This window comes from Streptomyces sp. NPDC058464, from assembly GCF_042721035.1.
Lineage (GTDB): Bacteria > Actinomycetota > Actinomycetes > Streptomycetales > Streptomycetaceae > Streptomyces.
The window spans coordinates 56,486-113,090 of record NZ_JBHXMA010000010.1 but is presented as its reverse complement, the minus strand read 5'-3'; the positions used below and the strand labels follow the sequence as shown (position 1 = coordinate 113,090).

The 56,605-nt window shown below is 72.5% G+C and carries 49 protein-coding genes, 1 pseudogene and 1 riboswitch (2 of these 51 cut by a window edge); of the genes and pseudogenes, 29 read left to right on the top strand and 21 right to left on the bottom strand.

Annotated elements, in window-relative coordinates:
• The 3 genes and pseudogenes from ACFWPQ_RS15990 to ACFWPQ_RS15980 form a co-directional block, all read left to right on the top strand.
• On the top strand, positions 1-760 hold the 3' portion of the coding sequence (locus tag ACFWPQ_RS15990; protein ID WP_384034082.1) for an MFS transporter. Its footprint begins 674 nt before the window's first position; only the last 760 of its 1,434 coding nucleotides appear in the window; its start codon lies beyond the left edge, outside the window; it ends in the stop codon at positions 758-760.
• A 33-nt stretch (positions 761-793) separates the two neighbouring features.
• Positions 794-1,087 carry a DUF1330 domain-containing protein gene (locus tag ACFWPQ_RS15985; RefSeq protein WP_384034080.1) on the top strand — a complete coding sequence of 98 codons (294 nt, stop codon included), beginning with the start codon at positions 794-796 and terminating at the stop codon, positions 1,085-1,087.
• Between the two features lie 65 nt (positions 1,088-1,152).
• Positions 1,153-1,407 (top strand): annotated as a pseudogene (locus ACFWPQ_RS15980) (L-rhamnose mutarotase); the annotation flags it as partial.
• Here ACFWPQ_RS15980 and ACFWPQ_RS15975 read toward each other — a convergent pair.
• The 6 genes from ACFWPQ_RS15975 to ACFWPQ_RS15950 all read right to left on the bottom strand — a co-directional run bounded on the left by ACFWPQ_RS15975 (position 1,346) and on the right by ACFWPQ_RS15950 (position 6,864).
• Complete coding sequence (locus tag ACFWPQ_RS15975; RefSeq protein ID WP_384034077.1) at positions 1,346-2,077, bottom strand: GntR family transcriptional regulator; 732 nt, start codon at positions 2,075-2,077, stop codon at positions 1,346-1,348. The pseudogene ACFWPQ_RS15980 and the gene ACFWPQ_RS15975 sit on opposite strands and share 62 nt — an antisense overlap.
• A gap of 74 nt (positions 2,078-2,151) precedes the next feature.
• Positions 2,152-3,129, bottom strand: coding sequence for an MBL fold metallo-hydrolase (locus ACFWPQ_RS15970; RefSeq protein ID WP_384034075.1), 978 nt, complete (start codon positions 3,127-3,129; stop codon positions 2,152-2,154).
• 72 nt (positions 3,130-3,201) lie between these two features.
• Positions 3,202-3,921, bottom strand: coding sequence for a hypothetical protein (locus ACFWPQ_RS15965; protein WP_384034072.1), 720 nt, complete (start codon positions 3,919-3,921; stop codon positions 3,202-3,204).
• On the bottom strand, positions 3,918-4,787 hold the full coding sequence (locus ACFWPQ_RS15960) for an alpha/beta fold hydrolase (RefSeq protein WP_384034070.1): 870 nt from the start codon (positions 4,785-4,787) through the stop codon (positions 3,918-3,920). Before ACFWPQ_RS15960 ends, ACFWPQ_RS15965 begins: the two co-directional genes overlap by 4 nt.
• Before the next feature lie 72 nt (positions 4,788-4,859).
• Positions 4,860-6,143 (bottom strand): sensor histidine kinase, encoded by a 1,284-nt coding sequence (locus tag ACFWPQ_RS15955; protein WP_384034067.1) that lies wholly within the window; start codon positions 6,141-6,143, stop codon positions 4,860-4,862.
• Between the two features lie 43 nt (positions 6,144-6,186).
• The gene (locus ACFWPQ_RS15950) at positions 6,187-6,864 is read right to left on the bottom strand and encodes a response regulator transcription factor (protein WP_384034064.1); all 678 of its coding nucleotides are present in this window, start codon (positions 6,862-6,864) and stop codon (positions 6,187-6,189) included.
• A gap of 174 nt (positions 6,865-7,038) precedes the next feature.
• Here ACFWPQ_RS15950 and ACFWPQ_RS15945 point away from each other — a divergent pair, with 174 nt between their 5' ends.
• From ACFWPQ_RS15945 to ACFWPQ_RS15915, 7 genes are all read left to right on the top strand, one after another.
• Entirely contained in the window at positions 7,039-7,431 is a 393-nt protein-coding gene (locus ACFWPQ_RS15945; RefSeq protein WP_384034061.1) for a hypothetical protein, read from the top strand.
• 146 nt (positions 7,432-7,577) lie between these two features.
• Positions 7,578-8,330, top strand: coding sequence for a YqjF family protein (locus ACFWPQ_RS15940; RefSeq protein WP_384034058.1), 753 nt, complete (start codon positions 7,578-7,580; stop codon positions 8,328-8,330).
• 115 nt (positions 8,331-8,445) lie between these two features.
• Positions 8,446-9,660 (top strand): carbohydrate-binding protein, encoded by a 1,215-nt coding sequence (locus ACFWPQ_RS15935; RefSeq protein WP_384034054.1) that lies wholly within the window; start codon positions 8,446-8,448, stop codon positions 9,658-9,660.
• Between the two features lie 139 nt (positions 9,661-9,799).
• Positions 9,800-10,576: a polysaccharide lyase family 7 protein gene (locus ACFWPQ_RS15930; protein WP_384034051.1), complete on the top strand. Its 777-nt coding sequence runs from the start codon at positions 9,800-9,802 to the stop codon at positions 10,574-10,576.
• An 87-nt stretch (positions 10,577-10,663) separates the two neighbouring features.
• The gene (locus ACFWPQ_RS15925; protein ID WP_384034049.1) at positions 10,664-11,461 is read left to right on the top strand and encodes a DUF4389 domain-containing protein; all 798 of its coding nucleotides are present in this window, start codon (positions 10,664-10,666) and stop codon (positions 11,459-11,461) included.
• A 41-nt stretch (positions 11,462-11,502) separates the two neighbouring features.
• Positions 11,503-11,958, top strand: coding sequence for a hypothetical protein (locus tag ACFWPQ_RS15920; protein WP_384034046.1), 456 nt, complete (start codon positions 11,503-11,505; stop codon positions 11,956-11,958).
• Positions 11,959-12,112: 154 nt separating this feature from the next.
• Positions 12,113-13,087: a hypothetical protein gene (locus ACFWPQ_RS15915; protein ID WP_384034043.1), complete on the top strand. Its 975-nt coding sequence runs from the start codon at positions 12,113-12,115 to the stop codon at positions 13,085-13,087.
• Positions 13,088-13,134: 47 nt separating this feature from the next.
• Here the strand turns inward: ACFWPQ_RS15915 and ACFWPQ_RS15910 are convergent, their stop codons facing one another.
• Together ACFWPQ_RS15910 and ACFWPQ_RS15905 are read right to left on the bottom strand one after the other, a co-directional pair.
• Positions 13,135-16,509, bottom strand: a complete 3,375-nt coding sequence (locus ACFWPQ_RS15910; RefSeq protein WP_384034040.1) for a pyruvate carboxylase — start codon at positions 16,507-16,509, stop codon at positions 13,135-13,137.
• A gap of 194 nt (positions 16,510-16,703) precedes the next feature.
• Positions 16,704-17,522, bottom strand: a complete 819-nt coding sequence (locus ACFWPQ_RS15905) for a hypothetical protein (protein WP_384034037.1) — start codon at positions 17,520-17,522, stop codon at positions 16,704-16,706.
• A gap of 272 nt (positions 17,523-17,794) precedes the next feature.
• On the opposite strand from ACFWPQ_RS15905, the gene ACFWPQ_RS15900 reads away from it, so the two are divergent.
• The 7 genes from ACFWPQ_RS15900 (at position 17,795) to ACFWPQ_RS15870 (ending at position 23,680) form a co-directional block, all read left to right on the top strand.
• Complete coding sequence (locus tag ACFWPQ_RS15900; RefSeq protein ID WP_384034034.1) at positions 17,795-18,076, top strand: hypothetical protein; 282 nt, start codon at positions 17,795-17,797, stop codon at positions 18,074-18,076.
• A 139-nt stretch (positions 18,077-18,215) separates the two neighbouring features.
• Positions 18,216-19,814, top strand: a complete 1,599-nt coding sequence (locus ACFWPQ_RS15895) for an ATP-binding protein (protein ID WP_384034031.1) — start codon at positions 18,216-18,218, stop codon at positions 19,812-19,814.
• A complete protein-coding gene (locus ACFWPQ_RS15890) occupies positions 19,811-20,218 on the top strand; it encodes a roadblock/LC7 domain-containing protein (protein ID WP_089103557.1) in 408 nt (135 codons plus the stop codon). Before ACFWPQ_RS15895 ends, ACFWPQ_RS15890 begins: the two co-directional genes overlap by 4 nt.
• On the top strand, positions 20,215-20,562 hold the full coding sequence (locus ACFWPQ_RS15885) for a DUF742 domain-containing protein (protein WP_384034028.1): 348 nt from the start codon (positions 20,215-20,217) through the stop codon (positions 20,560-20,562). Before ACFWPQ_RS15890 ends, ACFWPQ_RS15885 begins: the two co-directional genes overlap by 4 nt.
• 13 nt (positions 20,563-20,575) lie before the next feature.
• Positions 20,576-21,169 (top strand): ATP/GTP-binding protein, encoded by a 594-nt coding sequence (locus ACFWPQ_RS15880; RefSeq protein ID WP_361288016.1) that lies wholly within the window; start codon positions 20,576-20,578, stop codon positions 21,167-21,169.
• Positions 21,166-22,374: a cytochrome P450 gene (locus tag ACFWPQ_RS15875; RefSeq protein WP_384034025.1), complete on the top strand. Its 1,209-nt coding sequence runs from the start codon at positions 21,166-21,168 to the stop codon at positions 22,372-22,374. The genes ACFWPQ_RS15880 and ACFWPQ_RS15875 overlap by 4 nt, the downstream gene beginning before the upstream one ends.
• Positions 22,375-22,453: 79 nt before the next feature.
• Positions 22,454-23,680 (top strand): cytochrome P450, encoded by a 1,227-nt coding sequence (locus ACFWPQ_RS15870; protein ID WP_384034022.1) that lies wholly within the window; start codon positions 22,454-22,456, stop codon positions 23,678-23,680.
• A 107-nt stretch (positions 23,681-23,787) separates the two neighbouring features.
• Here the strand turns inward: ACFWPQ_RS15870 and ACFWPQ_RS15865 are convergent, their stop codons facing one another.
• Entirely contained in the window at positions 23,788-24,951 is a 1,164-nt protein-coding gene (locus tag ACFWPQ_RS15865; RefSeq protein WP_384034019.1) for an NAD-dependent formate dehydrogenase, read from the bottom strand.
• 105 nt (positions 24,952-25,056) lie between these two features.
• The gene (locus ACFWPQ_RS15860; RefSeq protein ID WP_384034016.1) at positions 25,057-25,992 is read right to left on the bottom strand and encodes a LysR family transcriptional regulator; all 936 of its coding nucleotides are present in this window, start codon (positions 25,990-25,992) and stop codon (positions 25,057-25,059) included.
• Between the two features lie 148 nt (positions 25,993-26,140).
• Here ACFWPQ_RS15860 and ACFWPQ_RS15855 point away from each other — a divergent pair, with 148 nt between their 5' ends.
• Together ACFWPQ_RS15855 and ACFWPQ_RS15850 are read left to right on the top strand one after the other, a co-directional pair.
• Positions 26,141-27,130: an aldo/keto reductase gene (locus tag ACFWPQ_RS15855; protein WP_361287419.1), complete on the top strand. Its 990-nt coding sequence runs from the start codon at positions 26,141-26,143 to the stop codon at positions 27,128-27,130.
• A 54-nt stretch (positions 27,131-27,184) separates the two neighbouring features.
• On the top strand, positions 27,185-28,357 hold the full coding sequence (locus ACFWPQ_RS15850) for a PP2C family protein-serine/threonine phosphatase (protein ID WP_361287416.1): 1,173 nt from the start codon (positions 27,185-27,187) through the stop codon (positions 28,355-28,357).
• Between the two features lie 33 nt (positions 28,358-28,390).
• Here the strand turns inward: ACFWPQ_RS15850 and ACFWPQ_RS15845 are convergent, their stop codons facing one another.
• On the bottom strand, positions 28,391-30,040 hold the full coding sequence (locus tag ACFWPQ_RS15845; RefSeq protein WP_384034012.1) for a carboxylesterase/lipase family protein: 1,650 nt from the start codon (positions 30,038-30,040) through the stop codon (positions 28,391-28,393).
• Positions 30,041-30,274: 234 nt separating this feature from the next.
• Between ACFWPQ_RS15845 and ACFWPQ_RS15840 the strand changes: the two genes are divergently transcribed.
• On the top strand, positions 30,275-31,060 hold the full coding sequence (locus tag ACFWPQ_RS15840) for an NPP1 family protein (protein WP_384034009.1): 786 nt from the start codon (positions 30,275-30,277) through the stop codon (positions 31,058-31,060).
• A gap of 65 nt (positions 31,061-31,125) precedes the next feature.
• Here the strand turns inward: ACFWPQ_RS15840 and ACFWPQ_RS15835 are convergent, their stop codons facing one another.
• From ACFWPQ_RS15835 to ACFWPQ_RS15825, 3 genes are all read right to left on the bottom strand, one after another.
• Complete coding sequence (locus ACFWPQ_RS15835) at positions 31,126-31,941, bottom strand: SAM-dependent methyltransferase (protein WP_361287407.1); 816 nt, start codon at positions 31,939-31,941, stop codon at positions 31,126-31,128.
• Between the two features lie 119 nt (positions 31,942-32,060).
• Positions 32,061-32,297, bottom strand: coding sequence for a DUF397 domain-containing protein (locus ACFWPQ_RS15830; RefSeq protein ID WP_174856016.1), 237 nt, complete (start codon positions 32,295-32,297; stop codon positions 32,061-32,063).
• Position 32,298: 1 nt separating this feature from the next.
• Positions 32,299-33,174, bottom strand: coding sequence for a helix-turn-helix transcriptional regulator (locus ACFWPQ_RS15825; RefSeq protein ID WP_361287404.1), 876 nt, complete (start codon positions 33,172-33,174; stop codon positions 32,299-32,301).
• Positions 33,175-33,502: 328 nt separating this feature from the next.
• On the opposite strand from ACFWPQ_RS15825, the gene ACFWPQ_RS15820 reads away from it, so the two are divergent.
• The gene (locus ACFWPQ_RS15820; RefSeq protein WP_384034005.1) at positions 33,503-34,180 is read left to right on the top strand and encodes an ATP-binding protein; all 678 of its coding nucleotides are present in this window, start codon (positions 33,503-33,505) and stop codon (positions 34,178-34,180) included.
• A gap of 210 nt (positions 34,181-34,390) precedes the next feature.
• On the opposite strand, the gene ACFWPQ_RS15815 is transcribed toward ACFWPQ_RS15820, so the two are convergent.
• From ACFWPQ_RS15815 to ACFWPQ_RS15795, 5 genes are all read right to left on the bottom strand, one after another.
• Entirely contained in the window at positions 34,391-34,642 is a 252-nt protein-coding gene (locus ACFWPQ_RS15815) for a hypothetical protein (protein ID WP_384034003.1), read from the bottom strand.
• A gap of 28 nt (positions 34,643-34,670) precedes the next feature.
• A complete protein-coding gene (locus tag ACFWPQ_RS15810; RefSeq protein WP_384034000.1) occupies positions 34,671-36,803 on the bottom strand; it encodes a hypothetical protein in 2,133 nt (710 codons plus the stop codon).
• Positions 36,804-36,905: 102 nt separating this feature from the next.
• Positions 36,906-37,364 (bottom strand): flavodoxin family protein, encoded by a 459-nt coding sequence (locus ACFWPQ_RS15805; RefSeq protein ID WP_384033997.1) that lies wholly within the window; start codon positions 37,362-37,364, stop codon positions 36,906-36,908.
• Between the two features lie 146 nt (positions 37,365-37,510).
• Entirely contained in the window at positions 37,511-38,827 is a 1,317-nt protein-coding gene (locus ACFWPQ_RS15800) for a lipase family protein (protein ID WP_384033995.1), read from the bottom strand.
• 292 nt (positions 38,828-39,119) lie between these two features.
• Positions 39,120-41,084 (bottom strand): DUF1996 domain-containing protein, encoded by a 1,965-nt coding sequence (locus tag ACFWPQ_RS15795; RefSeq protein WP_384034391.1) that lies wholly within the window; start codon positions 41,082-41,084, stop codon positions 39,120-39,122.
• Positions 41,085-41,501: 417 nt separating this feature from the next.
• A riboswitch (cyclic di-AMP (ydaO/yuaA leader) is annotated at positions 41,502-41,678 on the top strand.
• 10 nt (positions 41,679-41,688) lie between these two features.
• Between ACFWPQ_RS15795 and ACFWPQ_RS15790 the strand changes: the two genes are divergently transcribed.
• Positions 41,689-43,971, top strand: a complete 2,283-nt coding sequence (locus ACFWPQ_RS15790; protein ID WP_384033992.1) for an NlpC/P60 family protein — start codon at positions 41,689-41,691, stop codon at positions 43,969-43,971.
• A 100-nt stretch (positions 43,972-44,071) separates the two neighbouring features.
• Here ACFWPQ_RS15790 and ACFWPQ_RS15785 read toward each other — a convergent pair whose 3' ends face one another.
• Positions 44,072-45,130 (bottom strand): NAD-dependent epimerase/dehydratase family protein, encoded by a 1,059-nt coding sequence (locus ACFWPQ_RS15785; protein WP_384033989.1) that lies wholly within the window; start codon positions 45,128-45,130, stop codon positions 44,072-44,074.
• A 268-nt stretch (positions 45,131-45,398) separates the two neighbouring features.
• Here ACFWPQ_RS15785 and ACFWPQ_RS15780 point away from each other — a divergent pair, with 268 nt between their 5' ends.
• The 5 genes from ACFWPQ_RS15780 (at position 45,399) to ACFWPQ_RS15760 (ending at position 54,113) form a co-directional block, all read left to right on the top strand.
• Positions 45,399-46,763 carry an FAD-dependent oxidoreductase gene (locus ACFWPQ_RS15780; RefSeq protein WP_384033986.1) on the top strand — a complete coding sequence of 455 codons (1,365 nt, stop codon included), beginning with the start codon at positions 45,399-45,401 and terminating at the stop codon, positions 46,761-46,763.
• 241 nt (positions 46,764-47,004) lie between these two features.
• A complete protein-coding gene (locus ACFWPQ_RS15775) occupies positions 47,005-48,153 on the top strand; it encodes a hypothetical protein (protein WP_384033983.1) in 1,149 nt (382 codons plus the stop codon).
• Positions 48,154-48,193: 40 nt separating this feature from the next.
• The gene (locus ACFWPQ_RS15770; RefSeq protein ID WP_089103535.1) at positions 48,194-48,475 is read left to right on the top strand and encodes a YkvA family protein; all 282 of its coding nucleotides are present in this window, start codon (positions 48,194-48,196) and stop codon (positions 48,473-48,475) included.
• Positions 48,476-48,707: 232 nt separating this feature from the next.
• A complete protein-coding gene (locus tag ACFWPQ_RS15765) occupies positions 48,708-51,284 on the top strand; it encodes a SpoIIE family protein phosphatase (RefSeq protein WP_384033979.1) in 2,577 nt (858 codons plus the stop codon).
• An 81-nt stretch (positions 51,285-51,365) separates the two neighbouring features.
• A complete protein-coding gene (locus ACFWPQ_RS15760; RefSeq protein WP_384033976.1) occupies positions 51,366-54,113 on the top strand; it encodes a SpoIIE family protein phosphatase in 2,748 nt (915 codons plus the stop codon).
• A 3-nt stretch (positions 54,114-54,116) separates the two neighbouring features.
• Here ACFWPQ_RS15760 and ACFWPQ_RS15755 read toward each other — a convergent pair whose 3' ends face one another.
• On the bottom strand, positions 54,117-55,961 hold the full coding sequence (locus ACFWPQ_RS15755) for a glycoside hydrolase family 15 protein (protein WP_384033973.1): 1,845 nt from the start codon (positions 55,959-55,961) through the stop codon (positions 54,117-54,119).
• Positions 55,962-56,131: 170 nt separating this feature from the next.
• On the opposite strand from ACFWPQ_RS15755, the gene ACFWPQ_RS15750 reads away from it, so the two are divergent.
• Together ACFWPQ_RS15750 and ACFWPQ_RS15745 are read left to right on the top strand one after the other, a co-directional pair.
• On the top strand, positions 56,132-56,338 hold the full coding sequence (locus tag ACFWPQ_RS15750) for a hypothetical protein (RefSeq protein ID WP_089103531.1): 207 nt from the start codon (positions 56,132-56,134) through the stop codon (positions 56,336-56,338).
• Between the two features lie 19 nt (positions 56,339-56,357).
• Positions 56,358-56,605 carry the beginning of a nucleoside deaminase gene (locus ACFWPQ_RS15745; protein ID WP_384033970.1) on the top strand. The gene runs 376 nt beyond the window's last position, so the window shows 248 of its 624 coding nt (coding positions 1-248); its start codon is at positions 56,358-56,360; its stop codon lies beyond the right edge, outside the window.

The following is a 56,605-nucleotide window of genomic DNA, read 5'->3' as shown; positions in this document are numbered from 1 at the left end:
CCTCGCCGGCGAACGGAATCTGTGGAGCCGGCACCTCGCCGTGGCGGCGGGCCTCGCCGTCGTCGCGGTGGTGCTGCTCTGCGTCTGGGCCGTCGTCGAGCTGCGCAGCACGACGCCCCTGGTCGATGTGCGGGCGGTGCGGCACCCGGCGGTCGCCGGGGCGAACCTCGCCATGTTCGTCGGCGGGATCGGCATGTACCTCCTGCTCACGCTCATCACCCGGTACGCGCAGACGCCGCACGGCGCCGGCTACGGCTTCGGGCTGACGACCTTCGTCGCCGGGCTGGTCCTCATCCCGTTCTCGGTGCTGGGGTTCGTCGCCGGCAAGCTCACGCCGCGGGTCCGGACGCGGATCGCCGACCCCCTGCTCCTGGCCGGCAGCGCCGTCGTGGTCGGCGGCGGGTTCGCCCTGTTCGCGGCGGCCCGGTCGGACCTGGCCGAACTCTTCGCGGCGATGGGCGTGCTCGGCCTCGGCGTCGGCGGCTTCTCGGCCGCGATGCCCGGCGTCATCCTGGCCGTCACCCCCAGGAGCGAGACGTCGAGCGCCATGAGCTTCAACTACGTCGTCCGCAGCGTCGGGTACTCCCTGGGCAGCGCCATCGGCGGCCTGATCCTCGCCGCGGGCACCGGCCCCGGCCACCTCTTCCCCGACGACGGCGCCTACACCACCGCGGCGCTGGTCGGCATCGGCGCCATGGCGATCACGACGCTGACAAGCCTCGCTCTTGCCCGCCGACGCTCGTCCGAGACCAACCCGTAAGTCAGATGCACTCGTCCCGACACTGGAGGTTCCATGCCCAAGGGCTACTGGGTCAGCGTGTACCGCACCATTTCAGACCCTGAGAAGCTGGCTGCCTACAACAAGCTGGCCCCGCTGGCCGTCAAGGCCGGGGGCGGCCGGGTCCTCGTCCGTGGCGGTCGGGTCGTGGCGCATGACGCCGGAATCGCCGAGCGTACCGTCCTGATCGAGTTCGACAGCTTCGAGGAGGCCGTCGCGGCGCACGAGAGTGCGGCCTACCAGGAGGCGCTGGTCGCCCTCTCCGACGGCGTCGAGCGCGACTTCCGCATCGTCGAAGGCATCGACTGACCGGTTGAACGACTCGACCTTGTCGGTCGCCGCGGTCACCCGTCGGCGAAGCGGCACACCCCAACTACTCGTTCCACCTGCTCGGCGACCGGCTGTTCGCCTACTTCGAGTACCACGGCGGGGATGTCGAGGCGGACCTGGCGCTGATGGCGGCCGACGAGGCGACCCGGGTGTGGTGGCGGCTGACCGCGCCCTGTCAGACGCCGGTTCCGGAGGCGGCCCCGGGTGAGTGGTGGGCCACGGCGGAACAGGTGTTCCTCATGGAGCAGCCGGCTCGTCGCCGCCGTCGTCCTCGAGCTGGCGCTCCATGCTGCGGGTGAGGTGTTCGGTCATCGCCTCGGCCGCCCGCTCGGGGTTGCGGCGCAGCACGGCCCGTACGATCCGCTCGTGCTCGGCGACGGTCGGGCCGCCGGCCCCGACGACGTCGCCGAGCCGGAAGATGTGCAGGTGCGCGTGGAGGCGCTGCACGGCGTCGGCCAGCAGCGGCCGGTGCGCGGCCTGTCCGATCGCCTCGTGGAAGCGCTGGTCGAGGCCGGCGAAGTCGCGGTAGGACGCGTACCGGCCGTTCGGGCTGGGCTGGGCCTGCATCTCCTCGAGGATCCGCTCCAGGCCGTCCAGCTGTTCCTCGGTGGCGTTGACGGCGGCCAGGGCGGCGGCCCTCGGCTCCAGCAGCAGCCGCATCTCGAAGAGCTCCGCGAGGCCCTGACGGGTCAGCAGCTCCGTGGCCCGGTATCCGGACAGGGCGCGCTTGACCACCAGTCCGTCGGACTCCAGCCGGGCCAGCGCCTCCCGGACCGGGGTGGGTGAGACCTTGAGGGCGCGGGACAGCGCGTCGATGCCGACGCGGGCGCCGGGGGCGATCTCGTGGTCCATGACCATCGCCTTGATGCTCTCGTACACGCTGTCCGACAGCGCCTGCCGGACGGGGGGACCGTTCTGCTCGTCGCCCTCGCCCGGAAGCCCGGCCGCGGAAGAGGTGTGCGGCGGCATCCCGGACCCTCCTCCTCAAGACCTGCGTGGCACCCCCAGTTTACCCAGGTGGGCGGGGTGGGCGGCCGGTTGCGTCAGCGGAAGGAGAAGACGGTGAAGGCCGCCATCTCCGCATTGGCCGGCGCGCTCGCCTCGAAGCCGTAGTACTCGCCGTACTTCGGTCGCAGCAGGTCCACCGCGTCCCGCGCCACGGCCGCGAGCTGCGCCGGGAACCAGGCCGAGTGGGCGCCCTGGGAGGGGTCGATGAAGTCGCTGATGGGATGTGCCTTGAAGGCCTGGATGACCGCGTCCCGCATGTCCCGGTAGTAGCCGAGTTCGAACTCGACGTCGGCGCGGGAGCCGACGTTCCCGTGGCCCGCGGAGAGGAAGTCCCAGGTCATGTCCCGGACTTCGGTCAGGTTGCGGTCCGCGAACAGGAAACGCTCGTTGCCGGTGAAGTGCCAGAAGGGCGGCTGGTCCGGGCCCATCAGGTCGGGACAGTGCACGATGTTCTCGCCGGCCAGCAGCCATGCCGAGTGGTCGTCGGTGTGCGCCGCCCACTCGAAACCGTGCATCCGGACCGTCAGGTCCTCGAAGGTGAAACTCCCCTCCGGCCACGCGACCGTCTCGGTCGGACGCGGCAGCACGCTGTCCACGGCCCCGAGTTTCCGGGCCGTCTTGTCACTGGCCACGATCCGCAGCGCGCGGCCGTCGTGCCGTGCCGCCTCGACGTACCTGGGGGCGTCGCCGATGTGGTCCGCGTGGAAGTGGGTGTAGACGACGGTGGAGACGGGCTTGGGCGTCACCGACGCGATCGCCGCGACGACGCCGTCGTAGCAGTGCTCGATCGGGTCCATCAGGAGGACGGACTCCTCCCCCACGTGGAACAGCGTGGCGAAGACCCCCACCTCGACCCAGTACGAGCGCTCCGACAGCCTCTGCAGGACGAACGGCTCGGTCATGGCCCGCCGGAAGAGCTGGTCGACATGGGCGCCCACCGGGAGGACGAGGTCCTTCGAGGGAGCGACGAACCGTCCGCCGGTGGTCGAGGGGAAAGTACGGATTTCGGTCATGCTCTCAACCTCTCCCGTCGTCGGACGACGGAGTCGGACAACGGACTCGGACGACGGAGTCAGACGACGGAGTCAGACGACGGAGATCTCGTCGAGATCGATGGTGATCAGGCGTGGTTCGGGCAGCGCGTGTCCGTCGTCCTGCACGGGCACGATGTAGCGGTGGGTGGGGAAGACCAGTCCCGACACCTGCACGTGTTGTTCGGCGAAGTGTGCGGCGGGGGTGCCGCCGAGGACGTCGGGCGCGTAGTCGTGGCGCCGCAGCAGACCGGAGTGGTCGTAGGAGAGGACCTGCTCCGTGCAGTGGGTGGCCATGTCGTGCGGGAACCGGGCCCGCAGCCGGCGCCACTCCGCGCCGGCCTCCCGCCACGGCTCCGTCTCCTCGACGACCACGCCGGGCCGGGTCAGCAGGTAGGGGGCCGTGAGGTAGTTCCACATGGCGTAGCCCGCGAAGTACAGCACGTCGAGCCGGTCCCACGGGGTGTCCGGGTCGTGGCCGAGGAGGGCCTCGCGCGGAGCGGTCCGTTCGGCGACGACGTCGCCGTCCCGCCGCTCGACCGCGACCCGCTCCGGCGTGAACACACCCCGCAGCTCGGCGCCGGTGAAGCGCTCGAAGACCAGTCGCTGGCGCTGCACTTCGACGCTCATGTCGGCGTCGGCGAGGATGCCGTCCTGATCGACCTGGGACCACAGGACCCCGCCCAGGGACCCCGTGGCGTGAATGGTCTCCGCCTCTCGCCACCGTGGGAGGCCCCCGTGGGCGTGCAGGACGAGATCCAGCAGGTCGCTCACGCGGCGTCGTTCCCTTCAGCGGCCTGCGGCCGGGCCAGGAACCGGGTGACGTCGGCGGCGAACTCGTCGTGGTGCTGGAAGAGGAACCCGTGCGCCGCGTCCGGGTAGATCCGCAGCTCCGCGCCGGGGATCAGCCCGGCCAGCAGGTGGGAGTAGCGCGGCAGGATCATCGGGTCGCTGTCGCCGTTGGCGACGAACACCGGCACCTGGATCGCGGTCACCCGCTCCAGGAGCCCGACATCGGGGATGCCCCAGGCGCACACCGCGTCGTACTGCGCCTGACGCGTCTGCCACGTCGTCGGCGTGTCCAGCTCGCCCCGGGTGAACATGCGGCCGAGCGCGGCCTCGCCCGACTTCCGGCTCTCGGCGGACCGGGTGTAGAAGACGTCGAGCATCTTCGCGGGGTCGGTCCTGACCTGTCCGACCGAATCGATGACCCACTGTGCCCACCCGTGCATGCCGGGCGCTCCCTGGGGTGCGGACGAGGCCAGCACGAGACGCCGTACCAGCGCCGGCCGGATCAGCGTGATCTCCTGGGCCACGAAGGACCCGAGCGAGAACCCGAGGACGTCGACCTGGTCCAGTTCCAGCGCGTCGATGAAGGCGATGGCGTCCACCGCCATCTGCGCCACCGTGCCCGGCGTGGTGCCGCCGGATCCGCCGACGCCGGTGTTGTCGAAGGCGATGACGCGCCGGCCCCGGGCCAGGGCGTCCACCAGCGCGGGGTCCCAGTTGTCGAGGTTGCCGCGGAAGTGCACCAGCAGGACCAACGGCACACCGCCCTCGCCGACCTCGCGGTACGCGTACTCCACGCCGCCCGCGGCCGTCACCTTGCTGATCGGCGCCTCGGTGTAGCTCTGCACCATCGGATCCACCTCTCCCCGGAGTCTGCGACCGGCCTCGGGAGGGCTTCCCGGCCGGTTCCGCACCAGGGTCGATCAGCCGTGGGCGGCCTGTCCCTCACATGAACGGGTGAGGGCGGTGGCCGTCCGGGGCAGGGTCAGCACGAGGCGGGCGCCGGGGTCGGCGGCGCGAGGTGGCTGGGCGGTGAGCGTCCCGCCGTGGGCGGTCGCGATGTCGCGGGCGATGGCGAGCCCGAGACCGGTGCCGCCCGCGTCGCGGGTACGGGCGTTGTCCAGCCGGGTGAAGCGGTGGAAGACCCGTTCGCGGTCGGGTTCGGGGATGCCCGGCCCGTCGTCGCGGACCTCGACGACCGCTTCGCCCTCGGTGTGGCGCATCTCGACGGTGACGGTGCTGTGCGCGTGCCGCAGGCCGTTGTCCAGGAGGTTCGAGAAGAGGCGGGCGAGTGCGGTACGGCTGCCGAGGACCGGCTCGTCGGGCTCCGCGGGCGCGACGAGGACGACGGGCCTATGGGGGTACCGCTCGGCTATGGTCCGGCGCAGGAGGTCGGTCACGCCCAGCGGTTGGAGTTTCAGCGGCCGGTGCGCGTCCAGGCGGGCGAGGAGCAGCAGGTCGTCGACGATCTCCTCGAGACGGACGGTGTCGCGCAGCGCCTCCCGGCCGACCGCGGGCCACTCGGCGCGGTCGGGGCGGGCCAGGGCCAGTTCGAGACGGGCCTTCAGGGTGGTGAGGGGGCCGCGCAGTTCGTGCGAGGCGTCCGAGGTGAAGGTGCGCAGCCGCTCGACGGCGCGCTGGAGCTGGTCGAGGGTGCCGTTCATCGTCTCGGCCAGCGAGGCGACCTCGTCCTCGGAGCCGGGCACCGGGACCCGGTTGTGGAGACTGTGGGCCGTGATGTCGGCGAACTCGGCACGGATGTCCTCGACCGGCCGCAGCGCCCGGCCCATGGCGTACCAGTTCAGACCGGCCACCAGGAGGACCATCAGGGCGGCGCCGGGGACCAGGGCCCAGGTCAGGATGACGACGGCGGTGCGGGCGGGAGCCAGGTCGGGGTACGCCTGCACCAGCATCAGCCCGGCGGTGGTGTCGACGGAGGCGGTCGCCTCGCCGTCGTCGGACTCACCGGTCTGCGTGCCGTGGGAGTCGTCCCCGGTGACCACGGTGACGTCCGGCAGGGCGGTCAGCACCTCCGCCACGGGTGCGCCGGCGTCGAGTCGGCGGGCGGCCTGCTCGACGTGGTCGCGGGCCGCGGTCCGGGCGGAGCCGACCAGGTTGGTGTGGACGGCGTAGAGCAGTACCGCCGAGCTGGCGGCGAGGGCGATACCGGCGACGAGGGCGACGGCCAGGGTGGCACGGCCCCGCACCGTGCGCGGCCACAGCCGCGGGCGTCGCCGTCGCCTGCTGCGGTCAGGATCCGTCGGAGCGGAGTCGGTAGGCTCCGCCGGGTACGGTTTCGATGCTGGCCCGGCCGAAGGGCCGGTCGATTTTTCGGCGTAGCGCACTGACGTTGACCTCCACGATGTTCGGACCGCCCTCGTACGCGCTGTCCCAGACGTGTTCGAGGATGGCGGCCTTGGTGACGGCGACGTCCGGGGATGCCGCGAGCAGTACCAGGACGTCGAACTCACGGGGCGTGAGGGCGATGTCCGTACCGGCGCGGCGGCAGCGGCGGGCGCCGGTGTCGATCTCCAGGTCCCCGAAGTGCCGGACGATCTGCCGTTCGGGGCGTGCGCGGCGCATCAGGGCGTGCAGCCGGGCGATGAGGACGACGAAGGAGAAGGGCTTGGTGAGGTAGTCGTCGGCGCCGGTCTCCAGGCCCTCCGCCTCGTCGTACTCGCCGTCCTTCGCGGTCAGCATCAGGATCGGGGTGTTGTCGCCGGCCGCGCGAAGGTGGGCGCAGACCTTGTAGCCGTTGAGCCCGGGCATCATCACGTCGAGGATGATCACGTCGTAGCTGTCGGCGGCCGCCCTGGCGAGGCCGTCGAGGCCGTCGCCCACGGCGTCCACCGCGAACCCCTCTGCCCGCAGGCCCTGTTGGAGCAGCTCCACGAGCCGGGCGTCGTCGTCCATCACCAGCACACGCATGCCGTACACCTTGCCTCACCGGTGACGCGCGGTGCTGAAGGGGATCTTCAGGACGTTCAGCGGATCTTCAGCGGACGGCGGCGAGAGTCGGGGACGTACTCGTTCCCGACGGGACCGGAGGCCGCACCGGGTCCGGTGGCTCCACGTCCCGTCACCCCAGAAGGAGCTGATCCCATGAAGACACGTTGGCGCGGCGTCTCCCGCCGCCGAGGCCTGCTGATCACCGGCGTCGCCGTCGCGCTCCTCGCCTCGGGCGGGGCCGCCGCGGCGGCCTCCGGCGACGACGGCACGACCGACGACCCCGGCATCACGCTCACCGAGGTGCCCGGCGCGGTGCCGACCGACTGGACGCCGGCGACTCTCACCCCGGTGGACGGCGCCACTCTCACCGAGGGGGACGGCGTCACCCTCACTCCGGCGGACGGCGTCACTCTCACCGAGGTGCCGGGCGCGAAGCCCACCGACGTGCAGCCGGGCCAGGCCACCGCCCTGCCGCACCAGCCCGTCGTTGTCGAGGACGGCGGGGACGGCGGGGACGGCGTGACGCTCCCGGGCCACACGCGGTAGGTGCCGGTCAGGTCCTTGTCGCAGGCGCCCGGCCGGGCCCACCCGGCCGGGCGCCTCGTGCGCTCCCGCGCGGCGATCGGAGTCGGCTCCCCCAAGCCGCCCCCGCCCACCGCCCCCTCGTACTGGCGTGCTATCACCGATGTTCCATGGAGACCGTGCCGACTGTGCCGACCGAGCCGATCACCCCGTCCACCCCACGGCCCGTACGGTGGCCGACGATGGTGCAGGGGTGGCACGAACTGACCTTCCTGCACTGGCCGGTGGAGCCGGAGCGGGTGGCGGGGCTGCTGCCCGCCGGCACCCGGCCGGACACGCTGGACGGGGTCACGTACGTCGGTCTCGTCCCGTTCCTGATGCGGGGCACGGGCTTCGGGCCGGGGCCGGGGCTGCCGTATCTGGGCACCTTCTGCGAGACGAACGTACGGCTGTACTCGGTGGACGGGCACGGCCGGCGAGGGGTGGTGTTCAGGTCCCTGGACGCGACCCGGCTGCTTCCGGTGCTGATGGGCCGGCTGGGGTTCCGGCTGCCGTACATCTGGTCCGCGATGCGGCTGCGCCGCGAGGGCGATGTGATCACGTACACCTGCCGGCGGCGGCGCCCGGCGGCCGCGAGCCGGGCAGTCGTCCGGATCGGGGCGCCGATCGCCGAGCCCTCGCCGCTGGAGCGGTTCCTGACCGCGCGCTGGGGGCTGCACGTGACCTGGCACGGCCGTACCGCGCACCTGCCGAACGAACATGCGCCCTGGCCGCTGCACCGGGCCGAACTCCTGGATCTGGACGACGAGTTGGTGGCGGCAGCCGGCCTGCCCGCGCTGTCCGGGCCGCCGGTCAGCGTGCTCTGGTCGCCCGGCGTGAAGGTGCGGTTCGGGACGATGGAACTGCTCCGCCACGCCAGGTAAAGATTTCGTATGGTCTAGTCCAAAGGGGGCTTTGGTCCAGTCCAATTCATTGACGTGACCGCGACACCTCCGGAAGCTGGGACCACCCCACCTCCCCGGCCCCCTGGAGGCACCAGTGAGACCCCTTCGCGCATGTCTCGGCGCGGCGGCAGCCGTCACCCTCGCCGCCGCCGGCACCACCGCGCTCGTCGCGAGCAACGCCTCGGGCGCGACCACCGCGCTGAGCAACCGGTGGTACGCGGCCGCCCCCTACCTGATGCCCCTGGACAACAACCCGCCGGACGCGGCCGCCATCATGGACGCCAGCGGCCTCAAGGCCTTCCAGCTGGCGTTCGTCCTGGCCCCCAACGGCGGCGACTGCTCGCCCACCTGGGGCGGCACGGCGGCGGTCTCCTCGGACACCGCGGTCCAGTCGGTGATCAACACCATCCGAGCCAAGGGCGGCGACGTCTCCGTCTCCATCGGCGGCTACGGCGGCACCAAGCTGGGGCAGACCTGCGCGGACGCGGCCTCCACGGCGGCGGCCTACCAGCAGGTCATCACCAAGTACGGGCTGCACGCGATCGACTTCGACCTGGAGGAGCCGGAGTACGAGAACACCGCGGCGATCAGGAACGAGATCGGCGCCGCGAAGATCCTCCAGCAGAACAACCCGGGCCTGTACGTGTCGGTGACGACGGCCGGCACGGCGGACGGGACCGGCTGGTTCGGCAAGCAGATGCTGCTGGAGGCGAAGTCGCAGGGGTTCACGCCCAACAACTTCTCCATCATGCCGTTCGACGGCGGTTTCAGCGGGGCGGCCTCGCAGACCAGCGCGCTCACCAACTTCAACTCGATCCTGCAGTCGACCTTCGGCTGGGACCAGGCGACCGCCTACGCCCACGAGGGTTTCTCCGGGATGAACGGGCGCAGCGACACCGGCGAGTACTTCACCCAGGCCGACTTCCAGACCGTGCTCGACTACGCGACGAGCCACAACATGGACCGCTTCACGTTCTGGTCCCTGAACCGCGACCGCCAGTGCTCCCCGGTCGACAACAACGGAACCACGTCCGGAACCTGCTCCAGCGTGGCGCAGAGCGCCTGGGACTTCGCCAAGTACTCGGTGAAGTTCGCGGGGGTCACCCCGCCGACCACCACCCCCACTCCCACACCCACCCCGACACCCACTCCCACCTCCTGCAAGACCGCCTGGAGTGCGTCGGCGGTGTACACGGCCGGGAACGAGGTCTCGTACAACAGCCACAACTGGAAAGCCAAGTGGTGGACCCAGAACGAGGTGCCCGGCGCCTCCGAGTGGGGTCCCTGGCAGGACGAGGGCGCCTGCTGACCCCTTGACGGGATTGGTCCGGACCTTTACCTTCACGGGTCATTGAGGGTTACGGATGCGTCCGGAGTTCACATACATGAACCTCCGGATCTCATGCAGTGGACTCCGGACGCATCCCTCCGACGAAAGGACCCCCCACGTGAACCGATCCCGGCTGCTCGCGGCGCCGACCGCCGCGGGCCTCTCCCTCGCCCTCACCGTCCTGTTCGGCGGCAGCGCGGACGCGGCGAACCCGAACGTCGCACCCGGCGGCAACTTCGACCTGTCGATATGGCAGCTCCAGGAGCCGGTCGGCTCCCCCGGCTCGCCGACCACCATCTCCTCGTCCCGGCTCCAGGGCGCCAACGGCTACCAGGACGCGTACTTCTACACCGACACCCGCGACGGCGCGATGACCTTCTGGGCACCCGAGAAGGGCGTCACCACCCCGAACTCCAACTACGCCCGCTCCGAGCTGCGCGAGATGAACCGGGACGGCAGCGCCGCGAACTGGTCGCTCAGCGGCAGCCACAAGATGAGCGCGACCCTCCGGGTGGTCTCGGTGACCAAGAACGTGTGCGTGGGCCAGATCCACCTCGGCACCGGCGGCTCGTCCACCAAGCCGCTGCTGGAGCTGTACTACCGCTCGAACGGCGACATCGTGCTCGGCACCGAGAACTCCCCGGACGGCGGCCAGACCACGCACAGCGTGGGCAACGTGTCGGTCGGCAAGACCTGGTCGTACACCATCTCCGTCTCCGGCGGGAACATCATCAACCTGACCGTCAACGGCACTACGACCCACTACGCCATTCCGTCCTCCTTCAATCAGTACAAGCAGTACTTCAAGGCGGGCTCGTACAACCAGTCGTCCTCCGACAGCACGACCAACGGCGCCCGCGTCGCGTTCTACGGTCTGACCGTCACACACGGCTGAGTTCGGCTCGTCCACCCTGGCGGGGGCCGTCGTTCCGCCGCACGATGGAGAGGCCGTCCGCGCCGCGGCCGAACGACGGGAGGACTCATGACGCAGAGCTGGGGGCCACAGCCTCCCGCAACGGCCGACGGCCCCGAGTGGCGGCCGGAGCTGGACATCCCGGGGCCCGGGCAGCAGCGCCGCTGGACGGTGCTGCTGCGCTGGCTGCTGCTGGTACCGCAGTTCGTCGTGCTCTGCCTGCTCGGCATCGCGGCGTTCTTCGTGACGGTGGCCGGCTGGTTCGCGGCGCTCGTGCTGGGCCGGCTGCCCGACTCCATCGCCTCGTTCCTCGGCAAGTACCTGGCCTACGAGACCCGGATCGCGGCCAGCTCCATGCTGCTGGTCGACCGGTATCCGCCGTTCGCCCTCACCGCACCCGACTACCCGGTGCAGATCGAGCTGCGGCCCACCACCCTGAACCGGCTGGCGGTGCTGTTCCGGCTGATCCTGATGATCCCGGCGGCGATCATCGCGAACCTCGTGACGACGGGCTGGTTCGCGATCGGCTGGATCTTCTGGATCATCGGGATCGTGCTGGGCCGGCTGCCCGGTCCGGTCTTCGGGGCGACGGCCGCGGTCGCCCGCTACCGGATGCGGTTCGGCGCCTACCTCAGCATGCTGTCGCCCGTCTACCCGAAGGGACTGCTCGGCGACCCGCCCGTCGCGAAGGAGGAGGCCCGCTCCGCCACCCGGCCGCTGGTCCTGGACACCGCCGCGAAGGTCCTGATCTGGGTCTTCCTGGTACTCGGCCTGATCACCCAGATCGGCTCCCGCTCCACCGGCGACCACGACATGAACGGACTGGCGAATACGCCGCAAGTGGTACATCTCGCGGGACGGTCGTAGCGTCGAAGGGAACAGGTACGGCCGAACGGGCGGGAGCGACCATGCGCAGACCAGTGGTGGGAACGGCGATCGGACTCGGGGCGGCCCTGCTGCTCACGGCAGGCATGACGACTGCTTCCGCGACGCCGCCGACACCGTCCGCGTCGCCGGCGTCGGCCCAGCACCCCGTGCTCGTGGACTGCCTCTGGCACCAGCGGTTCCGGCCGAGCGACTTCCTGCTGGCCTGCGGCGACGGCAACAGCATCCTCACCGGCATGCACTGGACCCAGTGGAACGACAGGACGGCGGTCGCCCAGGGCGTGAACGTGGTGAACGACTGCAAGCCGTACTGCGCGGCCGGCAAGTTCCACAAGTATCCGGTGACCGTACGGCTCGACCGCCCGACGGCCTGGACGAAGCACCCGAACGTACAGCACTTCACGCGGATGAACCTGACCTACTCCGGTGCCCGGCCGGAGGGATACACGCAGGTCATGAACTACCCGATGTGGAACTGACCGGGGCCGTCACCCGGCTGGGCGGCACGCGGGGCCCTGCCGTGCGCCGGGCGGGCGACGTCGCGGCCACGGCTGCCGCGGCCCGGGGACGGCGAAGCGTCATGTTGGTGTGACCGGTACGCCGGAGTTTCGCGCTCCCGTCGAAAGAGGTCACATGCCCCGATTCCCCCGCCGGGCCGTCGCCGCCCCGGCCGCGGTCGCGATCGGCCTGCTCGCGGCGGTTCCGGCCGCGAGTGACGAGCCGGTCCTCTCCCGTCCCCACACCGTCGCCTATTTCGACCTGACCCGCGGGCAGACGCCCGAGAGCGTCGTCGCCGAGCGGGGCGGCACGGTCGACGTCTCCTTCGCGTACGCCCGGCAGGTCGTCAAGGTCACCCGGGAGCGCCGGGTCCGGGTCCTCGCGACCCTGCCCGACGAGAACAACCCCCGCACGCCCCTCGTGGGCAGTGCGGTCACGCACGGCCTGGCCCGCGCGCAGGACGGCACGCTGTACGTCAACTACGCCACCGGCACCGGCCTGACCGGCGTCTGGCGCATCCCGGCGGGCGGCGGCACACCCGAGCAGATCGGCCGGCTGCCCGCGGACGGCCTGCCCGACGGACTGGCCCTCGACGAGAAGCACGGCGTGCTCTACGCCGCCGACTCGGCGCTGGGCACGGTGTGGCGCATCCCGGCGTCGGGCGGTACGGCCACGGCCTGGGCCACGGGCACCGCGCTCACCGGGCTCCCGTCGGCCACCGGCTTCGGCGTGAACGGGATCAAGGTCCACAAGGACGCGGTGTGGGTGACCAACACCGACCGGGGCACGCTGCTGCGCATCCCGGTGGGCGCGGACGGCTCGGCGGGGCCGGCCGAGACGCGGGCGACCGGCCTCACCGGGGTCGACGACTTCGTCTTCCCCGGGCACTCGGACCTCGTGCTCGCCGCGCTCAACCCGTCCAACGAGGTCGTGCTGGTCGGTCCGGACGGCGGCCACAGCACCGTCCTCTCCGTGCAGGAGGGGCTGTCCAACCCGACCTCGCTGGCGGTACGCGACCGCGACGTGTTCGTGGCGAGCGCCGGCTACCTCACCCAGCGCGACCCGAACCTGGTGAAGGCCCGGCTGGGCGCGCACTTCTCCCGCTCGTAGCCGGAGGGGAGGGCCGGGGCGTCCGGCCCTCCCTCGCGGCCACGGCCTCAGGCGATCTCGACCAGCAGGTCGCCGCCCTCCACCTGCTGGATGCGGTTGATGGCGAGCCGGGAGATCCGGCCGGCCTTCGGGGCGGTGATGGTGGCCTCCATCTTCATGGCCTCGATCGTGGCGACCGTGGCGCCCGCCTCGATCTCCGCGCCTTCGGCCACCGCGAGGGTGACGACTCCGGCGAACGGGGCCGCGACATGGCCGGGGTTGGCGCGGTCGGCCTTCTCGGTGGCCGGGATGTCGGAGGCCGCCGCCCGGTCGCGGATCTGGATCGGCCGCAACTGTCCGTTGAGGCTGGACATCACCGTGCGCATGCCGCGCTCGTCGGCCTCGCCGACGGCCTGGAGCTCGATCAGCAGCCGGACGCCGGGCTCCAGGTCGACCGAGTACTCCTTGCCCGGGCGCAGCCCGTAGAAGAAGTCCTTGCTGTCGAGGACGCTGGTGTCGCCGTAGGTCTGGCGGTGGGTGTCGAACTCGCGGGTCGGGGCCGGGAACAGCAGCCGGTTGAGGGTCGTGCGGGGCTCCTTGGCCAGGCCCTCGCGGTCCTCGGCGGTCAGCTCCGGTGCCGGCTTTGCGGCGGCGCGGCCCTGGAGGGCCTTGGTGCGGAACGGCTCGGGCCAGCCGCCGGGCGGGGTGCCCAGCTCGCCGCGGAGGAAGCCGATGACCGAGTCGGGGATGTCGAACTTGTCGGGGGTGGCCTCGAAGTCCACCGGCCGTACCCCGGCGCCGACCAGGTGCAGGGCGAGGTCGCCGACCACCTTGGAGGACGGGGTGACCTTGACCAGCCGGCCGAGGATCCGGTCGGCGGCCTCGTACATCGCCTCGATCTCCTCGAAGCGGTCGCCGAGACCGAGCGCGACGGCCTGGGTGCGCAGGTTGGAGAGCTGACCGCCGGGGATCTCGTGGTGGTAGACGCGGCCGGTCGGGGAGGCGAGGCCGGCCTCGAAGGGGGCGTAGACCTTGCGGACGCTCTCCCAGTACGGCTCCAGGTCCTCGATCGCGCGCAGGTCGAGCCCGGTGGGGCGCTCCGAGTAGTCGGTCGCGGCCACGATCGCCGACAGCGAGGGCTGCGAGGTCGTACCCGCCATGGAGGCGACCGCGCCGTCCACCGCGTCGGCGCCCGCCTGGATCGCGGCGAGGTAGGTGGCCAGCTGGCCGCCCGCGGTGTCGTGGGTGTGCAGGTGGACCGGGAGGTCGAACTCGCTGCGCAGCGCCGAGACCAGCTTGGCGGCGGCCGGGGCGCGCAGCAGGCCGGCCATGTCCTTGACGGCGAGGATGTGCGCGCCCGCCTCGACGATCTGCTCGGCGAGCCGCAGGTAGTAGCCGAGGGTGTAGAGGCGCTCGCCGGGGTTGGACAGGTCGGCGGTGTAGCAGAGGGCGACCTCGGCGACGGCGGTGCCCGTCTCCCGTACGGCCTGGATGGCGGGGCGCATCTGGCCGACGTCGTTGAGGGCGTCGAAGATGCGGAAGATGTCGATGCCGGTGGCGGCGGCCTCGTGGACGAAGGCGTCGGTCACCTCGGTCGGGTAGGGGGTGTAGCCGACGGTGTTGCGGCCGCGCAGCAGCATCTGGAGGCAGATGTTGGGGACGGCCTCGCGCAGGGCGGCGAGGCGCTCCCAGGGGTCCTCGGCGAGGAAGCGGAGCGCCACGTCGTAGGTGGCGCCGCCCCAGCACTCCAGGGAGAGGAGTTCGGGCAGGGTGCGGGCGACGACCGGGGCGACGGCGAGGAGGTCCTTGGTGCGCACGCGGGTGGCGAGCAGGGACTGGTGGGCGTCGCGGAAGGTGGTGTCGGTGATGCCGACGGTGGGCGACTCGCGCAGTCGGCGGGCGAAGCCCTCGGGGCCGAGTTCGACCAGCCGCTGGCGGGACCCGGCCGGGGGCTCGCCGTCGGGCAGCGGGGGCAGCTTGGTGGTCGACTCGATGAGGTGGGGGCGCTCGCCGTGCGGCTTGTTGACGGTGACGTCGGCCAGGTAGGTGAGCAGCTTGGTGCCGCGGTCGGCGGAGGAGCGGGCGGTGAGCAGGTGCGGGCGCTGCTCGATGAACGACGTGGTGATCCGGCCCGCCTGGAAGTCCGGGTCGTCGAGGACCGCCTGCAGGAAGGGGATGTTGGTGGCGACACCGCGGATGCGGAACTCGGCGACGGCACGCCGGGCGCGGCCGATGGCGGCCTTGAAGTCCCGGCCCCGGCAGGTGAGCTTGACCAGCATCGAGTCGAAGTGCGCGCTGATCTCCGTGCCCGCGTGGGTGGTGCCGCCGTCGAGGCGGATGCCGGAGCCGCCCGGGGAGCGGTAGGCGCTGATGCGGCCGGTGTCGGGGCGGAAGCCGTTGGCGGGGTCCTCGGTGGTGATACGGCACTGGAGGGCGGCGCCGTGCAGCTTCACCGTCTCCTGGGAGAGGCCCAGGTCGGCGAGGGTCTCGCCGGAGGCGATGCGCATCTGGGCCTGGACCAGGTCGACGTCGGTGACCTCCTCGGTGACCGTGTGCTCGACCTGGATGCGCGGGTTCATCTCGATGAAGACGTGGTTGCCGCTGCGGTCGAGGAGGAACTCGACGGTGCCGGCGTTGCGGTAGCCGATCTCGCGGGCGAAGCGGACCGCGTCGGCACAGATGCGGTCGCGCAGCTCCGGGTCGAGGTTGGGCGCGGGGGCCAGCTCGATGACCTTCTGGTGGCGGCGCTGGAGCGAGCAGTCCCGCTCGAAGAGGTGGATGACGTTGCCCTCGCCGTCGGCGAGGATCTGCACCTCGATGTGGCGGGGGTCGACGACGGCCTTCTCCAGGAAGACGGTCGGGTCGCCGAACGCGGAGGCCGCCTCCCGGGAGGCCTGCTCGATGGACTCGCGCAGCGCGGCGGGGTCCTCGACCCGGCGCATGCCGCGGCCGCCGCCGCCGGCGACGGCCTTCACGAACACCGGGAAGCCGATCTCGTCGGCGGCGCGGACGAGTTCGTCGATGTCGTTGGAGGGCTGGGAGGAGCCGAGCACCGGTACGCCGGCGGCGCGGGCGGCGGCGACCGCGCGGGCCTTGTTGCCGGTCAGCTCCAGGGTCTGGGCGCTGGGCCCGACGAAGGTGATGCCCGCTTCCTCGCAGGCGCGGGCGAGTTCGGGGTTCTCGGAGAGGAACCCGTAGCCGGGGTAGACGGCGTCGGCCCCGGCCCGGCGGGCGGCGCGCACGATCTCCTCGACGGACAGGTAGGCGCGCACCGGGTGCCCGGGTTCCCCGATCTCGTAGGCCTCGTCGGCCTTCAGCCGGTGCAGCGAGTTGCGGTCCTCGTGCGGGAACACGGCGACCGTGCGCGCACCCAATTCATAGCCCGCGCGGAATGCGCGGATGGCGATCTCTCCACGGTTGGCGACCAGCACCTTGCGGAACATCCCTGGATCCCTTCAGCCTGCCGGCGACGAACACCATGGTGTCAGCAGCGCCCGTCCGTAGCTCGCCGCAACATTAGGGGTTGCCCGAACCGGCTGAAGTGCGAAAACCATCACATTGACGTCGTTGAGCACTTGGGCGGGTCGGCCGCGTGACATATGGGGTTTCGGGGGAAGCCGGGAGGGTCGGGAAGTCCTCAGGGCAGCCGGAAGGACGGCACGGGGTGGCGCGGTGGGCCCGGGCGGGGCAGCGGCGGGTCCGACCGGGGCGGCGACGGTGTGGCGTCCAGGCGTTCCATGAGGCGGGCGGGGAGCGGCAGTCGGCGGCCGTGCAGCAGGCCGAGGACGATCGCGGAGGCCACGGCGATCAGGTGCTCGCGGCCGGCGAGGTTCGGTACCGCGACGGACTCCCAGACCATCGAGCCGCCGGTGAGGGTGAAGACGACGGGGGCACGCCGGACCACCGCCAGGTAGGTGAAGAGGCCCACCACGGCGGCGGACGGCCCCGTGTCGAGGATCCGGCCGACCTCCGGGGGCAGGCCGAAGCCCCACCAGCCGGGGCCGAGCGCGACCATCACCCGCGCGGTCATCGTCCCGGCGAGGGTGGTGAGGTACGCGACGGCGAGGGTGCGGCCGCGGCCGAGGGTGAGTTCGGCGAGCGCGAAGGCGAGGAAGAGCTGGGTGATGCCGGCCCAGACCGGCAGGTCGAGCGCCGGGACGTAGAGCGACACCGGGGTGCGCAGCAGGGAGAGCCACAGGGGCAGGTCGGCGGTGACGCCGCCGAGGTGCCACACCATCCTTCTGCCGAAGGGGTGCTGGGCGACGGCGTGGAAGAAGATGACGCCTAACGCGGCCACGAACGCCAGCACGAGCCCGGAGAGTCCGCGCCGCACCAGCTGCCGTACCGGCTCCACCACGATCGCGTGCCATTCGTCGCGCAGTGTGCGCCGCACGAAGCGGACCGCCCGCGCGGCCACCCGGCTCCAGTCGCCTTCCATGAAAGGCATCGCCCCCATCGACACCGCCCCCGTCATCGGCCTGCGCCCCCCAAGAGGTTCTCCGCGCCCAAGCCGTTCCACGCGCCATCGTATAGACGTTTGGATCATTTGCGACGATGCGGGAGCTACGGCCGGTCGGACAGCGACGTCGGATTTATCACCCGTCCACGGCTGAACCCGCTCGGCCGTGTTCGCGTCCCCCTCACGGGTGTCCCGGCAGAGGATCAGTCATCCGGAACGGGGTCGCGGAGTTGTGCGCGGCAACGGTCCCGCACCGCGACAGCGCCGCGGTGAACCTGTTGCTGGAGCAACCGGGCGGGACCGGTGCACCGGAGCTCGACTCGGCGGAATCCGGACGGGTCACCGACACGGTCGGCGTCAGAACCGGAACGGGCGGCCATGACACCGCCAACGATGTCTCGGTCGCCGCCCTCTCCACTCACGCCGATGGCGCCGCCGAGGCCGGCTATCCCCTGGTCAGAGCGACCGCGACGGTGGTGGCGGACGTCTCCGGACGCCGCGTTGAACAAGATCGTTCACAGTCGGGACACAGCAAGTCGCCTTCTCCGTAGCCGGTTTTCTGCAATGAGACCGGAACCGTTCTGTTTCGATCACGAACTCTCGTATAGTGACGCGCAGTTTCAGCACCGAGCGTCACAACTCCTTTACCGGACACACATCCCTACCTGCTCCGAGGACCTGACCGGACCGATGACCGCGCCCATGCATCCCGGCGATCGCCCTTCCCTCCGAACGCTCCTTCCGGCCTTCGCGCTGACCGGCGTGGTGTCGGGCCTCGCGGTCTTCGCCGCGGTGACCGCCGCGCCGGCCTCGGTACGCACCCCCCTCGCCCTCGGCGCGAGCGCCGCCGCGCTGCTGCTGTGCGCGTCGGTGGCCTGGGCCGCGCACGCGGCACGAGCCGCCCGCGGCGCCCGGCGCCGGCTGGAGGCGGTGAGTCAGGACATCGGCCGACTGCTCCAGCAGCAGGCCCGGACCACCGAGGAGGCCCGCCAGGAGCAGCAGCGGCTGATCGACGAACTGGCCCAGCAGCGCAGCGAGTTCGCCGACTCCTTCGAGCAGGAGCGGGCGCGGATCCACCAGGACAGCGGCCAGGAACTGGACTGGTACCAGCAGGAGCACGCCCGGCTCACCGACGAACTGGAGCGGGCCTCCCGGGAACGGGCCGCCGCGATCGCCGCCGCAGGCAACGCGGCCGGGCGGATGCAGGCCCTCGCCACCGCCACCCTCGCCGACCTGCGGGCCATGGAGGACCGGCACACCGACGAGGACGTGCTCGCCGACCTGCTGCACCTCGACCACCGCACGGCCCAGGCGGGCCGGCTCGCCGACTCCATCGCCGTGCTCACCGGAGCGCGTTCCGGCCGCCGCTGGGCGCGTCCGATCGCCATGGAGTCCATCCTGCGCGGCGCGATGGGACGCATCAGCGGCTACCGGCGGGTGCGGGTGCACTCGGTGAGCGAGACGGCCGTCGCCGGGCACGCCGCCGAGGGGGTCATGCACGCGCTGGCCGAACTCCTCGACAACGCGGCCAACTTCTCGCCCCCCACGGCCGAGGTCCATGTGTACGTGGAGGAGGTGCCGGCCGGGGTCATCGTGTCCGTGGAGGACAGCGGGCTGGTGATGGGCGATGTGCAGCTGCGTCGCGCCGAGCGGGCGGTCACCGGTGACAGCACCGAGCTGGGCGGCCTCTCCGGCACCCGGCTCGGGCTCGCGGTGGTGGGCCGGCTGGCCCGCAAGCACGGCCTGAAGGTGTCGTTCCGGCCGTCGGCGCGCGGTGGCACCGGGGTGCTGATGCTGGTCCCGCAGGACCTGCTGACCCGCCCGGTCGCCGACGAGCCCGCGGCGGCGAAGGAGACGGAGCAGGCCGCACCGGTACCGGCCCCGCTCGACCCCGTACCCGTGCACGAGTCCGCCGAGCCGGACGAGGACGATGAAGGGCCCACCGGGCTGCCCAGGCGGCGCCGTGGCCGGACCCTCGCCGAGGCCGAGCGCCGGTCGGCGCCGCAGCCCGCGGAGCCGCGCCCCGCGCCCGGCGCCGCGGACGCCCAGGTCCGTGCCGCCCGCTTCAACAGCTTCCGGCAGGCCGTCCGCCCGGCCGCGCCCGACAGCGCGGAGCCCCTCGCGGAGCCCTTCACCGAGACCTCCGCCGACGCCTCGGGCCCGGCCGTCGAAGCAGCGCCGTACGCGCCCACCCCCGTACACGACCCGGTCCCCGCGCCCCAGCCGGAGTCCGAGCCCGAGCACACCTCCCACCCGCACGCGTACCCGGAAGGCGACACCACTTCATGACCGGCAGGACCACCGCCGACGACAAGCTCACCTGGCTCATCGAGGGCCTCCTGGAGCGCACCCCCGGCGCGCGGCACGCCCTGGTGCTCTCCCGCGACGGGCTGAAGCTCTGCCGTACCCCGGAGCTCTCCGTCGACCAGGCCGACCAGCTCGCGGCGATCGCCGCCGGCATCCAGTCGCTGTCGCACGGGGCGTCCGTCGAGTTCGGCGACGGCAGCGGCGGCGTGCGGTCGGCGATGACCGAGTTCTACGGGGGCGTGCTGTTCATCGTGGAGGCCGGCGAGGGCGCCCACCTGGCCGTGGTGACCAGCGAGGACGCCGAACCCGGGCTGGTCGGGCACAACATGAGCGAACTGGTCGAGCAGCTCGGCGAACACCTGACCGCGCAGCCCCGCACGTCATGAGCCGCCCCGGCAGGGACGACGCGCCCGACCGTCTGTACACCATCACCGGCGGCCGCAGCAGCACCGGTCCCGACAGCCCCTTCGACCTGGTCACCCTGGTCGTCGCGGAGTCGGAACCGGCGGTCGGCATGCAGTCGGAGCACGCGGCGATCCTGCGCCTGGCCGAGTTCCCGACCTCCGTGGTGGAGATCGCCGCGGAGCTGAAGCTGCCGGTGAGCATCACCAAGGTCCTGCTGTGCGACCTGCAGGCGGCCGGCCGGGTCAGCGCCCGCCATCCCTACCGGCCGGCCATCACCGACCCCGACATCCTGGAGCAGGTGCTCGTTGGACTCCGCAATCTCTGACGTGCGCACCCCGTTGGGTGCCTCCGCCGACAACGGCTTCAAGATCGTGGTCGTGGGCGGCTTCGGCGTCGGCAAGACCACCCTGGTCCGCTCGGTCAGCGAGATACGTCCCCTCAACACCGAGGAGACGATGACCCAGGCCGGCGAGGAGGTCGACGACATCCGGGAGGTGCGCGGCAAGTCCGCGACCACCGTCGCCTTCGACTTCGGCCGGATCACCCTGGACGCCCGCAACGTGCTGTACCTGTTCGGGGCGCCGGGCCAGGAGCGGTTCTGGTTCCTGTGGGACCGGCTGTTCTCCGGCACCCTCGGCGCGGTCGTCCTCGTCGACACCCGGCGGATCGGCGACTCCTGGTACGCCATCGACCGGCTGGAGAAGCACGGCACACCGTTCATCGTGGCCTGCAACCACTTCGGCGGGCCCGTGCACAGCCCCGAGGACGTCCGGCACGCCCTCGACCTGGATCCGCACGTCCCGCTGGTCGACTGCGACGCCCGCTCCCGGGAGTCCGGCAAGCAGGTGCTGATCACGCTCGTCCAGCACGTCAAGAACCGGTACGCCGGCCCGTCCGCACCGGCGGACCTGCCCCGACAGGAGTTCGTGTGACCCCCGATGCCGTGCCGCTCGGCGGCCCCCGGTTCCAGACCGAACCGGCGCGTCTGTACCGCGAGATGCGGCGCGACCACGGCGCCGTCACCCCCGTCGTGCTCGACGGTGACGTGCCCGCCTGGCTGGTCGTCGGCTACCGCGAACTGCACCAGGTGACCGGGGACCCGGTGCTGTTCAGCCGGGACTCGGACCTGTGGAACCAGTGGGACATGATCCCCGACGACTGGCCGCTGCTGCCGATGATCGGCCGCAAGCAGCCGTCGATCCTCTACACCGTCGGCGAACGGCACCGCGAACGGGCCGGCATGATCAGCGACGCGCTGGAGGCCGTCGACCCGTTCGAACTGCGCGGCCACGCCGAGCGGTTCGCGGACGAGCTGATCGACGGGCTGTGCACCAGCGGCGAGGCGGACCTGATCGGCCAGTACGCGATGCTGCTGCCGGTGCGGGTCCTCGCACGGCTGTACGGCTTCTCCGACGAGGAGGGCCCCGGCCTGGTCACCGCGCTCAACGACATGATCGACGGGCGTGAGCGGGCGCTCGCCGGGCAGATGCATCTGGCCACGTCGATGGCGCAGTTGCTGGCCGACCGGAAGGCGGACCCGGCCGACGACGTGGTGTCGCGGATGCTCCAGGACAAGAGCGGGTTCACCGACGAAGAGATCATGCAGGACCTGATGGTCATGATGGCGGCCGGGCACCAGCCGACCGCCGACTGGATCGGCAACTCGCTGCGCCTCATGCTCACCGACGACCGGTTCGCCGCCTCCCTGTTCGGCGGCCGCAACAGTGTCGCCGAGGCGATGAACGAGGTGCTCTGGGAGGACACCCCCAGCCAGAACATCGCGGGCCGCTGGGCCTCCCGCGACACCCAGCTGGGCGGCCGCCGGATCCGCGCCGGCGACCTGCTGATCCTCGGCCTGCAGGGCGCCAACTCCGACCCGCAGGTCCGCACCGACGCCTCCGCGCTGACCGGCGGCAACAACGCGCACTTCTCGTTCGGGCACGGCGAGCACCGCTGCCCGTTCCCGGCCCAGGAGGTCGCCGAGGTGGTCGCCCGGACCGGCATCGAGGTCGTCCTCGACCGGCTCCCGGACATCGACCTGGCGGTCCCGGCGGAGTCCCTCACCCGTCGGCCCTCGCCCTGGCTGCGGGGGCTGACCGAACTGCCCGTCCGGTTCACGCCCGTACCCACCCTCTGATCCGCACCTCGCACCGACAGACAGGCGCAGCACACCGAATGGCGCAGTTACCCGACCCTGCCCTGGGAGGCATGCCACGATGACGACCGGTACCGAACAAGCCCGGATCGCCCTCGACCCGTTCGTCACCGACCTCGAAGGCGAGAGCGCGCGGCTGCGCGCCGCCGGTCCGCTCGCGGCCGTGGAACTGCCCGGCGGGGTTCCCGTCTGGGCCGTCACGCACCATGCCGAGGCCAAGGCGCTGCTCAACGACCCGCGCCTGGTCAAGGACATCAACGTGTGGGGTGCCTGGCAGCGCGGGGAGATCGCGCCGGACTGGCCGCTGATCGGCCTCGCCAACCCCGGCCGTTCGATGCTGACCGTGGACGGCGCCGACCATCGCAGGATGCGCACGCTGGTCGCGCAGGCGCTCACCCCGCGCCGGGTGGAGCAGATGCGGGAGCGGATCGAGAAGCTCACCCAGGACCTGCTCGACGGGCTCCCGGCGGACGCGGAGACGGTCGATCTCAAGGCGGCCTTCGCCTACCCGCTGCCGATGTTCGTGGTCGCCGACCTGATGGGCATCGACGAGGCCGAACTGCCCCGGCTGAAGGTGCTGTTCGAGAAGTTCTTCTCGACGCAGACCCCGCCCGCGGAGGTCATAGCGACCCTCACCGAGCTGGCGGGGATCATGGCGGCGACGGTCGCCGCCAAGCGGGCCGAGCCCGGCGACGACCTCACCAGCGCGCTGATCCTGGCCTCCGAGGACGGCGACCACCTCACCGACGCGGAGATCGTCTCCACCCTCCAGCTGATGGTGGCGGCCGGGCACGAGACGACGATCTCCCTGATCGTCAACGCGGTGGTCAACCTCTCCACCCACCCCGGCCAGCGCGCCAAGGTGCTCTCCGGGGAGGTGGACTGGTCGGCGGTGGTCGAGGAGACCCTGCGCTGGTCCACCCCGACCTCGCACGTCCTGATCCGGTTCGCCACCGAGGACGTGCCGGTCGGCGACAAGGTGCTCCCGGCGGGCGACGCGCTGATCGTGTCGTACGCCGCGATCGGCCGCGACGAGAACGCGCACGGGCCGAGCGCCGGGGAGTTCGACGTCACCCGGGAGACGCAGAACCGGCACATCTCCTTCGGGCACGGCCCGCACGTCTGCCCGGGTGCGGCGCTCTCCCGCCTGGAGGCGGGCGTCGCGCTGCCCGCGCTGTACGACCGCTTCCCCGGCCTCGACCTCGCGGTACCGGCGTCCGAGCTGCGCAACAAGCCGGTGGTCACCCAGAACGACCTGTTCGAGCTGCCCGTCCGGCTGAACACCTGAGCACTCCGCTTTGAAGTGCCGCGATGTGCCGTCTGCCGACTGCGGTGCCGTCGTGGCTGGTCGCGCAGTTCCCCGCGCCCCCTTCGGGGCGCCTCCGCCGGACCCGCTCAGTGCGTGTGCACGGAGTACGACTTGGCTCCCGTGCCGGCCAGTCGGCCGCCGTCGACGATCAGGTATTCGTCGCGGATCGGCCGGCCGGCCAGCCAGGACTCCAGGATCTCCCGGGTGCCGGCCGCGTAGCGGGCCTGCGCGGAGAGGCTGGAGCCGGAGATGTGCGGGGTCATCCCCTGGTGCGGCATGGTGCGCCAGGGGTGGTCGGCGGGCGCGGGCTGCGGGTACCAGACGTCGCCCGCGTAGCCGGCCAGCTGTCCGCCGCGCAGCGCCCGGTCGACGGCGTCCCGGTCGACGATCAGGGCCCGGGCGGTGTTGATGAGATAGGCGCCGCGCTTCATGCTGCCCAGCAGCTCGTCGCCGAACAGGCCCTCGGTCTCCGGGTGCAGGGGCGCGTTGATGGTGACGACGTCGCAGTGCGGGGCCATGGCGGCCGCGCTCTCGTGGAAGGTCAGGTTCAGCTCGCGCTCGACGGACTCGGGCAGCCGGGTCCGGTCGGTGTAGTGCAGCTTCACGTCGAAGGGCGCGAGCCGGCGCAGCACCGCGAGCCCGATCCGGCCGGCCGCGACGGTCCCGACGTGCATGCCCTCCAGGTCGTAGGACCGGCTCACGCAGTCGGCGATGTTCCAGCCACCGTCGAGCACCACCTGGTGCGAGGGCAGGTAGTTGCGGACCAGCCCCAGGATCATCATCACCACGTGCTCGGCGACGCTGATGCTGTTGCAGTACGTCACCTCGGCGACCGTCACGCCGTGCGCGATCGCGGCGTCCAGGTCGACGTGGTCGGAGCCGATGCCGGCGGTGACCGCCAGCTTGAGGTTCGGCGCGGCGGCGATGCGCTCGGGGGTCAGGTACGCCGGCCAGAACGGCTGCGAGATCACGACGTCCGCGTCGGCCAGCTCACGGTCGAAGACCGAGCCCGCGCCGTCCTTGTCGGAGGTGACGACGAGGGTGTGGCCGGCTTTCTCCAGGAAGGAGCGCAGGCCGAGTTCGCCCGAGACGCTGCCCAGCAGGTGGCCGGGGGTGAAGTCGACCGCCTCGGGGGTCGGGGTGGTCTGGCCGCCCGGATAGTGGTCGATGACGGGGATGTCGTCGCGGGCGTAGCTCTTCGGGTATCCGTCGGTCGGGTCGTCGTACAGGACGCAGAGCACCTTGGCCATGGTGGCGGCTCCTCAACTCCGTTGCGGATGGGCGCCCTTCACGATCCTCGGAGACAACTGCGCAGGTCAAAGCGAATGTTGCTATGCCTTGATAGCCCGCTTCTATCATGGGGCGCGGCCGTCCAGGACCGCGTGCAGCCGGCTGTCGAGGGCGTCTCTCAGGCCCGCTTCCCGGGCGACCTTCACCAGGGCGCGGGCGAGCACGGACTGGGGTTCGCTGCGGGCGACGACGAGTCCGACCCGGGGGCCGTGGGCCGGGCCCTCCAGCGGGACGACGCGCATGCCCTCCGGTACGCCGAACATGTGCAGCCAGGCGTGCGAGATCACGCTGGACCAGCGGCCGCCGGGGAGGTGGGCGTACAGCCCGGCCACGCTGTCCGACTCGATCGCCGGGACGGGGGCGGCGCCGTCGGCGGCGAAGCAGTCGTCGATGATCCGCCGGTTGCGCATCCGCTGCCCGAGCAGGCACAGCGGGAGGGCGGCGGCCTCGGACCAGGTGGCCGTGACCGCGTCCCCGAGGGGGCCGCCGACCGGGGTGAGCAGGACGTACCGCTCCTCGTAGAGCGGGAAGCGGCGGACGTGGCGCAGTTCGTCGTCGTCCAGGTAGGTCATGGCCGCGTCCAGCTCGAACTCGGCGAGGCCGCGCCGGATGTCCGCGGACGACAGGGACTCCATGGCCACCCGGGCGTGCGGATGCCGGTCGCAGAAGGGGCCGGTGAGGAGCGAGGCGACGGGGACGGCGGTGGGGACGATGCCGAGGCGCAGGGTGCCGGTGAGGCCGTCCCGCAGCGCCGACAGCTCCTGGCGGAGCGCGTCGCCCTCGGCGAGGATGCGGTGCGCCCACGCGAGGACGACCTCGCCTTCGGGGGTCAGGCCCTCGTAGCGGCGGCCGCGACGCACGATCGGCACCGCCAGTTCGTGTTCGAGCCGCCGTATCGCGGCGGACAGCGAGGGCTGCGAGACGTGGCAGGCGGCGGCCGCCCGGCCGAAGTGCCGTTCCCGGGCGAGCGCGACGAGGTATTCGAGCTGGCGCAGCAGCATGCGGCCTCCGCGGGCGGGCTCGGCGACGGGTTCTGGTACGGCTCCGGGTCCAGGTGTACCGGATCGGCGCCGCCCGTTTGACTTCGAGTGCTCTTCAAGTCGTAGCGTCCATGAGGAGAACGCGTCAGCGGGAAAGGCTGGGAGTCACATGCGACAGCGCAATCTGCGGGATCTTCAGGTGAGCAGCATCGGCCTCGGGTGCATGGGCATGTCCGCCTTCTACGGCACCGCCGACGAGGACGAGGGCGTGCGGACCATCCACCGCGCGCTGGAACTCGGTGTCACCTTCCTCGACACCGCGCAGCTCTACGGGCCGCTCACCAACGAGTCGCTCGTCGGCGAGGCGGTCCGGGGGCACCGGGACGAGTACGTGATCGCCACCAAGTTCAACTACCGGATGGACCACGCCGTGCCCGGCGACATGAGCAGCATCGGCCCGCAGGACGGCTCGGCCGAGCACGTCCGCAGCTCGGTGCACGGCTCGCTGCAGCGCCTGGGCACCGACTACATCGACCTCTACTACCAGCACCGCGTCGACCCGAACGTGCCGATCGAGGAGACCGTCGGCGCGCTGGGCGAACTGGTCGCCGAGGGCAAGGTGCGGCACATCGGGCTGAGCGAGGCCGGTCCCGAGACGATCCGGCGGGCCCACGCGGTCCACCCGGTCACGGCCGTGCAGACCGAGTACTCGCTGTGGTCGCGCGACCCCGAGGACGGGGTGCTGCCGACCTGCCGGGAGCTGGGCATCGGGTTCGTCCCGTACTCGCCGCTGGGCCGCGGCTTCCTCGCCGGCCGGTTCTCCTCCCCGGACGACCTCGACGCGAACGACTGGCGCCGCACCGGTCCCCGCTTCACCGGCGACAACCTCGACGCGAACCTGCGGCTGGCCGCCAAGGTGAAGGAGATCGCCGCCGAGAAGGACGTCACCCCGGCGCAGCTGGCCCTCGCCTGGGTGCTGGCGCAGGGCGACGGCATCGTGCCGATCCCGGGCACCAAGCGCGTCGGCTACCTGGAGCAGAACGCGGGCGCCGTCGACGTCGAGCTGACCAAGGAGGACCTGGCCCGTATCGAGGCCGAGGTGCCCCGGGCGGCGGGCGAGCGCTACGACGAGGCCGGGATGCGCTCCGTGGACCTCTAGGGTGCCCTCCGGCGCGCGGTGGCCGGTCCCCCGGCCGTGGCGCACGCTGGTGGCATGGGCAAGCTGCAGAGCTGTGCGACGGGGCTGCGGCGCTCGTGGCAGTCGTCGCACGCGCTGCTGCTGCTCCCGATCATCCTCATCCTGGTGATCACGGTGGCGGACCTCCGCACGCCGAAGGACATCCATCTGGGCCCCGCCCTGGTCATCGCCCCGGCGCTCACCCCGTCGTTCGCCGGTCCCCGGTCGACCGCGCTGGTCGGGGCGCTGGCGGTGGCCGCCCAGGTGGTGATCGCCGTGTTCCACGGCGGTCTGACCACCGCCAACCACATCGTGCAGATCGTCACCCTGACGCTGCTCTCGGTGATGGTGGTGATCTACAGCGCGGTCCGCGAGCGGCGCCGTGCCCAGCTGGCCCAGGTGCGCACGGTCGCGGAGGCGGCGCAGCACGTCCTGATGTGGCCGCTGCCCGAGCACATCGGCCCGCTGCGGATCGCCTCGCTGTACCTGGCCGCCGAGGACGAGGCGCAGATCGGCGGTGACCTGTACGCGGCCACCCGCTGCGACGGCGAGGTCCGGGTCATGATCGGCGACGTGCGGGGCAAGGGGCTGTCCGCGATCGGCGAGGCGGCCCTGCTGCTCGGCGCCTTCCGGGAGTCCGCGCACCGGCACGTCACGCTGCCGGACCTGGCCGCCGCCCTGGAGCAGAGTGTGCAGCGGTACGCGGCGGACCTGGAGCCCCCGGAGGAGGCGGGCGAGCGGTTCGCCACCGCGCTGCTGGTCGAGATCCCCGACGAGGACCCGGTCACCCGGATGACCAGCTCCGGCCATCCGCCGCCGCTGCTGCTGAGCCCGGGGCACGCGGTCACCGTGCCGAGCCTGCACCCGTCGCCGCCGCTCGGCGTACCCGAGGCGGGCGGCGCCGAGCACACCCTGGACGTGTTCTCCTTCGAGCCCGGTGACACCCTGCTGCTCTACACCGACGGTGTCGTAGAGGCCCGGGACGCGCAGGGCCGCTTCTACCCGCTCGCCGAGCGGGTGGCGCAGTGGACCGACGCCGCTCCGGAGGCGCTGATGCATCACATCCGGCGCGACCTGCTGGCGCACGCCGGCGGCCACCTCGGCGACGACGCGGCTCTGATCGCCCTGCAGCGCACCCCGACCGTGCACCACCGTCACCACCACGGCATCCTCGGCCACGGCTCGGCCCACGACTCCGCCCGGGCGTAGCGGGCCCCGGGCCCCGGGCCTCGGAACGCGGCCTCAGAACTCCGTGGTCTGCGACTGCAGGTACGTCTTCAGGAAGGCGAGTTTGGCGTCGCTGTCGGCCACCGCGAGCGTGCCGAAGTTCGCGCCGAGCTCCATGGTCTGCGGGGTGTCGGTGGCGAGGGCGGGCCAGTTGGCCAGGGAGGACCCGTTCGGGTCGCCGCCTGCCGCGAAGCGGGCGACGTAGGAGGCGGTGGTGTCGGCGATGTCGTAGTCCTTGGAGGTCCAGGGGCGGTCGGTGTTGTAGAGGTAGCCGAGCAGGTAGTAGACGTCGGAGCCCTCGAAGGCGCCGGTCGCGCCGGTGCCGACGACCGGGTTCGTGTCGTCGTACCCGGGCGGGACGCGGGTCCAGAAGTAGGTGTGCACGGCGCTGGAGTTGGCGGCCGTGTCCTTGAACTGGGTCGCCCACAGGAAGGCGGAGACGCGTTCCTCGTCCCGGGCGTAGGCGCTGTACTGCTGGGCGGCCGCCGTGTCGCTGTCCGCCGGGTACAGGCCGAGGAAGGTGTCCGCGAGACCCAGCGGGCCGAACTCGGACCGGGCGTAGGCCTTGAACGCGTCGAGCGTCAGCTTCAGGTCGGGCGAGGCGCCGTTCGCGTCCTTGCAGACACCGGTGAGGACGGGCACGTCGGTCTCGGCGCAGGCCTTCAGTACGGCGGTGTAGCTGTCGGGCAGGACGTATCCGTCGAGGACGTGGCCGAAGTCGGCGGTGGTGTCGGCGGCGGCCAGGGTGACGATGTCGTCGGCGTCCAGCGCGCGCAGGGCCGCGAGATCGGCGGCGCCCGACCGGGCGGCGAAGTCGGTGCCGTCGGCCTCGGCGTCGGCGAGGCTCCGGTAGCGGCCGGTGCCCCGGGCGAGTCCCGGGTCCTTCGTGTACCGCACGCCCGAGGAGAGCAGCGCGCGGTGGTAGAGGCCCTTGGCGCGCCGGGACGCGAGCAGGATGTTCACGATGGAGGCGCCCTGTGCCCAGCCCGCCAGGGTGACCCGGTCCGGATCGCCGCCGAAGGCGCCGATGTTGCGCTGGACCCATTCCAGCGCGGCGACGACGTCCAGGATCCCCCAGTTGCCGGAGCCGTCGTACACGGACTCGGCGGTCAGCTCGGGGTGGGCGAGACCGCCGAGCGGGCCGACCCGGTGGTCGAGGGTCACCACGACCACGCCCTTGGACGCCAGCAGGGAGCCGTTGTAGATCTCCTGGCCCGACCACAGGGCCTGCTCGCCGCCGTACAGCCAGACGAGGACGGGGCGGCTGTTCCCCGAACCGGTGGCCGACGTCCAGATGTTGAGGTTCAGGCAGTCCTCGCCCAGCTCGGGCACCTGGTCGGCCGGGATGCCCGTGACGGGCTGCGGGCAGGCAGGGCCCCAGGAGTCGGCGGCCCGGACCCCGCTCCAGGAGGGGGCCGGCTGCGGCGGGCGCCAGCGGTTGGCGCCCGCGGTGGTGTCGGCGTACGGGATGCCCTTGTAGACGGTGACGCCCCGCAGGCTGCCCTGGACTCCGGTGACCTGGCCGGACTCCGTTGAAATCACCGTGGCGGCCGCGGTCTTCGCCTCGGCCGGTGTGGCCAGCGTGCCGAGGAGTCCGGCCGCGGCTGCGGCGCCGAGGAAGCCGCGCCGGTTCAGCCGGGCGGAGGGCATGTCTGTGTCGCTCACTGGGGGTTCCCTTTCGGGCGGTGGGGGGGCGGACGAACCGACGAGCAGCCTGACCACCGACGGAGCGCACGGCAACCGCAACCGGGGGACTCACAGCAGGTCAACAGCGTCTGACAGCAAGGCAGTTGGGCCGTCTGTTCAATTGTCTTTGGGTCAAAGTTAAGTCGTAAGGGTGGTCACCGGCCGGAGCCGACTGCCAGACTCCGCATCGCCTTTCACCGACAGGGAGCCCACATGCCCGACCTGCAGTCCCCCACCCGCAGACGGCCGCTGCGCAAGGCCCTCGCCGCTGCCCTCGGCGCGCTCGCGCTGGTCGTCGCCGTGCCCGCCACCGCGCACGCCGACGTCCTGACCCTGCTGCCGCAGAACGCCGACGGCCTGGAGCAGACGTTCTCCCCGGCCTACGACTACGACGGCGACGGCTGCTACACCACCGCCGCGATCGGCGCCGACGGCACTATCAACCCCGGTCTCTCGCTCGGCGGTGACGTCAACGGCCACTGCCACGACTACGCGCAGCTCGCCAACGCCAACACCTACTCGCGCGAGAAGTGCAACAACGGCTGGTGCGCGGTGATGTACGCCAGCTACTTCGAGAAGGACCAGGCGACGTACGGGCCGCTGGCCATCGGTCACCGGCACGACTGGGAACACGTCATCGTGTGGATCCAGAACAACCAGGTGCAGTACGTCTCGGTGTCGCAGCACAGCAGCTACCAGGTGGCGGCCGCCTCGGCGATCCGGTTCGACGGCACCCACCCGAAGATCGTGTACCACAAGGACGGCCTGTCCACCCACGACTTCCGGTTCGCCAACTCCAACGACGACCCGCCGGAGAACGTGACCGGCGGCTGGTTCTTCCCGCGGCTGGTGGGCTGGGACGGCTACCCGGCGGGCTACCGCGACAAGTTGATGAACGCGGACTTCGGCGACGCCACCATCAAGATCAAGGACGGCTCGTTCAACGCCAACCTGGGGTACTCCATGCCGTCCGGGATCTCGTTCGACCCGAACGCCTGAGCCGGCCTGCTGGAACGACCGTGCCGGGGCCGGGAAGGTGAGCCGGGCCCCGGCACGGAGTCATGTCACGGCTTGCGGGCGACCGCTCCGTACATCGCGATGTCCTCGTCGCGGATGCCCTGTTCGCCGGTGCCGTCCGGGTGCCACTTGTGCACCTGGACGATGCCCGGCTCCACCAGCTCCAGGCCGTCGAAGAACGCGTGGGCCTCGTCGATGGTGCGCAGCCGCATCGGCATGTTGCGGGCCGCGTACTCGCGGGCGACCCGGCCCACCTCGTCGGGCGCGAACTCGGCGGTGCCGATGGACATCGCCAGGTAGCTGCCCGACGGCAGCGGTTCGAGCAGCCGCCGGACGACGCCCACCGCGTCGTCCGCGTCGAGCATGAAGTGGACGATGGCGATCACCGTGAGCGCGACCGGCTTGTCCAGGTCGAGGGTCTCGCGCAGCTCGGGGGCCTCGTAGAGGTCCGTCAGGTCGCGGAAGTCCGCCTCGATGTACGCCGTCCGGCCCTCCGGCGTGCTGGAGAGCAGGCCCTGGGACAGGGTGAGGACGATGGGGTCGTTGTCCACGTAGACGACCCGGGAGTCGGGGGACACCGCCTGGGCTATCTCGTGGAGGTTCGGGGAGGTGGGGATGCCGGTCCCGACGTCCAGGAACTGGCGCATCCCCGCCTCCTCGGCGAGCCAGCGCACGGCGCGGTTCATCCAGTCGCGGTTGGCGCGCATGTGGATCGGGAGCGCGGGCCACTCCCGGGACATCGCGTCACCCGCCTCCTGGTCGGCGGGGTAGTAGTCCTTGCCGCCCAGGATGTAGTCGTAGATCCGCGCGGAGTGCGCGTTCTCGGTGTCGATGCGGTCGGCCGGCCATCCGTTGTCGGGCAACGCCGTGTCTCCCATTCAGGTGAGGGATGCGGGGGTGTTCGGTGGGCTGCGGGTGGTGCGTCAGGTGTGGGGGGTTGGTTGAACGATCAGCTATAGCAAGGAAGTTCCGGGAAATCCGATCACATCAGGAAGTCGGCGTCACCCGCCTTCACTCCGGACAGGAAACTCGTCATCTCACGGGGCGTGAAGACCAGCGCCGGACCGTCGGGGTCGGTCGACTGGCGTACCGCGACCCGGCCGTCGGCGAGCTTCTTCACTTCCACGCAGGCGCCGCCGGCGTCGTCGCTCCACGGCTTGGACCAGCCGCGCGCGCCGAGTTGCCGGGACGGAATGCCGTTGTGTATGGGGTGGTGCACGTCAGAGCTCCTTGCGAATCGCACCGAGGAAGGCCTCGGTCTTTCTGGCGGGCGCTGCCTGCGCGCCCAACCGGTCCAGGGCCTCGCGATAGACCACGACGTCGTCGCTCTTGTCCAGGTAGACGGCGCCCACCAGGCCGTTGAGATAGACGATGTCGGGCAGTTCGGGGGCCCGGAACCGGAAGAGGTGGTACGCACCCGCGCGCATGGCGGGGTGCGGGCCGTTGGCGAACGGCATGATCTGCAAGGTGACGTTGGGGAGCCGGTTGATCTCGATCAGGTGGTCGACCTGGGCGCGCATGACCTCGGACCCGCCGACCGGCCAGCGCAGCACCGTCTCGTCCATCACGACCCACAGTCGCGGGGGTGCCTCCCGGGTGATCAGTTCCTGGCGGCGCATGCGCAGCGCCACCATGCGCTCGGTCGCCTCGCCCGGCGCGTGCGGGTTGCCGGCGCCGAGCAGGGCGGCGGCGTACTGTCGGGTCTGCAACAGGCCGTGCACGAACTGGTTCTCGTAGGCACGGATCTGCAACGCCGCCTGTTCCAGGCTGAGATACGCGGCGAACCAGTCCGGCATCACATCGCGGTAGGTGTGCCACCAGCCGCGCTTGTTGGCCTCGCGCACCGACTGCAGGAAGGTGTCGACCTCCTGGCGGTCCGTCACACCGTAGACCTGCAGCAGCTTCTCGGCGTCGGCCAGCCGGAGCCGGGCCACCTTGGCGGCCTCCATCCGGCGGATCGTGGAGTGGCTCACCCCGATCGCGGCGGCCGCCTGCTCATAGGTCAGTCCGGCCCGGGTCCGCATCTCCTCCAGCTGTCTGCCGAGGATCATGCGCAGGACGGAAGGGGCTCCGCCCCAGTCGGTCTCCGAGGTCACGCCCTACCCCCTCACACCAGGTTTCAGGGTCACCGTCTCATGTGGTTGTGATCGTTCACGGACTCGTTCGATCACTTCCTGTCGGGGAGCAGCATGCACTTCGCTTCTTGCAATTTTCAACTTGCCGGTTGCGAGGCGATGTTGGCAGATGCCAGAGTGGAGGCACTGCTCCGGCCGACCAAGGAGCAGGCGAAGCAGTCCAGTTGGGGGAGACTGAGCTGCGGCCCGGCGCCGCCCAGGCACGGGTCGTCGTCTGCCCCCGAGCGGCCCGGGGCGGACGCGAACGCTCAGCCCCCACGCTGCGAAGCCGGACGAAAGGCGCACGGCGATGGCCCCGCCCTCTCTCCCCCAGCCACTCGACCGACTGCCCGAGGACCACATACCCGGTCTGCCGCGGCCCGCCCTGGCGGCCGCGGCCGAGGGCCCGCACCGCCCGTCGGACGCGACGGGCATCCCCAGACCACCCGGAGGCGAACGCCTCGGTCGACTCCCTGGGCCGCAAGGCCTCGACCGGTTCGCCTCCGGGGACCGTCCCGCCGTGCTCAGCCGGGCCTTCGACCTGGCGCCGACGCCGCGCGCGGTGGGCAACGCCCGCCGGAGCGTGGGCGAACTGCTCGGTTCGTGGGGCGTGTGCGAGGAGGCCCGCGACAACGCGGTCCTGGTGACCTCGGAACTGGTCACCAACGCGATCGTGCACTCGGCCGGCCGGCGGATCATCTGCCGGGTGCACGCCGACGCCGACCGGATCCGGATCGAGGTCGAGGACCAGAACAACGGGAGCATCGTGCTCCCGGCGCCCCGGCGGGCCAGACCCGACGAGCAGAACGGCCGCGGCCTGTTCCTCGTCGACGCCCTCAGTGTCGACTGGGGCGTCACGGCCGCGCCGGAGGGGCGGCCCTCCGCCCGCGTCGTCTGGGCCGAGCTGTCGACGGCACCGGACGCACCGCTCACCACCCCCCACAGCTCAGGAGGCCCTCCGACCCATGGACCGTCCCCCCACTCCTGACCCCGCCGCCGACCCGTCCTGGACCCGCACCCGCCCCAAGCCCGGCCCGGAACAGCCCCACACCGCTCCGGCCGGCACCGCCACACGCTGAGCCGGCACGGCCACACCGCGGCCGGGACGCCACCGTCCCGGCCGCGCCGCATGTCCGCCGGGCCGCGTGTTCGCCACACCGTGCGTTCACCACACCGCGTGTTCGGGGGCCGCACCCGCTCACTCCGCCGCATGCGTCAGCAACGTGGTAGCGGCCGACCGCAGTTGTACCGCCGCGGTCACACAGGCCGTCGCCTGCCGCTCGAGGGCGGCGCGGCACCGCTCCGGCGCCCCGGCACAGTTGCCCAGCGTCTCGGCGGCGCCCCGCAGCCGTTGGGCGTAGCCGTCCATCCGGTCCGCGTCGACTCTCAGGTCGTCCACGTACGCGAGGAGTTCCGGGGCGGCGGTGACGGGGCGGGACTGGGTCGCCATGGGGCTCACCTGTCGTCGGGGGGGATGCCTAGCGCGGCAGCACCGCGCCGGCGCTTCTGCGGGCCGTGAACCGGGGGCTGGACAGTACGAACCCGGGTCGTACGGCGTCGAGTTCGAGGATCTGCAGGTACCGGGCGAGCGGCCCGTGGGCGCCGTCGAGGCGCAGCCGCAGCCGGGGGCGGGCATGGACGCGCGACCTGCCGTGCGCGCGCACCAGGGTGCGTACGGTGCTCCCGCCCCGGCGCCCGTAGAGCACCCAGTCCGCCTCGGGACAGCGGGCGCCGGGGCCCGGGCGGCCCTCGACCGAGACACCCAACTCGGGTGCGTACACGCGCAGTTCCCGTCCCTGCAGATCGACGTCGGCGGTGCCGCGCACGGCCGGCTGGGCCCAGATCTCCTCGGCCACCGCCCGCGCCTCCTCCGTGCCGACGGCCAGCGCGACCACGTACCGTCCGGTGCGGCGCAGGTCGGCACGGCGCAGCAGGTCCGCGGCGAGGTCGTAGGCGCGCGGCCGCCAGAGGTCGTCGACCAGCACCGACAGGCCGAGCTCGGTGTAGGGGCCGATGGTGGTGCAGCGGTGCTCGTAGAGGGAGAGCACGGCGAGGGCGCGGCGGCCGAGCCGGGCGGGGACCAGCCAGGCGACGTCGGGCAGCAGGCTGCCGGCCACGTCCGTGTCGACCGGGAAGCACAGGTGCGCGGCCGAGGAGTCGTAGTAGCGCACCGGGACGTCGACCGGGCCCGCCGAGGTGGCGACGCTGGTGGTGGGGACCGCCAGGAAGGGATAGCCCTCCGGTGGGCGGGCGCGGTCCCTGAGCCGGTAGACGCGGGTGCGTTCCACCGGGCCCCGGTAGGGGGCGAGGGCCTGGTCGACGTCGGCGCGGGCCTGCGGGATCACCGTCTCCAGGTGGTCGATGTAGACGCGGAGCAGGTGGCAGTGCGGGAACTCGCGGGTGGGCCCGGTGTAGTCGACCCGGTAGCGGTTGGGGTGCGGGGCGCCGGGGCCGTCCAGGGCCGGGACGATGTCGTGCCGGTTGGTGATGCCGGCGACCCAGGTGCGCGGGTCGGCGGGCCGGCGGTCGTCCACCCGCGCGCCGACGGCGATCACATGGGTGACCCGGTAGGCGCGGCAGAACTCGTCGTCCTGCGCGAGGTTCAGCAGCGCGATCGCGCCCTCGCCGTGCCCGACCAGCGCGAGGTCGGCGCCGCGCGGGATGCCGTGGTCGCGGATGGCCAGCAGGACCGAGCGGGTGTACGGCGAGTCGGACAGGAACAGGTTGCGCCAGGCGCCGGCGAAGTCCTGCGGGGAGTCGTCGCGGGGGCGGCCGGGGGAAGCGCCGGGCGCCTGGACGACGTACCGGAGCACACCGTCGGGGCCGCGTACCTCCTGGACGAGGACGCGGCCGTCGCCGGCGAGCACGTCGATGTTGCGCAGGAAGCCGAGGAAGGAGCCCTCGGTGGCGAGGAGCCGGGCCTCCTGGGCGGTCGGTTCGACGGCCTGGGCGGCGCCCTCGCCCCTGGCCGGTACGGAGAGGTGGGAGGCGTCGAGGCCGCCGGCCGGGCCGGCCGCCAGCTCCCGGCCCGCGGCCAGGGCCCAGGCCGTCTCGTCGCTCAGCGGATCCTCGTCCAGCAGGCCCCGGATGGCGAGGAGTTCGGCCAGGATCGGGGCGAGCGCGGACAGCGAGCGCTGGGCGCCCTGGTCCTTGAAGAGGGCCCGCAGCGCGCGGACGGCCTCCGGGACGTGGTCGGCGCTGACGGCGTCCGTCAGCCGGCGCATGCCCGGGTCGTGGCCGAACTCGGGGTGGTCGAGGAGTACGGCGGCGATCCTGAGCCGCAGCGAGCTCACCGCCACCTGCGCGGCCAGGCTCTCCCGGCCCAGCGCCTCCCCCGCCGCGCCGAGCAGATGGCCGACGCCGTCCGGCGCGACGATCGCCGAGCCGCCGAGGCCCTGCTTGTTGGTGAGCGTCCGCAGCAGCGCCCAGCGGGCGGCCAGGCCGGTTCGCGGGCGGCGGCGCGCGGAACCCGTCAGCGCCGGGGAGAACAGGACGGAGCTGGTCCGCGCGGAGACCTCGCGGATGCCCTCGGCGACGGCCACCACGTCACGGGCGCAGTCCCGCAGCAGCTCCTCCGCGGGCGGCCCGGAGGCACGGCGATGCGCTGCCATCCGGCGCTCCCTGGGATCGACGACATGGCCTGGTCCCATCGTGTGCCCTGGATCCGGTGCCCGCACCTTCGTCCGTCCGGGTGATCGGCACCCGGAACCGGGTCAGGCGTCGGTGGCGAGGCCGGCGGCGACCGTCGCGCCCAGTTCCCAGCACGCCTCGATGTCGGGCTTGCCGGGCTCGCCGGTCACCGTGACCGGTTCGGCCGCCCGGCGCCAGCCGAGGCCGGTGGTGATGGAGTCGAGGGCGCGCAGGGCGCCCGTGACGTCGTTGCCGCCGTGGACGTAGGCGCCGAAGGGGCGGCCGCGCGTCTCGTCCAGGCACGGGTAGTAGATCTGGTCGAAGAAGTGCTTCAGGGCACCGGAGAGGTAGCCGAGGTTGGCCGGGGTGCCGAGCAGGTACCCGTCGGCCGCGAGCACGTCGGCGGCGGTGGCGGAGAGCGCCGCCCGCCGCACGACCCGCACGCCCTCGATCTCCGGGGTGGTCGCCCCGGAGACCACGGCCTCGAACATGGCCTGGCAGTGCGGTGAGGGGGTGTGGTGGACGATCAGCAAGGTGGGCACACCCGCACCCTGCCGTGCGGTGCCCGCCGACGGCAAACGGCGGCGGGCGGCGGGCGGCGCTCAGGGCTGTGAGCGTTCCGGGCCGTGCGTTCCGGGCCGTGCGTTCCGGGCCGTGCGTTCCGGGCCGTGCGTTCAGGACCGCACGTTCAGGGCTGTACCGGCATGCTCCAGCAGTTGGAGACGGCCGGTACGCCGGACAGCCGGGCCGTGAGCCAGGCGATGGCGTCGCCCTGGTCGGTGAGCAGGGGTTCGAGGTGGTTCAGCAGGGCGCGGCCCGCGTCCGGCAGGAGGACCGGCACGTAGGTGACGTTCGCTCCCTCGCCGCACCAGTCGACGGCGAGGCGCCGCGCCTGTGCGTGCGGGACGAGGTCGTCGCTGACGCCGGTCGCCAGCCGGACCGGGCTCGCCGCTGCCGTCGTACCGATGCGCTGTTCGTCGAGGAAGGCCTGGAGGGCGGGCTCCCCGGCGACGACCTCGGCGATGGAGCTGCCGTCGTCCGTCCAGGCGGAGCTGTGTACCGAGCCGTAGGCGAGGAGCGCGTCGCCGACGCACATCGTCGACAGGTCGGCGAGGGCGGCCCGACCCGCCGCGCCCAGGTGGGCGTCGACGATCGGCTCGAGGGCCGGGTCGGACTGGACGAAGCCGTTGACCGCCCAGCCGAGGGCGCCGGCCAGGTCGCTGCCGTCGATGGCCGCGGTGACGGCGGTGAGGTCGGCGGGCGGCGCCCCGGCGTAGCTGCCGGAGAGGGTGATGTCCGGGGCGTAGGCGGGCTGGAGTTCGGCGGCCGCTGCGGTCGCGCCGCCGCCCTGGCTGTAGCCGAAAAGGCCCACCCGCGAGGCGGCGGTGACCGAGGCACCGGGGAGGTTGCGGGCGGCGCGTACGGCGTCCAGGACGGCGTGGGCTCCGTCGAGCCGGTTGACGTAGGTGTGGAGCCGGTCCGTGGCGCCGAGCCCGACGTAGTCCGTGACGACCACCGCGACGCCCTCGGCGAGCAGCCGGTAGATCGACAGGTCCTCGTAACCCACCGACACCGTCTGGCCGTTGAGGACCAGCGGGTACTCCAGGCCCATGGAGGCGGCGCACTGGTCGCCCTGCCCCATGGTGCCGGGGGCCAGCGCGACCAGCGGACGGGCGCCGGGGCCCAGCCAGGGCAGGGTGGGCTCGATGTAGGCGCCGGTGACGGCGACGGGGTGGCCCGCCGAGTCGGTGGACTTGTACATCAGGCGGGTTGCGGTCCCCGGCAGCGGCCCTGGCAGGCTCGGCAGGCTCAGGGCCAGCGGGAGGGGTTCGGTGCGGACCAGGGCGCCGTCGGCCGTGGGCAGGGTGGCCGGCGGGTCGTAGAAGGCGGGGATGGTGACGCCCCTGGAGACCTCCGCCTGCGAGGCCGTGGCCTGCAGGGTCTGGAGGCAGAGGCAGGCCGCCGCGGTGAGGGCGGTGGCCAGCAGTCGAACGCGGACGCGCATGGGGAACCTCCTGGACGTGCTGGACGTGGGAGGTGCGGAGGACGTCCCCGGAGCGGCCGACGGGGCGGGTGCGGTTTACCCGACGGTAACGAGAAATGCCTTACCGGCGGTAGCAGCCGTCAGGTTACGGTTCAGTAATGTGACGCGCAGTCAACAGCGGTCCTGCGGAAGCGCATTCGCCCGAGAGTCCCGTAGACATGCACCCGGGCGGGCCCGACAGCGCGGAGCACGATGAGATGCTCCGCGCGTTCGAGCCCGCCCGGGACGCGCCGCGCGCGGCGTTCGAGAAGGGTCAGACCGAGTTGCGCCGGGTGCGCCACAGCAGCGCGCCCCCGGAGGCCAGCAGCAGACCGCCGAAGACCGCGGGCCACAGGTGGGCGCCGGTCTCGGCGAGACCGCCCTGGACCGCCTGGGGCTCGGTCTGGGGCTGCGTCCCGGAGCCGGTGCCCGGGGTCTCCTGGCCGGCCGGGACGGCGGCCGCGGTGTCCACCGGCGTGGCCGCGGCACCCTCGGTCGGCGCCTCGGTGTCCGGCCGCTCCGTCGGCTTGCTGATGACGCCGCCGCCCGACGACTTCGTGGTCGACGTCTTCTTCGGCGACGCGCTCGCGTAGACCCTCGGCAGCTCGGTGCCGCCGGAGGCCGGGGTGGAGGCGTCGTCCGAGGCGGGGGCGGTCTCGGTGGCCGGGGTGTCGGCCGGCGGCTCGGACGACGGCTGCTCGGTCGCCGGCTCGGACGGCTCGGCGCTCTGGGTCTCGGCCGGCGGGGCGACCGGGCTCGCGGTGCCGCTCGGCTCGGACGGCTCCGCGCTCTGGGACGGCGGCTGCTCGTCGGCCCCCGCACCGCACGTGCGGCCGGAGTTGATGCAGTCGACCATCTTCCGCATCAGGCTCTCGTCGAAGACGTTGATGAAGTCGCCGTGGTCGGTGACGGGCTTGTGCAGCTGCTCGGGGAACGAGTCCACCGCGAACAGCGGGACCGTACGGCCGCCGTCCTGGAGGCTCGGCGCGTCCACGTCGTAGACGATGCGCTGCACCAGCTGCGGGATGGCCTGGAAGCCGGCCGGGCAGCTGCCGTCGGGGGCCTCGAAGGCCACATGGGTGCGGTGGTTGGCGCTGTCGATGTTCCGGCCGTCCCAGCAGCTCTGGAACCTGAACGTGCGTACGACGTCACTGCCCGAGGGGCAGAGCGGGTACTTGTCCTTGAGCTGCCGGTCCTCGAACCCGGTGCAGCTCCAGGAGGCGTTGGCGTTGCCCGGGCCGTTGACGAACGCCTTGGCGTCGCCGGTGATGATGCGCAGCAGCCGCGGCATCTCGGTGACCTTGGAGGTGGGGTTGCCCTCGAAGGTCAGCGTGACCTCCTTGGCCGTGACGATCTGCCCGGCGTTGCCCTCGGTGCCGCCGCCCGGCTTGTCGGCGTCCCGCTCCTGCTTGCCGTTCTGCAGCCGCAGCACGGGCCAGTAGTACGTCGACTTGTCACCCTGGTCCGCGCAGCTGGTGTCGGCGTTCGCGAGGTCGTCGTCGCTGGCGAAGGCGTTGTTGGACTGGTTGCCGATGTAGTCGTGGAAGTGGTGGGCGCCGTTGGAGACACCGGGCGCGACGATCACGTTGTCCGAGTTGAACAGGCCGTTCGCGTTGACGCCGCAGCTGGAGGAGAAGGTGCCGGTGGAGCCGCCGGACTGTTCGGCCGGGGTGGTGACATTGGGCTGCACGGAGGTGATGTCCGCATAGTCGGCGGCGACCGGCCCGTTGCCGCCCTGGCCGCCGGCGCCGGTGCCCTGGCTCGGCGCGGCGCTGCCCTGGCCGCTCTGGCTCGGCGTGGCACCGCCCTGGGGGGCCGCGGACTGCCCGTCGCCCTGGGTGGAGGAGCGCAGGGTGCACGCGGCGAGGTCGTCCAGGCCCTGCGGGCGGTCGCCCTCGCGGCCGATGGCGTCGGCGATGCGCTGCAGCGACTCGGACCGCTTCTCCTTCAGCGGGCTCATGATCGTCTGGTCGGCGAGGCCGGGGTTCTGCTCGATCTCCGCGGCGGACTCGGTGAGTTGCTGATACGCGGCCACGATCTGCTGGTCCAGCTGGGCGAGTTCGTTGTCGACGTCGGCCCGCGCCCCGTCGGGTACCGCCGTCAGCCGGCTGCCGACGTCGGGGCAGTAGATGGTGGGCGCGGACAGCACCTGGCCGGTGGCGACCTGGGTCTGCTGGTCCCCGCCCTCGGTGGCCGAGGCATAGACGTTCACCGCGACCAGTCCCCCGCCGCCGAGCATCAGGGCGACCGCTGCGAAGGTCGCGCGTTGTGCGCCGGTCGGGCGTCTGCGCCTGTTGCGTCTCAAGGTCGTTCCCCTGCGTCTCGTGGTCGGCGGGACATGGAAATCCCCGGCCCTATACGGGCCGCGGCGCCATCGTGTTCAACAGACCCACGAATTCACGGCGACCTCACAGAAAGCGCGTGTCCCGGAACGGTCACGGAACAGGGGGACGCAACCGACGGCAACGCCCCGGTGACCCTGCGAAAGCAATGGATGCGCGCGAAATGCCGTCCCGTACGGTCGAGTTCCGAACGCTAAGACGAACATCACAAATACGTATCGGACATTACGCACTTCAACCTTCACACGAGTGACACAAGTTGGCTAAGTTGACGGGCAAGCCGCTCGGCTCCCTCCGGCGAATCCCGCCGGGCCGCGCGGCCTCCGCCGAATCCGGTGCCTTCCAGGGGCGAATCCGGAACCGGGGACCCAACCGAACCACTGGGGTGAATCGGCCGGACGTCCGTGAGGACGGCGGCCGTAGGGCATGCCTTCCGGACTTCACAGCCCGAACCCGACAGCTAACTCGGTAGGCGGAGTACGGAAGGAGCACGACCCCTCAATGGCGCCCGAGAGCCGTGACGAGGTTCGGCAGCGGATCAACAGCCTCTACGACCAGGCCGAGAACGCCACCGGGAACTACAACGCCACGCGCGCGATGAGCGGGGGTTCACGCTCACGCGGTGTCCCGCTGTTCAAGCGGCCCCGTCGCGACGACCCGGGCCTCGACAACATCGCCCGGGAGTGGTTCGACGGCGCCCGTTCGAAGCTGGGGCCGAGCGTCCCGGCCGCACTCCCCTCCGACCGGCAGCCGGCCCGGCCCGGCCCGCGGCGTCCCGTCAGCGCCATGGCCGCCGACCTGCTCGGCCAGCTGGAGGGCTCCGGCCCGGCCCGGCTGGAGCTGACCGCGGGTCCGTCCGCGCAGACCGACTTCGAGGTCGTCCGCGAGCTGCCGCCCCCGAGGCCGGAGCAGCGCGCGGTGGCCGCGCTCGAAGCTGCCCCGGCCGCCCAGCCGGTTCCGTCCGCACAGCCCGTGCCGACCGCGCAGACCCCGTGGCCCACGCCCGAGGCCCAGGCCGCAGCGCAGCAGTGGGCTGCTCCCCCCGTCGGCATACCGAGCCAGCGGACCGACAGCGGCTCCTTCCGGACCGACGCCCTCGCCGCCACCCGCGCGATCCCCGCGGTGACCGAGACGGGCGGCATCCCGATCGTGTCCGCGACCGACACGGGTACGTTCCGCATCATGACCCCGGGCGGTACCAGCGCCAGCCGTGCCACGCCCCCGGCGGACCCGACCGGCTTCCGCGTCATGACCCCGGGCGGCCCGGGCACCGGCAGCTTCCCCGGGGTGCCCCCGATGGACGCGGGCCCCGCCCCCGCCCAGACCATGGCTCCGGTGGCGGCTCCGGCTCCGGCTCCGGCTCCGGCGGACATGACCGGCTTCCGCATCATGACCCCGGGCGGCTCGGGCACCACGGCGTTCCCGGGTGTGTCTCCCCTGGACATGGACACCGCCCCCGGCCAGGCTGCGGCTCCGGCTGTGGGGGACACCGGCTCCTTCCGCATCATGACGCCGGGCGCCACGGGCTCGTTCCCGATGCCGACCTCGGCCGACGCGGGAGCCTTCCCGACCGCGGACCCCATGAGCACCGGCGTCTTCCCGACCGCGGCGCCCACGAACTCCGGCGCCTTCCCGACCGCCGCCCCCACCGACTCCGGCGCCTTCCCGACCATGGCGCCCGCCGCCGCTGCCCCCGCCCCGGCTCCGATGGACATGGGCGGCTTCCGGGTCATGTCGCCGAACGCGACCGCCGGTTACGCCGAGGTGCCCCAGGCCGCCGCCGACACCGCCTACGCCACCGCCGCGTACGCGACGGCGGCACCCGCCACCCCCGCGCCCATGGCCCCCATGCAGCCGGCCGCCTCCTACGCCGCGGCGCCCGCCCCGGACATGGCCGACGCCGCCTACGCCTATGCCGGAGCCATGCCGCCCGCCGACACCGCGTACACGTACGCCGGAGCCATGGCACCCGCCGACGCCGCCTACGCGTACGCCGGAGCCATGCCGCCCGCCGACGCCGCCTACGCGTACGCCACCGCCGCGATGCCCACAGCGATGGCAGCGCCCCCTGCCGCGATGCCCGCGCCGATGGCGGCACCCATGCAGGCGCCGATGCAGGCACCCTTGGCGGCACCCATGCAGGCGCCCATGCAGGCACCCATGGCGGCACCGATGGCCGCACCGATGCAGGCGCCCCCCATCGCCGCGACGGCCGCGGCGCCCATGGCCATGGCCGCACCGCCCGAAGCGATGATGATGGCCGCGCCCGCCATGGCGATGGCCACCGCCGCCCCGGTCATGACGGCTCCGCTCCCCACCACCCCCCTGCCGACCGCACCCCCCCAGGTCGCCGCCCCGGTCCCCACCGTGGCCGCAGCCACGCCCGCGCCCGGTGTCTTCGTCCAGCCCGGCGCCGTGGCCGAGCCGGGCAAGGCCATGAAGGCGCTGGCGTTCGCGCGGGAGCAGATCGGCCGGCCGTGCGTCTGGGGGGCGACCGGTCCGGGGGCCTACGACTGCTCCAGCCTCACCCAGGCCGCCTGGCGCGCCGCCGGTGTCACGCTGCCGCGCAGCGCGCCGGAGCAGACGCTGGCCGGCACCCCGATGACGCTGGCCGCCATCGAACCGGGTGACCTGGTCTTCTTCTTCGACGACGACAGCCACGTCGGGATCTACGCGGGCGGCGGCACGATGGTGCACGCGCCGAGCCCCGGAGCGCTGATCCGCGAGGAGTCGATCTACAACGCCGGGGAGTCGGCGATCCACCGGGTGATCCGCCCGGCCTGACCACCTGGCCTCCCTGCCCCTCTGGCCCCTCTGCCCCCTGGCCCCTTTGGCCCCTCTGCCCCCTGGCCCCTTTGGCCCCTCTGCCCCCTGCCCGTCGGGCTCAGACCCTCCGCCGCCGCGTGCGCCAGCTCTCGTGGTGGTCCAGGAGGGTCTCCTCGACGGGCCGGTAGGCAAGGCCCAGTTCGCGGACGCTCCGGCCGTTGTCGACGCGGAAGCGGATGCCGAGGTGCTTGCGTATGTAGTCCTGGGTGAGGCCGAAGAGCGGCCCGAGGACCCGTACCGGCCCGTGCGGGAGCGCGGTGCGCGGCAGGCGCGGGTCCCAGGGGTGGCGTCCGCGGATGATCCGGGACATCTCGTGGAAGGACGTCATCGTCTCGTTGGCCACGATGTATCGGCCGCTCGCCGCCGGGTTCTCCGCCGCCGCGATGTGCGCGTCGGCCACGTCGCGGACGTCGGCGGTGGTGAAACTGAAGTCCGGGGCGCCGTAGCAGAAGTAGCCCTTGAACAGCTCGTCGAGCAGGAAGAGGCTGCCGGACTCGGAGGCGGGCGTGAGGGAGGGGCCGAGGATCAGTCCCGGGTTGATCGAGACCAGGCGCCAGCGCTCCTGGGCGGCCTCCGCGTCCCAGGCGGCGCGCTCGGCGACCGTCTTGGCGTAGTGGTAGGGGTTGTTCGCCACCGTGCTGGTGGTGTTGAAGTACTTCTCCGTCAGCACCTCGCCGGCCATCTCGCGGACATCGGCGTAGTCGCCGAAGATCGCGCCCACGGTGGAGGTGAAGACCAGGGTCGTCACCTCCGGGGTGCGCTCCACGCTGCCGAGGACGTTGCGGGTGCCGAGCAACGCCGGGTCCACCACGTCCCGTTGACCGTCCTTGATCCGCTCGGGCATCAGGAACGGCGAGGCCACGTGGAAGACGGTCGCGCAGCCCCGGAACGCCTCGTCGAAGGACCCGTCGCCGAGCAGGTCGGCCTCGAACAGGTCCAGTTGGCCCGGGAAGGCCTCCTGGAGCTCCCACAGCGGTCGTACCTTCGTCGCATCGGAGGCGCGGCGGACCGTCGCACGGACCCGGTACCCGCGCTCCAGCAGCCGCCGTACCAGATGGCTGCCGACGAATCCGCTGCCGCCGGTCACCGCGACGGTCGTCTCCCCGCGTGCGTCCACGCTTCCACCCCTCGCCCTCGGGCCACCGCGCCTCGGTGCGCCGCAGAGGACAGGTTGGTGCATGGGCGGGGCACCCGCCAAGCGCCCGGCGGCCCCTGTGGCGTCCCACAAGCCACCCGGAAGCCATCCGGAGCCATAAGCCGGGCCCGACAGAAGTCATAAGATCGCCTTATGAGGTCATAGGGCGGACCCGCGTACTAACTTAGGACTGCCTTAGTTTAGGCTTCCCGTTCGAGATCGCTTGTCCTCACTCGAAGGGAACCTGATCATGCCGCGCCCCCTGCGGGTAGCCATCGTCGGAGCCGGCCCCGCCGGGATCTACGCCGCCGACGCCCTGCTCAAGTCCGCGGTGGCCGCCGAGCCCGGCGTGTCCATCGACCTCTTCGAGCGGATGCCCGCCCCGTTCGGCCTGATCCGGTACGGCGTCGCCCCCGACCACCCGCGCATCAAGGGCATCATCACCGCCCTGCACCAGGTGCTCGACAAGCCGCAGATCCGCCTCTTCGGCAACGTGGACTACCCGACCGACATCAGCCTCGACGACCTGCGCTCCTTCTACGACGCGGTGATCTTCTCGACCGGCGCGACCGCCGACCGCGAGCTGCGGATACCCGGGATCGAGCTGGACGGCTCCTACGGCGCCGCCGACTTCGTCTCCTGGTACGACGGCCACCCGGACGTGCCGCGCACCTGGCCGCTGGAGGCCGAGAAGGTCGCGGTCCTCGGCGTCGGCAACGTGGCCCTGGACGTGGCCCGCATCCTCGCCAAGACCGCCGACGAGCTGCTGCCGACCGAGATCCCGCCGAACGTCTACGACGGACTCAAGGCCAACAAGGCCCTCGAAGTGCACGTCTTCGGCCGCCGCGGCCCGGCGCAGGCGAAGTTCTCCCCGATGGAGCTGCGGGAGCTGGACCACTCCCCCAACATCGAGGTCATCGTCGACCCCGAGGACATCGACTACGACGAGGGCTCGATCGAGACCCGGCGCGGCAACAAGCAGGCCGACATGGTCGCCAAGACCCTGGAGAACTGGGCGATCCGCGACGTCGGCGACCGCCCGCACAAGCTCTTCCTGCACTTCTTCGAGTCGCCGACGGAGATCCTCGGCGAGGACGGCCGGGTCACCGGCCTGCGCACCGAGCGCACCGCGCTGGACGGCACCGGCAACGTGAAGGGCACCGGCGAGTTCAAGGACTGGGACCTCAGCGCGGTCTACCGCGCCGTCGGCTACCTCTCCGACAAGCTCCCCAAGCTGCCCTGGGACATCGAGTCGGGCACGGTCCCGGACGAGGGCGGCCGCGTCATCGAGGAGAGCGGCAGCCACCTCACGTCGACGTACGTCACCGGCTGGATCCGCCGCGGCCCGGTCGGCCTGATCGGCCACACCAAGGGCGACGCCAACGAGACGGTGTCGAACCTGCTGGACGACTACGCGAACGGCCGGCTGCACACCCCGGAGGCCCCCGCGCCGGAGGCCGTGGAGGCCTTCCTCGCGGAGCGCGAGGTCCGCTTCACCACCTGGGAGGGCTGGTACCGGCTGGACGCCGCCGAGAAGGCGCTGGGCGAGCCCCAGGGCCGCGAGCGCGTCAAGCTCGTGGAGCGCGAGGACATGCTCCGCGAGAGCGGCGCGTGAGGCACTGACGCCGAACGGGGCCCGCCCCTGAGCGGATGGTCGGGCGGGCCCCGTTCGCCGCACCATTGTGCGGGGGCGTGCCGGATCAAGGGCACGAGTGAACGGGCGTCGTACGACGCACACGGTGTGCGCCCCGGGTGCGGGGCGCACACCCCGTGCGCGGGCGGCCCCCGCTCGGCGGGACACACTCCCGAGCGGGGATACTGGAAGACGCAGCCCGCTCCCACCAGCAGATTGGCCCATGTCGAACTCCGCCACCGACCGCGCCGTCCTTCCGCCGACCGTCTGGCCCGCACGCGGCCGCCACACGGGCCCGCACTCCGAAGAGGTGATCCGCAGGATCCTGCGCCGCCGCAGGGAGACCGGCGCCCTCGACGACTTCGCCGAACCCCCGATCCCCGACGACCTCGCCCGACGGGTCTTCGAGGCGCGCTGGCGCGTCGACGACGGCACCGTGACGGTGCGCGCCCGGCTCACCCTCGTCGACCCGCGCGGCCATCAGGCCGGGCGCGAGTGGCAGCTCGTCGCCGAGGCCGACCGGCCATGGGACGAGGCCTGGCCCTCCCCCGCGGCGATGTTCTGGCCGGACGGCGAGGAGGCCGGTGACGGCGGCGAGGCCGCCTGGGACTACCACCCGGCCGTGGCGGGCGTGCGGCTACGCACGGTCAACCCGCTGCCCGCCGACGACAAGGACATGCGCCGGGTGCTGCGGGACGCGGCGAAGGACGCCTGGTGCGTCAACCTCGTCGTGCACGAGGCGATGACGCCCGACGCGCTCGGCCGGCTGCCACTGGTCCGGCAGCTGCCGCCCGGCCTCGCGCACCGCGTCGTCGAACACCGGGCCGCGCCCCAGCAGTTCCGTGCCGTCAACTGGGCGCTGCGCGACCTCGGTGCCGAGGTCCCGCGCGGCGGCGCCGTGCTGCTGCCCCCGGACCCGGCGCCGTCGGACTACGACGCGCAGGAGTACGCGGTGCGCAGCGTCTTCCTGGACGGCTCGGAGCCCACCGAACTGATCGCCGCCGTGCGCCGGTTCGCCGCGCTGCCGAAGCCCGCGCCGCAGGGCGCCGAGGAGGCGCTGGCCGATCTGCGGGACAACTGGACCCTGATGACGCTGGAGGAGGAGCTGGCGCGCGAACGGAAGCGCGTCGCCCAGTACGCCGAGGCGCTGGAGGCCATGACCAGGTCCCGGGACCTGTACCGGGAGGCCGCCGAGCGGGCCGGCGAGGCGCTCGCCGCCCTCCGCGACACCCCCGCCCCGGCCGCAGCGGCGCCCCAACCCGCCTCCCCCTTCCAGCAGTTGACCCGCGCCTTCAAGGGGCTGCGGGCCCCGAAGGAGAATGCCGAACCGACGGCCATGCCCGGGGACGAAACCGGGAACACGGACCAGTGAGAGACCCCGGACCGGATCGGGGCCGGACGACAGGACAGCCATGGACACCACCACGACCGTGCTCGTGATCTGCGCGATCGTCGCCGCGGCCCTGCTGGCGGGCGCCGTCGCCGTACTCGTACGGCTGGTCCGCACCCGGCGCACCCTGCGCCGGGCCGGGCTGCCGACCGGCTCGCGCTGGGTGTTCTGGGGTGCCGTGCTGTATCTGGTGCTCCCCACCGACCTGCTGCCCGACCCGATCTACCTGGACGACATCGGCGTCCTGCTGCTGGCCCTGCGCTCGATGCGCGCGGCCCTCCCGGCGGAGGACCCGGAACTCTGACCCGCCCGGCACGAGCGGGGTGATGCACGACACATTCTCCGGTGTCCCGGGGCCGTCCGTGACGCCTGTGAGGACGGTCACCTGGCGCTTCGGCCGGTGGGCGCGGGGCGAACCGGCCGCCGCCGGCGCCGCAACCGGCGTGGTTCCGTGTCGCGGAGGTGCGTTTTCGGGCCGTCGTGACGCATTCTTGCTGTGTCACCCACCCGGCGGTGCGCGGACTAGGTAGGACCCGATGACTGGGAGCGGCGAGCACATGGGCCGGGCGCGTGAGCGGCTGACCGCGCTGCTGGTCGAGGCCTCGACCGGCGCCCTGGGCGCGGCGGGCGGCCACGTCGCCGGGGTGTACCTGCGCTCCGGTACCCCGGGCCTGCTGCGGCTGGCCACGCTGGTGGGGCTTCCCGGCCCGCTGTTCCGGCCCTGGTGGCGGCTGCACGTCGACCGGCCGTTCCCGGTCGCGGACGCCTACCGGCTCGGCGTACGGGTGGTGCTGCCCGACGCCACCGAGATGGTGCGCCGCTATCCCCAGTTCGCGGCGGGCCTGCCGTTCCAGTTCGGGTCGGTGTACACGCCCGTGCCCGGTGCGGAGCCGTCCTTCGGGGTGCTGACCGTGCTGCGGCCCGCGACCCCGGACACCGTGGACGAGCTGCCCGACCTGGACCGGCTGGGCCGGCTGGCCGAGCGGCTGGGGGCCGGACTGCGCGAGCTGGTGGCCGAGGAGGGCGACGCGGCGGTCGCCTGGGAGGGCGAGCCGGTGTGCATACGGCCGACCGCGCCGCGGCCCGGGACGGCCCGGGTGGGCCGTTTCACCTGGGATCCGGTCACCTCGGCGGTGCGCGCGGACGACCGGCTGCACGCCCTGCTCGGCATGGCGCCGGAGGACTTCCCCGGTACCGGCGCCGAGCTGGCCGTGGCCGTGACGCCCGACGACGCCGACGACGTGCTGGCCGCGCTGCGCGAGACCGCGGCGGGCAAGCCGCCGCACTCCCCGCTGCGGGTGCGGGCCGTGGACGGTGCCCCGCTCCTCCTGGAACTGTGGCCGCCGCCCGGCACCGCCGACCCGTCCCTGGTCTCCGGGATCGTCGTCGACCCGGGCCCGGCCGCGGCCGCCGACGGAGCGGCCGATCTGCTGCCCCAGGGCGTCTTCTGCCTGGACCGCTCGGGAATCGTCCGCTACGTCAACCCGGCCGTCGTCCACCTGGCGGGCCGGCCGCGCTCCGAGCTGCTCGGCCGGCCCCTGTGGGAGGCGATGCCGTGGCTGAGCGGGCCGCCCTACGACGACCACTGGAGGGGTGCGCTGCTGGCGCGCGGTCCGGTGCACTTCCAGGTCCGGTGCGAGGACATCGCCGAGGGCGAGTGCCTCGCCCTGTCCCTGCACCCGGGCGCGGACCTCATCACCTGCACGGTCGTCCCGGCGAGCCGGATCGACCCGGCCGTGCACCTGCCCCACCCGGCCGAACCGGACGCGACAGCCGAGCCGGACGCGACAGCCGAGCCGGGCGCGGTCGCCGGGCCGGGCGCGGCGGCCGGGCTCGGGCGGCCCGGTGGGCCCGGCGTGCCCGGCGGTCCTTCGATGGCCCCGTTGTACCGGCCGATCGCCCTGGCCATCGCACTGACCGACGCGGTGACCGCCCAGCAGGTGTCCGCGGTGGTGATGCAGGAGCTGCTCCCCGCGTTCGGCGGCCGCCGGCTGGCCATCTACCTGCTCCAGGACCGGCATCTCTACCTCGCCTGGGAGACCGGCTTCCCGCCGGGCTTCCTCGCCCCGTTCGACGGGGTCGGCCTGGACGCCCGTATCCCCGGTGTCGAGGCCCTCACCACCGGCAGGCCGCTGTTCTTCGAGTCGATGCGGCAGCTGGCGGAGACCTACCCGGGCCTCGCCCTGGACGCCGACATCGGTGCCCGCGCCTTCCTGCCGCTGATCGCCTCGGGGCGCCCGGTCGGCACCTGCATCCTCGGCTTCGACGTGGAGCGCGGCTTCAGCACCGAGGAGCGCACCGTCCTCACGGCCCTCGCGGGCCTGATCGCGCACGCGATGGAGAAGGCCCGGCGCTACGACAGCGAGGCCGCCCTCGCCCGCGGCCTCCAGCAGGCACTGCTGCCGCGCCGGCTGTCCGCGCACCCCCGGGTGGAGACCGCGGGCCGGTATCTGCCGGGCACCCAGGGCATGGACGTGGGCGGAGACTGGTACGACGTGGTCGGGGCCGGCGACGGTCTCGCCCTGGTCATCGGGGACGTCCAGGGGCACGGCGTGCAGGCGGCCGCCACCATGGGGCAACTGCGCAGCGCGGTGCGGGCGTTCGCGCTCGGCGACCGGCCGCCCGACGAGGTGCTGAGCGGCACCAACCGGCTGCTCATCGACCTCGACCCGGGTCAGTTCGCAAGCTGCTGCTATCTCCGGCTGGACCCCGCCACCGGACTCGTCCGGATCGCCCGGGCCGGTCATCCGCAGCCCTTGCTGCGCGATCCGGACGGCCGCACGCGCGTACTGGAGATACCCGGCGGTGTCGTCCTGGGCGTGGATCCGCGGGCCCGGTATCCGGTGACCGAGCTGCAGCTGGCGCCGGACGCGATCCTCGCCCTGTACACGGACGGGCTGGTGGAGCGGCCGGGCGCGGACATCGACGAGGGCATCGCCGCGCTGGCGGCGGCCCTGTCGGAGGCCGGGGCGGCGCCGGGGCCGCGCGGCGCCCGGACCCTGACCGGGGTGGCCGACCGGCTGACCGCCACGGCCCGGCACGCCACCGACCGGCCCGACGACGTGGCGCTGCTGCTCGCCACCCGCCGCCCGGAACCCGCGCCCGGAGGGTGACCGGGACACAGCGGGGTATCCCGCCGGTTACCTCAGGGGGCGCTCTCGCCTCGCGGGGCGGGGCAGTGTAGACATGGGCTCATGGTCCGTCAGCCCGGCCGGTCCGACACTCGGCCGTCCCGATCCGGGACTCCGCACGCGCCGCTCACCGAGCGGGAGCGGGAGCCGAGCGGCCCGGGGCGCATCCGGTCCGGACGGCTGTGGTCGGCGCTGAGCGGGCGCAGCGTGGCCGGTCAGGTCTTCGTGCTGCAAGTGGTGATCGTGCTGCTGCTGGTGGTGTCGGCCGTGGTGGCCCTGGTGCTCCAGGTACGGCACGACAGCACCATGGAGGCCCGCAACCGGTCCCTGGCCGTCGCCCAGACCTTCGCCGAAGCACCCGGCACGGCGGCGGCCTTGCGGCTGCCCGACCCCACGGCGGTGCTGCAGCCGCGGGCGGAGGCGGCCCGCAAGGCGACCGGCGTGGACTTCATCGTCGTCATGAACACCGAGGGGATCCGGTACACGCACCCCAAGCCGGACCGCATCGGCAAGAAGTTCGTCGGGACCATCGGGCCCGCGCTGGCCGGCGGGACGGTCACCGAGGAGGTCCACGGCACCATCGGGGAGCTGGTGCAGGCCGTGGTCCCGGTCCGGGACGCGGACGGCAAGGTGGTGGGCCTGGTGTCGGCCGGCATCACCACCGCGCACGTGGGCGGCACCGCCGACCAGCAGCTGCCGCTGCTGCTGACCGCGGCCGCCGCGGCGCTGGCCCTGGCGACCGCGGGGACGGCGCTGGTCAGCCGGCGGCTGCTGCGCCAGACCCACGGCCTCGGCCCGGACGAGATGACCCGGATGTACGAGCACCACGACGCGGTGCTGCACTCCGTGCGGGAGGGTGTGCTGATCGTCGGCGGCGACGGCCGGCTGATGCTCGCCAACGACGAGGCACAGCGCCTGCTGGACCTGCCCCGGGACGCCGAGCGCCGCCGGGTCCCGGACCTCGGCCTGGACCCGGAGACGGCGGCGCTGATCGCCTCGGGACGGGTCGCCACCGACGAGGTGCACCGGGTCAAGGACCGGCTGCTGGCCGTCAACCAGCGCCCCATCGAGGTGCGCGGCGGCCCGCCCGGCAGCGTCACCACCCTGCGCGACTCCACCGAGCTGCGGGCCCTGTCCGGGCGCGCCGAGGTGGCCCGCGAGCGCCTGAACATGCTGTACGACGCCGGGGTGGGCATCGGCACCAGCCTGGACGTCACCCGCACCGCCGAGGAGCTGGCGGAGCTGGCCGTGCCGCGGTTCGCGGACTACGCCACCATCGACCTGTACGACGCGGTCCTCAAGGGCGAGGAGCCGAAGCCCGGGGACGCGCTGCGCCGGGTGGCGTTCGCCGGCATCCGCAAGGACGCCCCGCTGTACCCGGTCGGCGAGCGGTTCCAGTTCGTGGCGTCCTCGCCGCAGGGCCGGAGTCTGGAGACCGGCGAGTCCGTCGTCGAGCCGCGGCTGCGGGACTCGCCCGGCTGGCGGTCCCAGGACGTGGAACTGACCGGCCGGATCCTGGAGTTCGGCATCCACTCGCTGATCACGGTGCCGCTGCGGGCCGGCAACCTGGTGCTGGGCCTGGCCAACTTCTGCCGTGCGGAGAAGCTCGCGCCGTTCGACACCGAGGAACTGGCCCTCGCGGAGGAGCTGGTGGCGCGGGCCGCCGTCTCCATCGACAACGCCCGCCGCTACACGCGTGAGCACAGCATGGCGGTGACCCTGCAGCGCAGCCTGCTGCCGCGCAGCCTGCCCGCGCAGAGCGCCCTGGACATCGCCTACCGCTATCTGCCGGCCCAGTCGGGGGTGGGCGGCGACTGGTTCGACGTGCTGCCGCTGTCCGGGGCCCGGGTGGCGCTGGTGGTCGGGGACGTGGTGGGGCACGGGCTGCACGCGGCGGCGACCATGGGGCGGCTGCGCACCGCCGTGCACAACTTCACGGCGCTCGACCTGCCGCCCGACGAGCTGATGGGTCTGCTGGACGAGCTGGTGAGCCGTATCGACCAGGACGAGACCCCCGCGGACGACGCGGACACCACGGCCACGATCACCGGGGCGACCTGTCTGTACGCGATCTACGACCCGGCGTCCCGGCGCTGCACGGTGGCCCGGGCCGGTCATCCGCCGCCGGCGCTGATGAGACCCGACGGCGGCGTGGAGTTCCCGGACGTGCCGGCGGGCCCGCCGCTGGGCGTGGGGGGACTGCCTTTCGAGACGGCCGATCTTGAGCTTCCCGAGGGCAGCAGTCTGGTCCTCTACACCGACGGCCTGGTGGAGGACCGGCAGCGGGACATCGACGAGGGCCTCGAACTGCTCGCCGGCGCGCTGGAGTCGGCGGTCGGTGCCACCCCCGACGACACCTGTGCGGCCGTGCTGGAGCGGCTGCCGGCCCGCCCCAGCGACGACGTGGCGCTGATCGTCGCCCGCACCCGGGCGCTCGGAGCGGACCGGATCGCCGAGTGGCAGGTGCCGGCCGATCCGGCGGCCGTCTCCGAGGTCCGCGCCAAGGTGACCCGGCAGCTGGCGGACTGGGACCTGGACGAGCTGTCGTTCACCACCGAGCTGATCCTCAGCGAGCTGGTCACCAACGCCATCCGGCACGGCCGGCCGCCCATCGGGGTACGGCTGCTCCGCGACCGGTCGCTGATCTGCGAGGTCTCCGACGCGAGCACCACCTCGCCGCATCTGCGGTACGCGGCGAGCACCGACGAGGGCGGCCGGGGCCTGTTCCTGGTCGCGCAGCTGTCCGAGCGCTGGGGCACCCGGTACACGCCCGCCGGGAAGGTCATCTGGGCGGAGCAGCCGCTGCCGTGACCCTCAGCCCAGCGCGCGGTCGAGGTTGAACGCGGCGCTGATGAGGGAGAGATGGGTGAACGCCTGCGGGAAGTTGCCCTGTTGCTCGCCGGTGCGGCCGATCTCCTCGGCGTACAGGCCGAGATGGTTGGCGTAGGTGAGCATCTTCTCGAAGGCGAGCCGGGCCTCGTCCACGCGTCCGGCGCGCACCAGGGCCTCCACGTACCAGAAGGAGCAGATGGAGAAGGTGCCCTCGTCGCCCCGGAGTCCGTCGGGACTGGCCTGCGGGTCGTAGCGGTAGACGAGGGAGTCGGAGACCAGGTCCTCGGTGAGGGCGTCCAGGGTGGACAGCCACTTGGGGTCGGTGGGGGCGATGAACTTGGCCAGGGGCATCATGAGCAGCGAGGCGTCGAGGACGTCGCCGCCCTCGTGCTGGACGAACGCGCCGCGCCGCTCGGACCAGCCGCGGTCCATGATCCACCGGTAGATGGTGTCGCGGCACTGCCGCCAGCGGGGCAGGTCGGCCGGCAGACCGCGCCGGTTGGCGAGGCGGATCGCCCGCTCGACGGCGACCCAGCACATCAGACGCGAGTAGAGGAAGTTCTTGCGGCCGCCGCGGGTCTCCCAGATGCCCTCGTCGGGCTGGTCCCAGTGGTCGCAGACCCATTCGACGAGGCGGGTGACGTCGTCCCACTGGCCGCTGGAGATGGGCTCGGCCCACTTGTCGTAGAGGTAGATCGAGTCGATGAGGGCGCCGTAGATGTCGAGCTGGAGCTGGCCCGCCGCGCCGTTGCCGACCCGGACCGGGGCGGAGCCGCAGTGGCCTTCCAGGTACGTGAGCTCGCGTTCGGGCAGGTCGCTGCGGCCGTCGATGCCGTACATGATCTGCAGCGGGCCGGAGGCGAAGCCGTCGCCGGGGCTGATGTAGGTGGTCACGAACTTCATGAAGGCCGCCGCCTCGCTGCTGAAGCCGAGCCGCAGCAGCGCGTAGACGGCGAAGGCGGCGTCGCGGATCCAGACGTAGCGGTAGTCCCAGTTGCGTTCGCCGCCGAACTGCTCGGGGAGGCTGGTGGTCGGCGCGGCGACGATCGCGCCGGTGGGAGCGTAGGTGAGCAGCTTCAGGGTGAGCGCCGAGCGGTGCACCATCTCGCGCCAGCGGCCCCGGTAGCGGGACTGGTGCAGCCAGCGCCGCCAGTAGCAGACCGTGGTCTCGAACTGACGCTCGGCCTCGGCGCGGGCGCAGCCGCGCGGGGCGATGTCCTCGCCGGCCTGGTCGAGGGCGAAGACGGCGGACTCGCCCTCGGAGAGCTTGAAGTCGGCACAGGCGTCCGGGCCGTCACCCTCCAGGACCACCGTGGAGGTGAGCAGCAGGGACTTGGCCGCGGACTCGAACAGGGCGGTGTCCCCGAGCAGGCGCAGGGTGTGCGGGTCGGCGCCGTAGTTGAAGCGGGGGGCCACCCGCACCCGGAAGGGCACGGTGCCGCGCACGCACAGCACCCGGCGGATCAGCCGGTGCCGCTCGCACTCGGCCGACTCGCCCGACTCGCCCGCCACCGGCATGAAGTCCTGGACCTCGCCGACGCCCTCGTCGGTGTAGAACCGGGTGATCAGCACATTGGTGTCGGGGAAGTAGAACTGCTTGGTCCGGGCCGGTACGGCCGCGGCCAGCGCGAAGAAACCGCCGCGCTCGGCGTCCAGGACGGCGGCGAAGACGCTGGGGGCGTCGAAGGACGGGCTGCAGTACCAGTCGATCGTGCCGTTGCTGCCGACCAGGGCCACGCTGCGCAGATCGCCGATCAGCCCGTGCTCGGCGATCGGCAGGTAGCGGGGGCTCCCGGGCGCATTCTGATAGAACGGCTGTTCGGCCATCGTGACGGCCTCCCCGGAACGGATGTATCGCTACCTTACAGCTTAAAAGGGGCACTATCCTTTCGGCACCGGCCGCCGGCACCGGGCAGCGCCCCGGGCCGCTCGGGATGCGGGGTGCGGCCGGTCGGGCAATCGTGAGAGTGTGCACCCCGCTCCGTGAAGGAGGGACCATGTCGACCACAGAACCCGAAGCGTCCCGGCCGTCCGACGACCGCGCCACCCCGGACTCCCTGCTGCACAGCGCCCCCGGCACCGGGGTGGCGCCCGAAGACCTGGTGATGGCGTCCGGCCGGGACGTCACCCCGGCCACGCTCGAATGGGCCAGGAAGAAGATGGAGCGCGAGGGGCCGAACTGCATCGAGCGGCTCCTGCCCTGACTCCGGCGGCGCGACGACGATGCCGACCAGGCGCAGTCTCCTCGGGCTGCTCGGCACGGCGGGCCTGGGCCCGTCCGTGCCCGGTGCCGTCGTACCGCGGCCGCCTGCCGACGCGCCGGACTCCGCTCCGGCCGCCGCCGGAACCGCCGCCGGACCCGCGACCGACGGCGGCGCGGCGCACGCCTGGTTCATGAGCCTCGCCATCGACGAGGCGCGCCGGAACCCGCGCTATCCCTTCGGGGCGGTGTTCGTGCGCTCCGGCCGGGT

Coding starts and splice junctions, on each gene's coding strand:
- ACFWPQ_RS15775 (WP_384033983.1), top strand. CDS start 47,005: ATGTCGAACTCCGCCACCGACCGCGCCGTCCTTCCGCCGACCGTCTGG.
- ACFWPQ_RS15855 (WP_361287419.1), top strand. CDS start 26,141: ATGCGACAGCGCAATCTGCGGGATCTTCAGGTGAGCAGCATCGGCCTC.
- ACFWPQ_RS15800 (WP_384033995.1), bottom strand. CDS start 38,827: ATGCGCGTCCGCGTTCGACTGCTGGCCACCGCCCTCACCGCGGCGGCC.
- ACFWPQ_RS15870 (WP_384034022.1), top strand. CDS start 22,454: ATGACGACCGGTACCGAACAAGCCCGGATCGCCCTCGACCCGTTCGTC.
- ACFWPQ_RS15920 (WP_384034046.1), top strand. CDS start 11,503: ATGCGCAGACCAGTGGTGGGAACGGCGATCGGACTCGGGGCGGCCCTG.
- ACFWPQ_RS15970 (WP_384034075.1), bottom strand. CDS start 3,129: ATGACCGAAATCCGTACTTTCCCCTCGACCACCGGCGGACGGTTCGTC.
- ACFWPQ_RS15960 (WP_384034070.1), bottom strand. CDS start 4,787: ATGGTGCAGAGCTACACCGAGGCGCCGATCAGCAAGGTGACGGCCGCG.
- ACFWPQ_RS15915 (WP_384034043.1), top strand. CDS start 12,113: ATGCCCCGATTCCCCCGCCGGGCCGTCGCCGCCCCGGCCGCGGTCGCG.
- ACFWPQ_RS15950 (WP_384034064.1), bottom strand. CDS start 6,864: ATGCGTGTGCTGGTGATGGACGACGACGCCCGGCTCGTGGAGCTGCTC.
- ACFWPQ_RS15945 (WP_384034061.1), top strand. CDS start 7,039: ATGAAGACACGTTGGCGCGGCGTCTCCCGCCGCCGAGGCCTGCTGATC.
- ACFWPQ_RS15910 (WP_384034040.1), bottom strand. CDS start 16,509: ATGTTCCGCAAGGTGCTGGTCGCCAACCGTGGAGAGATCGCCATCCGC.
- ACFWPQ_RS15850 (WP_361287416.1), top strand. CDS start 27,185: ATGGGCAAGCTGCAGAGCTGTGCGACGGGGCTGCGGCGCTCGTGGCAG.
- ACFWPQ_RS15755 (WP_384033973.1), bottom strand. CDS start 55,961: ATGGCCGAACAGCCGTTCTATCAGAATGCGCCCGGGAGCCCCCGCTAC.
- ACFWPQ_RS15860 (WP_384034016.1), bottom strand. CDS start 25,992: ATGCTGCTGCGCCAGCTCGAATACCTCGTCGCGCTCGCCCGGGAACGG.
- ACFWPQ_RS15780 (WP_384033986.1), top strand. CDS start 45,399: ATGCCGCGCCCCCTGCGGGTAGCCATCGTCGGAGCCGGCCCCGCCGGG.
- ACFWPQ_RS15975 (WP_384034077.1), bottom strand. CDS start 2,077: ATGCCGCCGCACACCTCTTCCGCGGCCGGGCTTCCGGGCGAGGGCGAC.
- ACFWPQ_RS15905 (WP_384034037.1), bottom strand. CDS start 17,522: ATGGGGGCGATGCCTTTCATGGAAGGCGACTGGAGCCGGGTGGCCGCG.
- ACFWPQ_RS15925 (WP_384034049.1), top strand. CDS start 10,664: ATGACGCAGAGCTGGGGGCCACAGCCTCCCGCAACGGCCGACGGCCCC.
- ACFWPQ_RS15770 (WP_089103535.1), top strand. CDS start 48,194: ATGGACACCACCACGACCGTGCTCGTGATCTGCGCGATCGTCGCCGCG.
- ACFWPQ_RS15810 (WP_384034000.1), bottom strand. CDS start 36,803: ATGGCAGCGCATCGCCGTGCCTCCGGGCCGCCCGCGGAGGAGCTGCTG.
- ACFWPQ_RS15940 (WP_384034058.1), top strand. CDS start 7,578: ATGGAGACCGTGCCGACTGTGCCGACCGAGCCGATCACCCCGTCCACC.
- ACFWPQ_RS15895 (WP_384034031.1), top strand. CDS start 18,216: ATGACCGCGCCCATGCATCCCGGCGATCGCCCTTCCCTCCGAACGCTC.
- ACFWPQ_RS15750 (WP_089103531.1), top strand. CDS start 56,132: ATGTCGACCACAGAACCCGAAGCGTCCCGGCCGTCCGACGACCGCGCC.
- ACFWPQ_RS15795 (WP_384034391.1), bottom strand. CDS start 41,084: ATGCTCGGCGGCGGGGGACTGGTCGCGGTGAACGTCTATGCCTCGGCC.
- ACFWPQ_RS15815 (WP_384034003.1), bottom strand. CDS start 34,642: ATGGCGACCCAGTCCCGCCCCGTCACCGCCGCCCCGGAACTCCTCGCG.
- ACFWPQ_RS15885 (WP_384034028.1), top strand. CDS start 20,215: ATGAGCCGCCCCGGCAGGGACGACGCGCCCGACCGTCTGTACACCATC.
- ACFWPQ_RS15820 (WP_384034005.1), top strand. CDS start 33,503: ATGGCCCCGCCCTCTCTCCCCCAGCCACTCGACCGACTGCCCGAGGAC.
- ACFWPQ_RS15790 (WP_384033992.1), top strand. CDS start 41,689: ATGGCGCCCGAGAGCCGTGACGAGGTTCGGCAGCGGATCAACAGCCTC.
- ACFWPQ_RS15865 (WP_384034019.1), bottom strand. CDS start 24,951: ATGGCCAAGGTGCTCTGCGTCCTGTACGACGACCCGACCGACGGATAC.
- ACFWPQ_RS15765 (WP_384033979.1), top strand. CDS start 48,708: ATGACTGGGAGCGGCGAGCACATGGGCCGGGCGCGTGAGCGGCTGACC.
- ACFWPQ_RS15760 (WP_384033976.1), top strand. CDS start 51,366: ATGGTCCGTCAGCCCGGCCGGTCCGACACTCGGCCGTCCCGATCCGGG.
- ACFWPQ_RS15890 (WP_089103557.1), top strand. CDS start 19,811: ATGACCGGCAGGACCACCGCCGACGACAAGCTCACCTGGCTCATCGAG.
- ACFWPQ_RS15840 (WP_384034009.1), top strand. CDS start 30,275: ATGCCCGACCTGCAGTCCCCCACCCGCAGACGGCCGCTGCGCAAGGCC.
- ACFWPQ_RS15985 (WP_384034080.1), top strand. CDS start 794: ATGCCCAAGGGCTACTGGGTCAGCGTGTACCGCACCATTTCAGACCCT.